Annotated in this window: 56 protein-coding genes, 5 pseudogenes, 3 riboswitches and 2 other annotated features (2 of these 66 running past the window's edge); of the genes and pseudogenes, 43 read left to right on the forward strand and 18 right to left on the reverse strand. The window is 35.5% G+C overall.

Annotated features, from left to right (window positions below; translation table 11 throughout):
* From AC3WVZ_RS05875 to AC3WVZ_RS05930, 12 genes are all read left to right on the forward strand, one after another.
* Positions 1-420: the end of an ATP phosphoribosyltransferase regulatory subunit gene (locus AC3WVZ_RS05875; protein WP_000170300.1), read on the forward strand. The gene continues 843 nt to the left of window position 1, outside the view; the window shows 420 of its 1,263 coding nt (coding positions 844-1,263); its start codon lies off the left edge, out of view; its stop codon occupies positions 418-420.
* Entirely contained in the window at positions 396-1,031 is a 636-nt protein-coding gene (gene hisG, locus AC3WVZ_RS05880) for an ATP phosphoribosyltransferase (RefSeq protein ID WP_001244493.1), read from the forward strand. Before AC3WVZ_RS05875 ends, hisG begins: the two co-directional genes overlap by 25 nt.
* An 11-nt stretch (positions 1,032-1,042) precedes the next feature.
* Positions 1,043-2,332: a histidinol dehydrogenase gene (hisD, locus tag AC3WVZ_RS05885; RefSeq protein WP_000402933.1), complete on the forward strand. Its 1,290-nt coding sequence runs from the start codon at positions 1,043-1,045 to the stop codon at positions 2,330-2,332.
* On the forward strand, positions 2,332-2,916 hold the full coding sequence (hisB, locus tag AC3WVZ_RS05890; RefSeq protein WP_001249949.1) for an imidazoleglycerol-phosphate dehydratase HisB: 585 nt from the start codon (positions 2,332-2,334) through the stop codon (positions 2,914-2,916). The genes hisD and hisB overlap by 1 nt, the downstream gene beginning before the upstream one ends.
* Positions 2,917-3,546 (forward strand): imidazole glycerol phosphate synthase subunit HisH, encoded by a 630-nt coding sequence (hisH, locus tag AC3WVZ_RS05895; protein ID WP_000560360.1) that lies wholly within the window; start codon positions 2,917-2,919, stop codon positions 3,544-3,546.
* Complete coding sequence (gene hisA / locus AC3WVZ_RS05900; protein WP_233936189.1) at positions 3,519-4,238, forward strand: 1-(5-phosphoribosyl)-5-[(5-phosphoribosylamino)methylideneamino]imidazole-4-carboxamide isomerase; 720 nt, start codon at positions 3,519-3,521, stop codon at positions 4,236-4,238. The genes hisH and hisA overlap by 28 nt, the downstream gene beginning before the upstream one ends.
* Positions 4,232-4,990: an imidazole glycerol phosphate synthase subunit HisF gene (gene hisF, locus AC3WVZ_RS05905; protein WP_000880111.1), complete on the forward strand. Its 759-nt coding sequence runs from the start codon at positions 4,232-4,234 to the stop codon at positions 4,988-4,990. Before hisA ends, hisF begins: the two co-directional genes overlap by 7 nt.
* Complete coding sequence (gene hisI / locus AC3WVZ_RS05910) at positions 4,987-5,292, forward strand: phosphoribosyl-AMP cyclohydrolase (RefSeq protein WP_000803956.1); 306 nt, start codon at positions 4,987-4,989, stop codon at positions 5,290-5,292. The genes hisF and hisI overlap by 4 nt, the downstream gene beginning before the upstream one ends.
* A gap of 10 nt (positions 5,293-5,302) precedes the next feature.
* Positions 5,303-5,626: a phosphoribosyl-ATP diphosphatase gene (gene hisE / locus AC3WVZ_RS05915; protein WP_000426358.1), complete on the forward strand. Its 324-nt coding sequence runs from the start codon at positions 5,303-5,305 to the stop codon at positions 5,624-5,626.
* Between the two features lie 12 nt (positions 5,627-5,638).
* Positions 5,639-6,655 carry a histidinol phosphate phosphatase domain-containing protein gene (locus AC3WVZ_RS05920; protein ID WP_000861838.1) on the forward strand — a complete coding sequence of 339 codons (1,017 nt, stop codon included), beginning with the start codon at positions 5,639-5,641 and terminating at the stop codon, positions 6,653-6,655.
* Positions 6,656-6,723: 68 nt separating this feature from the next.
* Positions 6,724-6,891: a YozQ family protein gene (locus tag AC3WVZ_RS05925; protein WP_001118878.1), complete on the forward strand. Its 168-nt coding sequence runs from the start codon at positions 6,724-6,726 to the stop codon at positions 6,889-6,891.
* A 144-nt stretch (positions 6,892-7,035) separates the two neighbouring features.
* On the forward strand, positions 7,036-8,007 hold the full coding sequence (locus AC3WVZ_RS05930) for an NAD(P)-dependent oxidoreductase (RefSeq protein ID WP_001062858.1): 972 nt from the start codon (positions 7,036-7,038) through the stop codon (positions 8,005-8,007).
* Positions 8,008-8,037: 30 nt separating this feature from the next.
* On the opposite strand, the gene pssA is transcribed toward AC3WVZ_RS05930, so the two are convergent.
* Positions 8,038-8,739, reverse strand: coding sequence for a CDP-diacylglycerol--serine O-phosphatidyltransferase (gene pssA / locus AC3WVZ_RS05935; RefSeq protein ID WP_000285417.1), 702 nt, complete (start codon positions 8,737-8,739; stop codon positions 8,038-8,040).
* Between the two features lie 188 nt (positions 8,740-8,927).
* On the reverse strand, positions 8,928-10,814 hold the full coding sequence (locus AC3WVZ_RS05940; RefSeq protein ID WP_000939078.1) for an LTA synthase family protein: 1,887 nt from the start codon (positions 10,812-10,814) through the stop codon (positions 8,928-8,930).
* A 254-nt stretch (positions 10,815-11,068) separates the two neighbouring features.
* On the opposite strand from AC3WVZ_RS05940, the gene AC3WVZ_RS05945 reads away from it, so the two are divergent.
* The 12 genes from AC3WVZ_RS05945 (at position 11,069) to AC3WVZ_RS06000 (ending at position 22,077) form a co-directional block, all read left to right on the forward strand.
* Positions 11,069-11,464, forward strand: coding sequence for a DUF3888 domain-containing protein (locus AC3WVZ_RS05945; RefSeq protein WP_001228823.1), 396 nt, complete (start codon positions 11,069-11,071; stop codon positions 11,462-11,464).
* 89 nt (positions 11,465-11,553) lie between these two features.
* A riboswitch (Lysine riboswitch) is annotated at positions 11,554-11,735 on the forward strand.
* A 180-nt stretch (positions 11,736-11,915) separates the two neighbouring features.
* A complete protein-coding gene (lysA, locus tag AC3WVZ_RS05950) occupies positions 11,916-13,232 on the forward strand; it encodes a diaminopimelate decarboxylase (RefSeq protein ID WP_233936190.1) in 1,317 nt (438 codons plus the stop codon).
* Between the two features lie 115 nt (positions 13,233-13,347).
* Positions 13,348-13,456: riboswitch (SAM riboswitch) on the forward strand.
* Positions 13,457-13,528: 72 nt separating this feature from the next.
* A complete protein-coding gene (locus AC3WVZ_RS05955) occupies positions 13,529-13,672 on the forward strand; it encodes a YezD family protein (protein ID WP_000116158.1) in 144 nt (47 codons plus the stop codon).
* A gap of 87 nt (positions 13,673-13,759) precedes the next feature.
* Complete coding sequence (locus tag AC3WVZ_RS05960; protein ID WP_000959021.1) at positions 13,760-14,464, forward strand: phosphoadenylyl-sulfate reductase; 705 nt, start codon at positions 13,760-13,762, stop codon at positions 14,462-14,464.
* A 38-nt stretch (positions 14,465-14,502) separates the two neighbouring features.
* Positions 14,503-15,639: a sulfate adenylyltransferase gene (sat, locus tag AC3WVZ_RS05965; protein WP_000107514.1), complete on the forward strand. Its 1,137-nt coding sequence runs from the start codon at positions 14,503-14,505 to the stop codon at positions 15,637-15,639.
* A gap of 12 nt (positions 15,640-15,651) precedes the next feature.
* Positions 15,652-16,245 carry an adenylyl-sulfate kinase gene (gene cysC, locus AC3WVZ_RS05970; protein ID WP_000380499.1) on the forward strand — a complete coding sequence of 198 codons (594 nt, stop codon included), beginning with the start codon at positions 15,652-15,654 and terminating at the stop codon, positions 16,243-16,245.
* 11 nt (positions 16,246-16,256) lie between these two features.
* Positions 16,257-17,879 (forward strand): nitrite/sulfite reductase, encoded by a 1,623-nt coding sequence (locus AC3WVZ_RS05975; protein WP_000119621.1) that lies wholly within the window; start codon positions 16,257-16,259, stop codon positions 17,877-17,879.
* Between the two features lie 10 nt (positions 17,880-17,889).
* On the forward strand, positions 17,890-18,090 hold the full coding sequence (locus AC3WVZ_RS05980) for a DUF3906 family protein (RefSeq protein ID WP_000366914.1): 201 nt from the start codon (positions 17,890-17,892) through the stop codon (positions 18,088-18,090).
* 84 nt (positions 18,091-18,174) lie between these two features.
* Positions 18,175-18,951 carry a uroporphyrinogen-III C-methyltransferase gene (cobA, locus tag AC3WVZ_RS05985; RefSeq protein WP_000521262.1) on the forward strand — a complete coding sequence of 259 codons (777 nt, stop codon included), beginning with the start codon at positions 18,175-18,177 and terminating at the stop codon, positions 18,949-18,951.
* Between the two features lies 1 nt (position 18,952).
* On the forward strand, positions 18,953-19,708 hold the full coding sequence (locus AC3WVZ_RS05990) for a sirohydrochlorin chelatase (protein ID WP_000648887.1): 756 nt from the start codon (positions 18,953-18,955) through the stop codon (positions 19,706-19,708).
* On the forward strand, positions 19,683-20,297 hold the full coding sequence (locus AC3WVZ_RS05995) for an NAD(P)-binding protein (protein WP_233936192.1): 615 nt from the start codon (positions 19,683-19,685) through the stop codon (positions 20,295-20,297). Before AC3WVZ_RS05990 ends, AC3WVZ_RS05995 begins: the two co-directional genes overlap by 26 nt.
* 64 nt (positions 20,298-20,361) lie before the next feature.
* Positions 20,362-20,610, forward strand: a binding site (T-box leader).
* 111 nt (positions 20,611-20,721) lie between these two features.
* On the forward strand, positions 20,722-22,077 hold the full coding sequence (locus AC3WVZ_RS06000) for a sodium-dependent transporter (RefSeq protein WP_000665430.1): 1,356 nt from the start codon (positions 20,722-20,724) through the stop codon (positions 22,075-22,077).
* 27 nt (positions 22,078-22,104) lie between these two features.
* Here AC3WVZ_RS06000 and AC3WVZ_RS06005 read toward each other — a convergent pair whose 3' ends face one another.
* Positions 22,105-22,263 (reverse strand): hypothetical protein, encoded by a 159-nt coding sequence (locus AC3WVZ_RS06005; protein ID WP_001096001.1) that lies wholly within the window; start codon positions 22,261-22,263, stop codon positions 22,105-22,107.
* Between the two features lie 101 nt (positions 22,264-22,364).
* Positions 22,365-23,630 (reverse strand): murein hydrolase activator EnvC family protein, encoded by a 1,266-nt coding sequence (locus tag AC3WVZ_RS06010; protein ID WP_233936193.1) that lies wholly within the window; start codon positions 23,628-23,630, stop codon positions 22,365-22,367.
* Positions 23,631-24,125: 495 nt separating this feature from the next.
* On the opposite strand from AC3WVZ_RS06010, the gene gltP reads away from it, so the two are divergent.
* From gltP to AC3WVZ_RS06055, 9 genes are all read left to right on the forward strand, one after another.
* A complete protein-coding gene (gene gltP, locus AC3WVZ_RS06015; protein ID WP_000821134.1) occupies positions 24,126-25,400 on the forward strand; it encodes a glutamate/aspartate:proton symporter GltP in 1,275 nt (424 codons plus the stop codon).
* Positions 25,401-25,468: 68 nt separating this feature from the next.
* Positions 25,469-25,987: a ribonuclease FAU-1 family protein gene (locus tag AC3WVZ_RS06020; RefSeq protein ID WP_000824664.1), complete on the forward strand. Its 519-nt coding sequence runs from the start codon at positions 25,469-25,471 to the stop codon at positions 25,985-25,987.
* Between the two features lie 120 nt (positions 25,988-26,107).
* A riboswitch (SAM riboswitch) is annotated at positions 26,108-26,213 on the forward strand.
* Between the two features lie 94 nt (positions 26,214-26,307).
* Positions 26,308-27,624 carry a Na+/H+ antiporter NhaC family protein gene (locus AC3WVZ_RS06025; protein ID WP_000665496.1) on the forward strand — a complete coding sequence of 439 codons (1,317 nt, stop codon included), beginning with the start codon at positions 26,308-26,310 and terminating at the stop codon, positions 27,622-27,624.
* Positions 27,625-27,805: 181 nt separating this feature from the next.
* Entirely contained in the window at positions 27,806-28,162 is a 357-nt protein-coding gene (locus AC3WVZ_RS06030) for a lmo0954 family membrane protein (protein ID WP_000808640.1), read from the forward strand.
* Positions 28,163-28,209: 47 nt separating this feature from the next.
* On the forward strand, positions 28,210-28,872 hold the full coding sequence (locus AC3WVZ_RS06035; RefSeq protein ID WP_000814124.1) for a PspA/IM30 family protein: 663 nt from the start codon (positions 28,210-28,212) through the stop codon (positions 28,870-28,872).
* 106 nt (positions 28,873-28,978) lie between these two features.
* Positions 28,979-29,719 carry a cell wall-active antibiotics response protein LiaF gene (liaF, locus tag AC3WVZ_RS06040; RefSeq protein ID WP_233936195.1) on the forward strand — a complete coding sequence of 247 codons (741 nt, stop codon included), beginning with the start codon at positions 28,979-28,981 and terminating at the stop codon, positions 29,717-29,719.
* Positions 29,719-30,774 (forward strand): sensor histidine kinase, encoded by a 1,056-nt coding sequence (locus AC3WVZ_RS06045; protein ID WP_000744329.1) that lies wholly within the window; start codon positions 29,719-29,721, stop codon positions 30,772-30,774. Before liaF ends, AC3WVZ_RS06045 begins: the two co-directional genes overlap by 1 nt.
* Positions 30,771-31,403: a response regulator gene (locus tag AC3WVZ_RS06050; protein ID WP_000598707.1), complete on the forward strand. Its 633-nt coding sequence runs from the start codon at positions 30,771-30,773 to the stop codon at positions 31,401-31,403. The genes AC3WVZ_RS06045 and AC3WVZ_RS06050 overlap by 4 nt, the downstream gene beginning before the upstream one ends.
* 242 nt (positions 31,404-31,645) lie before the next feature.
* Positions 31,646-31,915 carry a DUF3992 domain-containing protein gene (locus AC3WVZ_RS06055; RefSeq protein ID WP_107992272.1) on the forward strand — a complete coding sequence of 90 codons (270 nt, stop codon included), beginning with the start codon at positions 31,646-31,648 and terminating at the stop codon, positions 31,913-31,915.
* Positions 31,916-32,034: 119 nt separating this feature from the next.
* Here the strand turns inward: AC3WVZ_RS06055 and AC3WVZ_RS06060 are convergent.
* Together AC3WVZ_RS06060 and brnQ3 are read right to left on the reverse strand one after the other, a co-directional pair.
* Positions 32,035-33,404 (reverse strand): annotated as a pseudogene (locus AC3WVZ_RS06060) (IS1182-like element ISBth7 family transposase); the annotation flags it as partial.
* A 125-nt stretch (positions 33,405-33,529) separates the two neighbouring features.
* Positions 33,530-34,887 (reverse strand): annotated as a pseudogene (brnQ3, locus tag AC3WVZ_RS06065) (branched-chain amino acid transport system II carrier protein BrnQ3).
* Positions 34,888-34,941: 54 nt separating this feature from the next.
* Positions 34,942-35,200 (reverse strand) — a binding site (T-box leader).
* A gap of 272 nt (positions 35,201-35,472) precedes the next feature.
* On the opposite strand from brnQ3, the gene AC3WVZ_RS06070 reads away from it, so the two are divergent.
* Positions 35,473-35,682: a hypothetical protein gene (locus tag AC3WVZ_RS06070; protein ID WP_233936197.1), complete on the forward strand. Its 210-nt coding sequence runs from the start codon at positions 35,473-35,475 to the stop codon at positions 35,680-35,682.
* 40 nt (positions 35,683-35,722) lie between these two features.
* Here AC3WVZ_RS06070 and AC3WVZ_RS06075 read toward each other — a convergent pair whose 3' ends face one another.
* Positions 35,723-36,499, reverse strand: coding sequence for a class I SAM-dependent methyltransferase (locus AC3WVZ_RS06075; RefSeq protein WP_000026281.1), 777 nt, complete (start codon positions 36,497-36,499; stop codon positions 35,723-35,725).
* Between the two features lie 108 nt (positions 36,500-36,607).
* Here AC3WVZ_RS06075 and AC3WVZ_RS06080 point away from each other — a divergent pair, with 108 nt between their 5' ends.
* A complete protein-coding gene (locus tag AC3WVZ_RS06080) occupies positions 36,608-37,462 on the forward strand; it encodes a YhfM domain-containing protein (RefSeq protein WP_000677061.1) in 855 nt (284 codons plus the stop codon).
* 107 nt (positions 37,463-37,569) lie between these two features.
* On the opposite strand, the gene AC3WVZ_RS06085 is transcribed toward AC3WVZ_RS06080, so the two are convergent.
* A complete protein-coding gene (locus tag AC3WVZ_RS06085; protein ID WP_001053356.1) occupies positions 37,570-37,767 on the reverse strand; it encodes a hypothetical protein in 198 nt (65 codons plus the stop codon).
* A 151-nt stretch (positions 37,768-37,918) separates the two neighbouring features.
* Between AC3WVZ_RS06085 and AC3WVZ_RS06090 the strand changes: the two genes are divergently transcribed.
* From AC3WVZ_RS06090 to hmpA, 3 genes are all read left to right on the forward strand, one after another.
* Complete coding sequence (locus tag AC3WVZ_RS06090) at positions 37,919-39,016, forward strand: site-2 protease family protein (protein WP_000794503.1); 1,098 nt, start codon at positions 37,919-37,921, stop codon at positions 39,014-39,016.
* Positions 39,017-39,130: 114 nt separating this feature from the next.
* Positions 39,131-39,649 (forward strand): hypothetical protein, encoded by a 519-nt coding sequence (locus tag AC3WVZ_RS06095; RefSeq protein WP_000735227.1) that lies wholly within the window; start codon positions 39,131-39,133, stop codon positions 39,647-39,649.
* A gap of 159 nt (positions 39,650-39,808) precedes the next feature.
* Positions 39,809-41,017, forward strand: a complete 1,209-nt coding sequence (gene hmpA, locus AC3WVZ_RS06100; protein ID WP_000947336.1) for an NO-inducible flavohemoprotein — start codon at positions 39,809-39,811, stop codon at positions 41,015-41,017.
* Positions 41,018-41,034: 17 nt separating this feature from the next.
* On the opposite strand, the gene AC3WVZ_RS06105 is transcribed toward hmpA, so the two are convergent.
* On the reverse strand, positions 41,035-41,547 hold the full coding sequence (locus tag AC3WVZ_RS06105; RefSeq protein WP_000600589.1) for a Crp/Fnr family transcriptional regulator: 513 nt from the start codon (positions 41,545-41,547) through the stop codon (positions 41,035-41,037).
* 170 nt (positions 41,548-41,717) lie between these two features.
* Here AC3WVZ_RS06105 and AC3WVZ_RS06110 point away from each other — a divergent pair, with 170 nt between their 5' ends.
* Complete coding sequence (locus AC3WVZ_RS06110) at positions 41,718-41,945, forward strand: hypothetical protein (RefSeq protein ID WP_000883008.1); 228 nt, start codon at positions 41,718-41,720, stop codon at positions 41,943-41,945.
* Positions 41,946-42,238: 293 nt separating this feature from the next.
* Here AC3WVZ_RS06110 and AC3WVZ_RS06115 read toward each other — a convergent pair whose 3' ends face one another.
* The 3 genes from AC3WVZ_RS06115 to AC3WVZ_RS06125 all read right to left on the reverse strand — a co-directional run bounded on the left by AC3WVZ_RS06115 (position 42,239) and on the right by AC3WVZ_RS06125 (position 44,787).
* Positions 42,239-43,039, reverse strand: coding sequence for a sulfite exporter TauE/SafE family protein (locus AC3WVZ_RS06115; protein ID WP_000455762.1), 801 nt, complete (start codon positions 43,037-43,039; stop codon positions 42,239-42,241).
* A 117-nt stretch (positions 43,040-43,156) separates the two neighbouring features.
* The gene (locus AC3WVZ_RS06120) at positions 43,157-44,155 is read right to left on the reverse strand and encodes an inorganic phosphate transporter (RefSeq protein WP_000380272.1); all 999 of its coding nucleotides are present in this window, start codon (positions 44,153-44,155) and stop codon (positions 43,157-43,159) included.
* 11 nt (positions 44,156-44,166) lie between these two features.
* Entirely contained in the window at positions 44,167-44,787 is a 621-nt protein-coding gene (locus AC3WVZ_RS06125; protein WP_000231449.1) for a DUF47 domain-containing protein, read from the reverse strand.
* 311 nt (positions 44,788-45,098) lie between these two features.
* Between AC3WVZ_RS06125 and AC3WVZ_RS06130 the strand changes: the two genes are divergently transcribed.
* Positions 45,099-47,141: a transglycosylase domain-containing protein gene (locus AC3WVZ_RS06130; protein ID WP_000769242.1), complete on the forward strand. Its 2,043-nt coding sequence runs from the start codon at positions 45,099-45,101 to the stop codon at positions 47,139-47,141.
* Positions 47,142-47,265: 124 nt separating this feature from the next.
* Here the strand turns inward: AC3WVZ_RS06130 and AC3WVZ_RS06135 are convergent, their stop codons facing one another.
* From AC3WVZ_RS06135 to AC3WVZ_RS06145, 3 genes and pseudogenes are all read right to left on the reverse strand, one after another.
* The gene (locus AC3WVZ_RS06135) at positions 47,266-47,694 is read right to left on the reverse strand and encodes a hypothetical protein (RefSeq protein WP_001265569.1); all 429 of its coding nucleotides are present in this window, start codon (positions 47,692-47,694) and stop codon (positions 47,266-47,268) included.
* 195 nt (positions 47,695-47,889) lie between these two features.
* A pseudogene (locus tag AC3WVZ_RS06140) lies at positions 47,890-49,091 on the reverse strand (Gly-Xaa-Xaa repeat protein).
* Positions 49,092-49,296: 205 nt separating this feature from the next.
* Positions 49,297-50,568, reverse strand: coding sequence for an ATP-binding protein (locus AC3WVZ_RS06145; protein WP_000937244.1), 1,272 nt, complete (start codon positions 50,566-50,568; stop codon positions 49,297-49,299).
* Positions 50,569-50,707: 139 nt separating this feature from the next.
* Here AC3WVZ_RS06145 and AC3WVZ_RS06150 point away from each other — a divergent pair, with 139 nt between their 5' ends.
* From AC3WVZ_RS06150 to AC3WVZ_RS06160, 3 genes and pseudogenes are all read left to right on the forward strand, one after another.
* Entirely contained in the window at positions 50,708-51,553 is an 846-nt protein-coding gene (locus tag AC3WVZ_RS06150; protein WP_000897361.1) for a DUF72 domain-containing protein, read from the forward strand.
* A 329-nt stretch (positions 51,554-51,882) separates the two neighbouring features.
* A pseudogene (locus AC3WVZ_RS06155) lies at positions 51,883-53,252 on the forward strand (IS1182-like element ISBth7 family transposase); the annotation flags it as partial.
* A gap of 220 nt (positions 53,253-53,472) precedes the next feature.
* Positions 53,473-54,842, forward strand: a pseudogene (locus AC3WVZ_RS06160) (IS1182-like element ISBth7 family transposase); the annotation flags it as partial.
* A 105-nt stretch (positions 54,843-54,947) separates the two neighbouring features.
* Here the strand turns inward: AC3WVZ_RS06160 and AC3WVZ_RS06165 are convergent.
* From AC3WVZ_RS06165 to AC3WVZ_RS06175, 3 genes are all read right to left on the reverse strand, one after another.
* Complete coding sequence (locus AC3WVZ_RS06165; protein ID WP_001094860.1) at positions 54,948-55,142, reverse strand: DUF3924 domain-containing protein; 195 nt, start codon at positions 55,140-55,142, stop codon at positions 54,948-54,950.
* Positions 55,143-55,263: 121 nt separating this feature from the next.
* Positions 55,264-55,794: a tyrosine-type recombinase/integrase gene (locus AC3WVZ_RS06170; protein WP_000806236.1), complete on the reverse strand. Its 531-nt coding sequence runs from the start codon at positions 55,792-55,794 to the stop codon at positions 55,264-55,266.
* Between the two features lie 107 nt (positions 55,795-55,901).
* Positions 55,902-57,671 carry the 3' portion of a sensor histidine kinase gene (locus AC3WVZ_RS06175; RefSeq protein ID WP_000797515.1) on the reverse strand. 45 nt of this gene lie beyond the right edge of the window, so 1,770 of the gene's 1,815 nt are visible here — the last part of the coding sequence; its start codon lies off the right edge, out of view — the gene reads right to left on this strand; its stop codon occupies positions 55,902-55,904.

The following is a 57,671-nucleotide window of genomic DNA, read 5'->3' on the forward strand; positions in this document are numbered from 1 at the left end:
GGATATATATATGAAATTGGAGAAGAAATCGTTAGTGGCGGAAGATACGATGAGCTAATTGGGAATTTTGGAGAAATGCTGCCAGCTGTTGGACTCGCGGTACAAGTAAATCAAATTGTGAAGGCGCTGCAAGAGCAGCAAGAACCATATGAACGAAATCAAATTGATATTGTGATTCATTATGAGTTAAATAGATTAGCGGAAGCAGAAAGGTTACGAAATTTACTTCGAAAGGATGGGAAAAATGCTTGGTTATCTCTATTCTCTAATTTAAGCGATACCTTTCAATTTGCAAGAAAAAATAAAATAGGAACGGTCGTTGAGGCAAAGAATGAATACTTAGTGGAATATGTATGGAATGAGAAATGGGTAGTCCAGAAAGAAGGAGAGGCTTCATGCGTAACATTCAAATTGCGTTAACGAAAGGAAGATTAGAAAAACATGTCATTCCACTTTTTGAGCAGATTGGAATTGATTGTTCCGAGCTCAAAAATAAAGGTCGGAAGCTTGTATTTCAAAGTAAAAATACAAATGTTTCATTTATTTTAGTAAAAGCGGTTGATGTTGCTACTTATGTAGAACATGGGGTAGCTGATATTGGCATCGTTGGAAAAGATATTTTAATGGAAAACGAGAAAGATATTTATGAAATGCTGGATTTAGGAGTGGGGATTTGTAAGTTTTGTGTTGCTTCTATTCCTACGTATAATCCGAAGAGTTACCGGAAGAAAAGAATCGCTACGAAATACCCCCATATTACTTCTACTTATTTTCATGATAAGGGAGAGGATGTAGAAATTATTAAGATAGAAGGTTCTGTAGAAATCGCTCCTCTTCTTGGATTGGCAGATGCGATTGTAGATATTGTTGAAACAGGAAAAACATTACAAGAGAATGGACTCATTGTATTTGAGGAAATGTACTTTATATCGGCTCGGATGATTGTAAATAAGGCAGCCTTAAAAACTAAAAAAGACGAAATATTCAGCATTATAAATATGATGGAGCAAGAAATCTTATCAGGGAAATAGGAGGATTTAAAATGGAAATCATTTATGAAGAATTTAAGGAGGCATTATCTAAAATAAAAGTGCTAAGAGAAAACGCTAATATAATAGAAGAAACTGTTCAAAGAAGTGTAAGAGAAATCATTAGACATGTAAGGGAAGGGAAAGATGAGGCTTTATCTTTCTATACAAAAAAGTTTGATGGTGTAGAGATGAAAAATTTTCGTGTAAGTGAAGAAGAAATACAGCAAGCGAGTATGTTTGTAGAGAATTCATTTTTAGAAGCTTTAAAAGAGGCGAAGAAAAACGTTGTTTCGTATCACGAAAAGCAAAAGAAGCACTCAATATTCGATTGTGAAAGTAAAGGGATAATTAGAGGGCAACTCATTCGGCCGTTAGAAAATGTAGGTGTATATGTACCGGGTGGGACAGCCTCATATCCTTCTTCAGTATTAATGAATGTATTGCCGGCGAAACTCGCAGGTGTGAAAAAGATTGTAATGGTAACACCGCCGAGGAAAGGAGGAATTGATCCACATATATTAGCTGCTGCAGATCTTGCGGGAGTAGATGAAATTTATACGATAGGTGGCGCACAAGCAATTGCTGCTTTAGCATACGGGACGGAATCGATTCCGAAAGTGGATAAAATAGTTGGACCGGGAAATTTGTACGTCGCTCTAGCGAAACGAGAAGTATACGGAATAGTAAATATCGATATGATTGCTGGTCCATCAGAAATTGTAGTTGTTGCGGATGAAACAGGTAATGCAAAATATATCGCAGCGGATTTATTATCGCAAGCAGAGCATGATGAGAGAGCAACGGCGATTTGTATTACAACGAATATGGAACTAGCTAAAGAAGTAGAAAAAGAGGTAGAAAGACAGTTAGAAACGTTACCAAGAAGTGAAATTGCACGTGAATCAATAAATAGAAATGGAGCCATCTTTATCGTTCCTTCTTTAGAGGAGGCGCTAAAGTTATCAAATGAAATTGCTCCAGAACATTTAGAGTTACATATAAAAGAACCAATGAATGCTCTAGATTATGTGAAACATGCAGGCTCTATTTTCCTTGGGCCATATTCACCTGAACCGCTCGGGGATTATTTAGCGGGACCGAATCATGTATTACCAACGAGCGGAACGGCAAGATTTTTTTCTCCGTTATCAGTCGATGATTTCGTGAAAAAATCAAGTTTTATTTCTTATACGGAGGAAGCATTAAAAAATGTACAGCATCATATTGTAGAGCTTGCAAATAAAGAAGGGTTACATGCACATGCGAGAGCAATCCAAATAAGGTTTGAGGAGGAAAAATAATGCGTCAGTCCAGTCAAGCACGTGAGACGACAGAAACAAAAATTAAATTAAATTTGCAGCTTGATGAAAGTACAAATGTATCTATTCAAACAGGAGTTGGTTTTTTCGATCATATGCTTACTTTATTTGCTAGACATGGAAGATTTGGATTGCAGGTTGAAGCAGAAGGTGATGTATTTGTCGATGCACATCACACCGTTGAAGATGTTGGAATTGTACTCGGAAATTGCTTGAAAGAAGCATTGCAAAACAAAGAGGGAATTAATCGTTACGGTTCTGCGTATGTACCGATGGATGAATCTTTAGGATTTGTCGCAATTGATATAAGTGGACGCTCATATTGTGTATTTCAAGGGGAATTAACAAATCCGAAGCTCGGGGATTTTGATACAGAATTGACGGAAGAATTTTTTAGAGCAGTTGCACATGCTGCCAATATTACATTACATGCGCGCGTTCTATACGGAAGTAATACACATCACAAAATTGAAGCATTATTTAAAGCTTTTGGTAGAGCGCTTAGAGAAGCGGTCGAAAAAAATGCCAACATTACTGGTGTAAATTCAACGAAAGGAATGTTGTAATTGATTGCCATTATAGATTATGGAATGGGGAATATTCGCAGTGTAGAGCAAGCATTAAAATATATTGGCGCAGAGTACATTGTAACGAGTGATAAAAAAGAGATATTGAGAAGCGATGGCGTGATTTTACCGGGAGTAGGTGCATTTCCGAAAGCGATGGACGTATTAGAAGAAAGAGATTTAGTGTGTGTACTAAAAGAGGTTTGTGATATAGGAAAACCACTCCTCGGTATATGTTTGGGCATGCAGCTTTTATTTGAACGAAGTGAGGAACTAAAAGATTGTAGCGGGTTAGGTTTACTACCAGGGGAAATTCGTAAGTTAAAAGTTTCGTATAAAATTCCTCATATGGGATGGAATGAATTAAGGAAGGAAAGAGAATTTCCGCTTTGGAATGGATTAGTGGATGGTTCTTTCGTGTATTATGTTCACTCATATTACGCGGATTGTCCAGATGAAATTGTATGCGGAGTAAGTGATTATGGAATGCAAGTACCAGGGTTTGTCGCGAAAGGAAATGTATTTGGTGCACAGTTTCATCCAGAAAAAAGTGGCGAAATTGGCATGCAAATATTAAAAAATTTTCAAGGGGTGGTAGAAGCATGGAAATCTTCCCAGCTATCGATTTAAAAGAAGGACGATGCGTTAGACTTTATCAAGGAGAGTTTAGTAAAGAAACGGTGATGAATGAAGATCCAGTAGCGCAGGCGATCATATTTGAAAAGCTTGGAGCGGAAATACTACACATTGTTGATTTAGACGGTGCAATTGCTGGCGAGTCTTTAAATTTGCCCGTCATTGAAAAAATCTGCAAGGCGGTACGTATTCCTGTGCAAGTGGGAGGAGGAATTCGTTCACTTGTAACGGTGGAGAAGTTATTGTCAGCAGGTGTAGAAAAAGTGATTTTAGGAACAGTAGCTCTTTATGATAAGTCATTTTTAGAGGAAGCAGTTCGTCTATATAAAGAGAAAATCATTGTTGGAATTGATGCGAAAAATGGTTTCGTAGCAACGAGAGGTTGGCTTGATCTATCTGAAATTTCTTACGTTAGTTTAGCGAAACAAATGGAAAGTTTAGGTGTTCAAACGATTGTGTTTACAGACATTTCGAAAGACGGGACGCTTGCAGGTCCAAATTTTGAACAATTAGCGATACTTCAAAAAAGTGTAGGCATTCGTCTCATCGCTTCTGGAGGAGTGGCATCTATTCAAGATGTGAAAAAGTTAAATGATATGAATATATATGGTGTCATAATTGGAAAGGCGCTTTACGAGAAAACGATTGATTTAGAAGAAGTATTACAGGTAACGAAGTTATGTTAGCGAAACGAATTATTCCATGTCTAGATGTGAAAGAAGGGCGAGTCGTAAAGGGTGTAAATTTTATAGGATTACAAGATGTCGGTGATCCGGTTGAAATAGCTGAAGCATATAACGAGGCAGGGGCAGATGAAATCGTATTTTTAGATATTACGGCGACTCATGAAGGAAGAAAAACGATTATAGATGTTGTAGAAAAAACAGCAGCAAAAGTATTTATTCCTCTTACGGTTGGCGGGGGGATATCAAGTGTGAAAGATATGTACAATTTACTAAGAGCTGGGGCAGACAAAGTTTCAATAAACTCAGCGGCAGTGCGAAACTCGAAGTTAATAGAAGAAGGGGCAGAACACTTTGGGTCACAATGTATTGTCGTGGCAATTGATGCTAGAAAAGTAGCAGAAGGTAAATGGAACGTATATGTCAACGGCGGAAGAGTTGACACAGGAATGGATGCCATAGAATGGGCGAAGCGTGTTGTTAAACTTGGGGCAGGTGAAATTTTGTTAACGAGTATGGATGCAGATGGAACGAAAAGCGGATATGACCTTCGTTTAACAGAAGAAATTTCAAAAAGTGTTTCTATTCCAGTCATCGCATCAGGAGGCTGTGGTCATACGAATCATATTATAGAAGTTTTTCAAAAGACAACGGTTGATGCAGCGTTAGCGGCATCCATCTTTCATTATGGTGAGGCGACAGTGCAGAGTGTAAAGCGAAAATTAAGAGATGCAAATATTGAGGTGCGGTTATGAAACCTAATTTTTCAAAAGGATTAATACCGGCAATTGTCATCGAAGAAGGTACGAAAGACGTTTTAATGCTAGCTTATATGAATGAAGAAGCATATAAAAAAACGTTAGAGACGAAAAGAACATGGTTTTATTCTCGTTCGAGGCAGTCGTTATGGAATAAGGGGGAAACATCAGGGAATGTTCAATATGTGCAGTCTTTATATTTAGATTGTGATCAAGATTCAATTGTTGTGAATGTGAAACAAGTAGGACCTGCTTGTCATACGGGAGAGAAGACATGTTTTCACTATCAAATTATATAGGGGGATACATATGGAAAATGCCTTTAAGTTGCTGTATAAAACAATTGAAGAACGAAAGGGAAGCCCACTTCCTGAATCGTATACAAATTATTTATTTTCAAAAGGAGAAGATAAAATTTTAAAGAAGATTGGTGAAGAGTGTGCTGAAGTAATTATCGCATGTAAAAATAATGATAAAGAAGAAGTAGTGAAAGAAATGGTTGATGTATTTTATCACTGTTTCGTTTTATTAGCTGAAAAAAATATTGCATTGGAAGATGTGATGCGAGAGGTGAAAGAACGAAATGGAAAGCTTTCGAGAGTTGGGGATAGAAGGGAAATAGATACATTATAAGGGGGAATGTATATGAAAGTAGATTATCATCTTCACTTAGAAGAAGGACCGTATTCAATAGGATGGCTTGCTAAAATAAATGAAGCGTTGGAATGTTATGAACCGCTTCAAGAAAGACATTCTATTGATTGGCTTATGAAAACACAAGAGCGTTTGCAAAAGCGTGTGAAGGAAGGGCCATTTACAACAGAATGGATAGATCTATATTTAGAAGAAGCTGTGCGAAAAGGAATAAAAGAAGTGGGAATTGTTGATCATCTATATCGTTTTCATGAAGCAAAAGGATATTATGAAAAATATGTAGATATTAGTGATTCTAAGCTCGGTCGTATACAGAAAGAATGGTTAGATCAAGTAAGGGTAGTTTCACTGTATGATTTTACAAAGGCAATTGAAGAGGCGAAAGAACGATGGGGGAAAAGAGGTGTCACACTTAAACTTGGAATTGAAGCGGATTATTTTATTGGTTGTGAAGGAGAGTTAAAAGAATTATTAGCGCTAGGAGACTTTGATTATGTAATTGGTTCCGTTCATTTTCTAAATGGCTGGGGGTTTGATAATCCAGATACGAAAGAATATTTTGAGGTGCATGACCTACGCGCATTATATGATATGTTTTTTAAAACAGTCGAGAGTGCGATTCGTACCGAGTTATTTGATATTATCGCTCATCTTGATAATATAAAGGTATTTAATTATCGATTGGATGAGAATGAACAGCTTTCTTATTATGAGGAAATTGCCTGTGCATTAGTAGAAACGAATACGGCAACAGAAATAAATGCAGGATTATACTATCGTTATCCTGTTCGTGAAATGTGCCCAAGTCCACTATATTTACAAGTATTAGCTAAGTATGGTGTTCCAATTACGATTTCTTCGGATGCCCATTACCCAAATGATTTAGGGAATTATGTACAAGAAAATGTACAAACATTACGAGCTCACGGTGTTACTCAGGTTGCAACATTTACGAAGCGAGCAAGAGTAATGAGGTCGCTTGAAGAAGAAGTAACAAATTCAAAATGAAACGCAATTTTTTGATGAAAACTGTCCTTTTTGTTCAAAATAAGAAAGAATGAAAAGGAGGGTAAGAAATGGCGAAACAACAAAACAAACAAAATGTACAAGGTGCACAGCAACAAGCTTATACTTCTGAAACGAATGCTGCATCTCAATCGGTTATTGAGGAGCAAATTAGCGATACGGTTGCAGAAGGAACTATTGATGTGAAGCTTGGAAAAGAATCGCAGGAAAAAGCGTAAGAAGAGGGGAGAGTTGCATCTCCTCTTTTTTCATGGAAAAGTGTCGAATTTCAAAACTATAATCAAATTCCTTGGTTTTTATATGTGGATTTCTTACAATGAAATATAAGAGATGTCTTATTTTCTATAGAAGAGGTGTTAGTAGTGGCAAAAATATTAGTAGCGGGAAAAATTCCGGAAATTGGATTAGAACTATTAAAAGATCATAATGTAGAAATGTACAATAAAGAGGAGTTAATTTCTATAGATGAATTAACAGAGCGTGTAAAAGATAAAGATGCATTGTTAAGTTTACTTTCGACAAAGGTGCCAAAAGAAGTTATTGATGCAGCGCCTCATTTAAAGATTGTTGCAAACTATGGTGCTGGTTACGACAATATTGATTACACGTATGCGGGCGAAAAAGGAATTGCAGTTACGAATACACCGAAAGTATCAACGGAAGCGACTGCAGAATTAACATTTGCACTTCTTTTAGCAGCGGCGCGTAGAATTCCTGAAGGGGATACGTTATGTCGTACGACTGGATTTAACGGATGGGCACCGTTATTTTTCTTAGGACGAGAAGTCCATGGTAAGACAATCGGAATTATAGGTCTTGGAGAAATCGGGAAGGCTGTTGCAAAACGTGCGAAAGCATTTGGAATGGATGTTTTATATACAGGGCCAAATCGTAAGCTTGAAGCTGAAAGTGAACTGGGAGCAACGTATGTGACGTTGGAAGAATTATTACAAACAGCAGACTTTATTACAATTAACTGTGCTTATAATCCGAAATTACATCATATGATTGATGAAGAGCAGTTTAAAATGATGAAGAAAACAGCGTATATTGTAAATGCTTCACGTGGACCAATTATGAATGAAGCAGCACTTGCTCATGCATTAAAAACGAATGAAATTGAAGGAGCAGCTCTTGACGTGTTTGAATTTGAACCGAAAATTACAGAAGAGCTAAAAGAATTAAAGAATGTAGTACTTGCTCCACACGTAGGGAATGCAACATTTGAAACTCGTGATGCGATGGCTGAAATGGCTGTCAGAAATATTTTAGCTGTATTAAACGGCGAAGAGCCAGTAACACCTGTAAATCAAAAGGTATTAGTTACAAAATAAAAAGAAACCTTCCGGACTCGGAAGGTTTTCTTATTTTTCTTTATTCGCTTTTTTAGACGGTCTTTGTCTAATGAATTGAGATAACATGTACAAAATATATAGTGGAATGGCAATGAATAAGAAAACAGAAAAATTTCCAAATCCTGTTTGATACATTGTAATAATGATTCCAACTAAAAATAGTGTAATAATGATGCTATATCGTGGAATTGGTACATCTTTTAAACTTGGGATACGAATGCGGCTCACCATTAAAAATGCGAACGTTACAAATACGGTAATAAGAACGATTTTTGGAATGGTATGTGAAAATAATGTTAAGAAAGCAACAAGCCCTCCCGCTGCTGTAATCGGTACTCCAGTGAAATATTTCATTGAAGTAGAAGATGGTGTTACATTAAATCGTGCTAAACGATATGCTCCGAAAAGAGGGAATAATCCCGCTATGTATAATCCGATGATTCCGTAGTTTGAGAAAGATGTGTAATACATTAAAACAGCTGGTGCTGCACCAAATGTTACGACATCTGCAAGCGAGTCGAGCTCTTTTCCCATTTGTGAATCAACACGTAATAAACGAGCAACACGACCATCAAGACTATCTAACATCATCCCGATAAGTACTAAAATAGCAGCTGATTTATAATATCCTAAAGATGCATAGCCGATTGATAAAAATCCGCTATATAAATTTCCGAGCGTAAATAAGTTTGGAATAGCTGCTCTATACAAAATCTGATCCCTTGCTTTCTGTAATAAATTCTTAATTAGTGTATGAAAGTTTACTTATTTTATCATACCATAAATTTATTCCTCATACGAAAGAAATTACCAATTTGTGAAAGATTTCATAGAAGGATGGTTCGAAAATTAAGTGAAAATAAAAAGAGGAAGCAACTTGTATAAAGTTGCTTCCTTTACTATTCAAATTTCGTTGTCATCGTTCCGGTTTTATATCGATTATTAGGATCGAAGCGTAATAAATCTCCATAAATTAATTTATCGGAGAGTTTTAATTCTGTTTTTGCTTTTTCAATATACGGCTGACATAACGTCATGTCAGCTTCTTCACCCGTACTTCTTTTGTAGCACATATTTTTTGTATAAACATACTCTTCAGAAACAAAGCTACCATCACGCATTACCATAAGCGGGTCTTTCTCTTTAATAAATAAGTCAGTTCCAAATTCAACGGATTTATTTGTTTTAATACCAAGTAAATGAAGGAGCGTTGGCTTAATATCAATTTGACCGGATACTTTAGAAACAACTTTTCCTTCTTGGCCAGGCACATGAATAATAAGAGGGACTCGTTGTAATTGCATAGAATCGAATGGTGTAATAGTATCTTTTCCTAGGAACTGTGCCATAGCTGCGTTATGGTTTTCGGAAATACCGTAATGATCACCATAAATGACAATAACGGAATTATCATATAATCCTTCTTCTTTTAATTGTTGAATAAATAATTTAAGAGCTTCATCTGTGTAACGAACAGTTGGGAAGTAGCGGTTTACAACACCACTTTCCGAGTTGAATTCATCAACATATTGATCTTCCGGATTTAGAAGAAATGGAAAATGATTTGTTAATGTAATAAATTTTGTATAGAACGGTTGCGGTAAAGATTTTAACTTTGGAATAGATTGTTCAAAGAACTCTTTATCTTTTAATCCCCAACCGACAGACATTTGCTCCGTTCCTGCGTAATCATTTAAATTAAAATAACGATCATATCCAAGCGCAGGATACATTACATCCCGATTCCAAAACGTTTTATCGTTTGAATGGAAGACGGCAGAAGAATATCCGTATTTCTTTAATTGTTCTGGTGTCGCTGTGTATTCATTTGTTGCATGAGTAAAGAATACAGAACCACGATCTAGCGGATAAAGTGAGTTTTCAACGATAAATTCAGCATCAGAAGTTTTGCCTTGTCCAGTTTGATGATAGAAGTTATCGAAATAGAAACTATCCTTAATAAATTCATTTAAAAATGGTGTAATTTCTTTTCCATTTATTTTTTTATTAATAACAAAGTTTTGTGTAGATTCCATTGAAATTAAAATTACATTTTTACCTTTTGCAGCTCCAAATAAGTTTTTATCAACTTGTTTGTCTTTTGAGTCTGTATAGTTTTTAATTTCAGAAAACCCATCCCCACTTGCAAATACACGCTCAGCTGAAGACTTGGATTGAAGCGTAATATCAAATAGATGGTATGTGTATAAACCTAAATTCTTCACGACAGTTTGACGGTCAAATGAGCGCGAGAACATTTGTGGTTTATAAATAACTGATACAACAATTTGTAGTGCTAATAAAGCTGTTACACCGCTAAAGAAAGTTCGCTTCTCTGAGCGGGAAAGTGGTGTTTTGTCGCCAAATGATGGGAATTTACGTGAAATAAACATTAAAATAATTGCATCTGCAAATAAAAGTAATGTTTTGTACGTAAAGAGTTCTTTTATACTTGTCCCTAAATCAGCCATATTGTTTGTTTGGAATAAAACCGGGAAAGTAACGAAATCGTTATAGAACCCATAAAACATTGCGTTTCCAAATAAAATAAATGACAGTATAAAACTGATTCCAATTATAATTCGGTTTCGGTGCTTAGATGCAAGTAAAGCTAAGCCGAAAAATAAAAGTAACGCAGCTAGTGGATTGATAAAAAGCATGAATTCTTCAAAGAAATTATCAATTTTAATATCAAATGCTAGCTTGTACACAATATATGTTTTAATCCATAGTAAAACGACTGCAACGAGTGCAAATCGCAGTTTTGGAAACAGATGTTGTAGCATAATATACTCCTCTCCTAAAAAGCATGACAGTTCTTGTGAGTCAGTTTGCTTAACGACTCATTTTATATATACGAACAGTCCTTTGTTATTATGATTATTATACTATGAGTATCATTATACGAAAATAAAAGAAGGTTGTGGGCTTTTTTATAATAATCGAGTAGAAAAAGAGTGGTGGGAGACAATAAAACAGAATTTCTATGTATGATAATTATCGTACGCAGAAAGAATCGCGTGATAATACGGAGGTTATAATGCGAAAATTATTATATTTTATAGCATGCAGTAGTGTTATACTTTTTACTTCACCGAGTGTGTCGGTAGCCCAATATGATGCACCTCTTATGGAAGATGCACTTTATTCTGTTTTATTTCCAAAAATAAATAAAGCAATTGAAAAACAATATGGAAGTTTGAAACCTTATCAATGTCCTAAAATTATTAGTTTAAAAAAAGTGTATAGCGGTACATATTTATTTCAAGCAAGTATTGAAGTGACAAAGTATGAACGTGTTGCTGGGAAAATTGCTCCACCATTTGAGAAGGTAACGATTACATTTAATAACGAAGAAGGCGAATGGGAAGTGACAAAGATTTCAGTAAAGCGCTTACCAAATGATACGAAACTAAACTGTAAAAAAACAATATAAAAAATTGTTTGACAAATAAAATGGTCCTTTGGTATTGTTAATAGCAACAATTAGATGTTTGAAAATTAAATAGACTTACCTCATCTACTCTCAAAGGTAGAGGCCGCGATAGGAAAGAGTAAGCTATGGGAGATTTAATGGAATCTGTGATCATAGGTTGAAAGGGACTATTGCCGAAATATAAGAATAACCATCTTATTCATATATTGGGACTGCATTGAATAAATGTAGTACTGTCATAAGATTTATTTTATGGAGAGCTATTTGGAGATGTTGATGCGGTTTCTTATTTTGAGGAGATAACAACTCGTTTATTTTTTCAATATATATTTTTCCTAATAAGAAACGCGTGTGAACATTGTTCCGCGCGTTTTTTGTCTATCTAAAAGCGTGCTGCAATGAATAGAAGATTGGGGTTATGAGTTTTAGAGGAAATAAGGGAGGAATTTAAATGTATTTACACGGCACAAGCCGAATTAATGGGCAAGGACACTTAGAAATTGGAGGGTGCGATACGACGCAGCTAGCAAAGCAATACGGAACACCACTTTATGTATACGATGAAGAGTCTATTCGAGGAAAATGCCGAGCATTTCATCGTGCTTTTAAAGAAAGTGGTTTCTCTTATCAAGTAGCATATGCAAGCAAGGCGTTCTTGTGCATGGAGATGTGCCGAGTAGCTCGTGAAGAGAGTATGTCATTAGACGTTGTTTCTGGGGGAGAATTATATACTGCGCTCCAAGCAGGATTTCCGGCATCACGTATTCATTTTCATGGAAATAATAAAACAGAAGAAGAAATAGTGATGGCTCTTCAGGCGAATATCGGTTGTTTTGTCGTAGATAATTTCTTTGAATTAGAAGTTTTACACGATTTAGCGATGCAACATGGGAAATTTGTGAACATATTAATTCGTGTAACGCCTGGAGTAGAGGCGCACACACATGAATATATTACAACAGGTCAAGATGATTCGAAATTTGGATTTGGTGTTTCAAACGGTCAAGCGATGCAGGCAATTGGATTTGCTTTACAAAAATCAAATTATAATGTGCTAGGGATCCATTCACATATTGGGTCGCAAATATTTGAAACAGCTGGTTTTGTTCGAGCAATTGAAGTTCTTCGCCAATTTTTAGAAGAAGTGAGAGAGCAAACAAACTATGTAGTAAAAGTGTTAAATGTAGGCGGGGGATTTGGAATACGTTACACAGAGTCAGATACACCATTAACTCTTGAGACATATGTGCGAGCTGTAACAAGTGCAGTGAGAGAACAATTTACTGTATGTGAATATCCATTTCCAGAAATATGGATTGAGCCAGGCCGTAGCATTGTAGGTGATGCTGGGACAACAATTTATACAGTTGGATCTGTGAAAGATATTCCTGGTATTCGGAAATATGTATCAGTCGATGGTGGAATGACAGATAATTTAAGACCTGCTTTATATAATGCGCGTTATGAAGCGATGTTAGCGAATCGAGCGAATGATGAGAATGAGGAACTCGTTTCGATTGCCGGGAAATGCTGTGAGAGTGGAGACATGTTGATTTGGGATATTCATTTACCGAAAGTCGCTGCTTCTGATTTACTAGCAGTTTCCTGTACAGGAGCATACGGGTACTCGATGGCGAATAATTACAATCGGATTCGAAGACCAGCCGTTGTCTTTGCAAAAGGCGGAACATCGCAAGTAGTTGTGGAACGCGAAACATATGAAAATATTATTGGGAACGATCGCATACGTATTAAAGAGCTTGTCTAAATAAGAAAAGGAGTTGTTCGAATGGGCAATTCCTTTTTTATAAAATAAAATAATTAAAATATATCGGAAAACTAGGATTGAAAAAAATCAGAATTGTGATAAAATACAAATACAAAGCTTATCAAGAGAAGCGGAGGGAACTGGCCCGAAGAAGCTCGGCAACCTGCTTATAGAAAGCAAGGTGCTAAATCCAGCAAAATGGGATCCATTTTGAAAGATAAGGTAAAATATATTACCGAACAGTCTTTTCGAAATGGGAAAGATTTTTTTTATGAATAAAAAGGGGGGCTGTTCGCGTGAGTGTACGGGAACATTTTGATGAAGTATCCGAGAAGATTGAAGCGATGCTTGCTGATATGAAATATGGTTCAATTACAATTGTTGTGCAAGATGGGAAAGTAATTCAGTTAGAGAAAAGTGAAAAAGTACGTTTAAAGTGAAAAGCGCTGACTAGAAAAACTAGAGGCGGTTTTAACCTATTTTCATTAGGTTAAAACCGTCTTTTTGCTTTTACAGGGGGGAAAAACATGTTGACGTATGAAACGTGGGAAGAAAATGTTGTTTCGTTTTCGGAAGAAGATGAAACAAAAGGTGCGTTATCAGTATTAAATTGGGCTTATAAAGAATATAAAGATGAGGTTGTCTACGCATGTAGCTTTGGGGTGGAAGGTATGGTATTGCTGCACATTATAAACCAAGTAAATCCATCTGCTAAAGTTGTATTTTTGGATACAAATGTTCATTTTCAAGAAACGTATGAATTAATTCAAAAAGTGCGGGAACGATTTCCTTCATTGAATATTATAGAAAAACAGCCAGAACTTACACTTGATGAACAGGCGAAGTTGCATGGTGAAAAACTGTGGGAGAGCAATCCGAATCTTTGTTGTAAGATTAGAAAAATTTTACCTTTAGAAAAATCATTAGTCGTGGAAAAAGCATGGATATCGGGCTTAAGAAGGGAACAATCAGAAACACGTAAGCATACAAAGTTTATAAATCAAGATCATCGTTTTCAATCTATTAAAGTTTGTCCACTCATTCATTGGACGTGGAAAGAAGTTTGGCGATATGTATACAAACATAGCTTGCCGTATAACCCGTTGCATGATGTTGGCTATCCAAGTATTGGGTGTGAGAAATGTACGTTGCCTGTAGGAGAGGGTGGCGATTCGAGAGATGGTAGATGGGCTGGGAAAGTGAAAACTGAATGTGGTCTTCATTACCAATAAGATGAATTTGAAAATAAAGCTAAGAGAGGGTATAGAAAATGAGTACAAGAAACGAATTAATAAATCGAATAGACGAGACATACGACGTATCACAAATTAAAAAAGAAATTGGGCTAGATAACATTGCGTTAAGTGATTTAGAACTATTAGCGACAGGAGGATATAGCCCGCTTACTGGTTTTTTAGGAAAGAAAGATTATGATTCGGTTGTAGAAACGCTTCGTTTAGCTAATGGGAGCGTTTGGAGTATACCAATTACATTACCAGTAACAGAAGAAGTAGCAGAGACGCTAAAAGTTGGAGAGGAAGTAAAACTTGTTAACGGTGGAAATGTATATGGTGTTATTCAAATAGAAGATATTTTTGTGCCTGATAAGGAAAAAGAAGCGTTACTAGTGTATAAAACGACGGATGAGGCTCATCCTGGAGTGAAAAAATTATACGAAAGACCGAACGTTTACATCGGAGGAGCTATTGTTCTTACGAAACGTTTTGAAAATAATCTGTTTCCTTCTTATCATTTAGATCCAATTGAAACGAGAGAAGCATTTAAAAAACGTGGGTGGAAAACAGTGGTCGGATTTCAAACGAGAAACCCGGTACATCGTGCCCATGAGTATATTCAAAAATCTGCTCTTGAAATTGTAGATGGTCTCTTTTTAAATCCGCTCGTTGGAGAAACGAAATCGGATGATATTCCTGCTGATGTAAGAATGGAAAGCTATGAAGTACTTCTTCAAAACTATTATCCGAAAAATCGTGTCTTTTTAAGTGTATTTCCTGCTGCCATGCGTTACGCAGGACCAAGGGAAGCGATATTTCATGCGTTAGTAAGAAAGAATTTTGGATGTACCCACTTTATAGTAGGGCGTGATCACGCTGGAGTAGGAGATTATTACGGAACGTATGAAGCGCAAGAAATCTTCACAAATTTTACGATAGAAGAGTTAGGAATTACACCACTATTCTTTGAGCATAGTTTTTACTGCACGAAATGTGAAGCGATGGCTTCAACGAAAACATGTCCGCACGGAAAAGAAGATCATGTTATTTTATCGGGTACAAAAGTAAGAGAATTATTAAGAAACGGTGAGATTCCGCCAAGTACATTTAGTCGTAAAGAAGTAGTGGAAGTACTAATTAAAGGCTTGAAAAAAGAAGTAGTAACAGAATAGGGAGAGAACGAGATGGATACGAATATTACTTGGCATACAGCTTCGGTTTCAAAAGATGAGAGAAGAGTGAAGAATGGACATCATAGTTTTGTAATTTGGTTTACTGGTTTATCAGCTTCGGGTAAATCTACAGTAGCGAATGCGGTCGCTCGTAAACTGTTTGAAAAGAATATTGGAAATTATGTGCTGGATGGGGATAACATTCGCCACGGTTTAAATAAAGACTTAGGATTTTCTGAAAGTGATCGCATGGAAAATATAAGACGTATTGGCGAAGTGGCAAAGTTATTTGTAGACCAAGGAGCAGTTGTCCTTACAGCATTTATTTCACCATTTCGAGTAGACCGCAAACAAGTAAGAGATTTATTAGCGGCAGATGAATTTATTGAAATTTTTGTGAAGTGTCCGATTGAAGAGTGTGAGAAACGTGATCCGAAAGGACTTTATAAAAAGGCAAGAAAAGGTGATATTAAGGATTTCACAGGTATTGATTCGCCTTATGAAGAGCCAGAGCAAGCGGAATTAATTGTAGAAACGCACAAATATTCTATTGAAGAATGTGCAGAACAAATCGTGAAGTACTTACAAGAGCGTAGTTTTATATAGGGGGATAAACAATGAGTTATGAAAAAGTATGGGCTAACAATGAAAAATTAAATCAGACCGAGAAAAATAAATTAGAAAAAGATGGCTTAGAAATTTTTAATGATATTCCTTACTATGCGGAAAATGGTTTCGAATCTATTCCGAAAGAAGAGTGGGATGCCTTTAAATGGGCAGGCTTGTATTTACAAAGACCGAAAGAAGCTGGTTATTTTATGATGCGGGTAAATATTCCGTCAGGGATTATTACAAATGCACAGGCAGAAGTACTTGCTTCTATCGCTGAAGATTATGGACGTAATGTAATAGATATTACGACGAGACAGGCGATTCAGTTTCACTGGTTAGAAATTCAGCAAATTCCAGATATTTTTAAAAGATTAGCAAGAGTTGGGTTATCTTCAGCGGGGGCTTGTGGTGATATAACGCGGAATATTACAGGTAATCCGCTTGCTGGCATTGATGCAAATGAACTATTCGATACAACGCATATTGTAAAAGAAGTATATGATTACTTCCAACATAATGAAGAGTTTTCTAACTTGCCACGTAAATTTAAAATGTCTATTAGTTCCAATATTTATAATTCAGCAAACGCAGAAATTAACTGTGTTGCATTTACGCCTGCAACGAAAGAAATAGATGGTGAGAAAAAAGTTGGTTTTCATATAAAAGTAGGTGGAGGATTATCAGCTCGACCGTATTTAGCTGATGAATTAGATGTATTTGTTTTACCAGAAGAAGTGAAGGCGGTGGCGATTGCGATTGCTACTATATTCCGTGATTTTGGATATCGTGAAAAACGTCATTTAGCTCGGTTGAAATTTCTTGTTGCGGACTGGGGAGCAGAGAAATTTAAAGAGAAACTAATAGAGTATACAGGGCCTTTACAAAGTAAAGGGGAAAGTGCACTCAAAGGATGGAATGCAGGCTATTTTTATGGTGTTCAAGACCAAAAACAAAAGGGATTAAAATATGTAGGTTTTAATGTACCGGTAGGTCGTTTACATGCAGAAGAAATGTTTGAGATTGCAAGAATCGCAAAGCAATATGGAAATGGACAAATTCGTACATGTAACTCGCAAAACTTCATTATTCCGAACGTTCCTCCGGAAAATGTAAAAGGATTACTTAGTGAACCGCTGTTTGAAGCGATATCTGCTAGCCCGAAATCATTTATTGGTCATGCGGTTTCATGTACCGGTATTGAATATTGTAATCTTGCACTAGTAGAAACGAAAGAAAGATTACGAAAAATTGCAGAATACTTAGATACACAAATTGCACTCGATGTTCCAGTTCGAATTCATATGGTAGGCTGCCCGAATTCATGTGGTCAACGTCAAATTGCTGACATTGGGCTACAAGGGGTGAAAATGAAAACGAAGGAAAAAGGTATTGTTGAAGCGTTTGAAATATACGTAGGTGGAACATTGTTAGATGGCGGTGCCTACAATCAAAAGTTAAAAGGAAAAATAGATGGCGAGGATCTACCTGATGTACTCGCATCATTTATAAGTTATTTCAAAGAGAATAAATTACCAGCCGAAACATTTTATGATTTTGTAGGTCGTGTTGGTGTAGATACATTACAAATAGCGTTAAATAACGTGCTAGAAGAAGTAATAGCGTCTTAGGAGGGACGATATGGATTTATATCGATTTGAAGCTGTGTTAGTAAATAGTATTGTTCCGATTGTTGTTGTTGCTCAAAGTGAAGAACAGGCATTTAAGCTTGCGGAGATTGAGCTTGAAAAGCATTTTTTACCGTTGCCAGAGGTAAAAGAGATTTCTTTGTTTGAAAAAAAGAAGATTCGAAAAGGTGGGGCATTTGTTATCCATGAGTAGAGATCAGTAATACGAAAAAATAAAAACTTCCATTCTTATATACGAATGGAAGTTTCATTTTAATAGAAGAAATGAGGAGAGATGATGGGGAAGGTTTATATTGTTGGAGCGGGTCCTGGCGATCCAGATTTAATTACTGTTAAAGGGTTGAAATGTATTGAGAAGGCAGATGTTATTTTATACGACCGACTTGTGAATAAAGAGCTGCTTTCATACGCAAAGCCTGACGCGGATTTAATTTATTGTGGAAAACTCCCGAATTATCACACGATGAAGCAAGAGACAATTAACACGTTTCTTATTAAGTATGCGAAAAAAGGAAAAGTTGTAACGAGGCTTAAGGGTGGCGATCCATTTGTGTTTGGTAGAGGGGGAGAAGAAGCTGAAGCATTAGCAAAGCAAGGTGTACCATTTGAAATCATTCCTGGTATTTCAGCTGGAATAGCTGCTCCTGCTTATGCGGGCATTCCAGTGACGCACCGTGATGCAAGTGCAAGTTTTGCTATTGTGACTGGGCATAGGAAAGAAGGTGCTGAAGAAGAAGTGAAATGGGAAAGTTTAGCGAAAGGTGTAGAGACTTTAGCGGTATATATGGGGGTTAGTAATTTGCCCTACATATGTGAGCAACTTATGAAGCATGGAAAAGATAAAAGTACGCCAGCTGCTATTATTGAGCAGGGGACGACGTCTATGCAACGCACAGTTGTTGGAACGTTAGGGACAATTGTAGATGTTGCGAAAAAAGAGCAAATTCAAAATCCGAGTATGATTGTAATTGGAGAGGTTGTCCGTTTTAGAGAAAAAATTCATTGGTTTGAGAAGCAGACAGAAAATGCTTATCAAGTAAGTGGAGTGTTGTAAAATGAAAGCCGTCTTATATATATGTCATGGAAGTCGTTTGAAGACAGCGAAAGAAGAGGCGATTCAATTTATTACATCGTGCATGAGCCGTATAGAAGCGACTATTCAAGAAGTTTGTTTTTTAGAGTTAGCGAATCCTTCTATTGAAGATGGTTTTCGTACATGTGTGAAGCGTGGGGCCACTGAGATTATTGCTATCCCTGTTTTTTTATTAGCGGCAGGTCATGTAAAAAAAGATATCCCTTTTGAATTGGAAAAGTTAACTAATCAATTTTCGGATGTTAAAGTTACCTATGGTAATCCGTTTGGTGTATCAGAAACACTTGTTAAATCGGTGTATAGCGGAAGTGGCATCGAACAGGAAGATAAAAATGAAGTGACGTTACTTCTTGTTGCAAGAGGGAGCAGTGATCCTGAAGTATTAAGAGATATAAACTGGATTGCTTCTTTATTTCAAACAAAAGAGAAGGTTAAAAAAGTAGAAGTTTGTTATTTAGCGGCTGCAGAGCCAAAATTTGAGGAGAAGTTAAAGGAAGTTGTAGAACGAAAAGAAAAGAACATCGTTGTACTGCCTTACTTGTTATTTACAGGTTTACTTATGAAACATATTGAGAAAGAAGTGCGCCAATATGAAGTGGAAGAGATAAAAATTAGTCCATATTTAGGGAAGAATGAAGCGTTTCAAGATATGTTAATTCAGAAAACGACGGAGTTATTGAAAGGAGATCAGTATGTATCCACTTACAGTGCGAGTTAATGAGAAACGCGTTGTTGTTATTGGCGGGGGAAAAGTTGCAGGATTTAAAATTATTCCTTTACTCAAACAGGGTGCGGATATAGTTGTGATAAGTCCAGAATTAGATGCGAATTTAGTAAAACTTGTGGAAGAAAAGAAAATTCGTTGGTATCAAAGAGAATATGAAAAAAGTGATATTAAAAGTGCTTTTTTAGTTGTTGCAGCGAGTAGTGATTCAATATTAAATGAACAAGTTGCTGAAAATGCCGCTGAGAATCAATTAGTAAATGTTATTACAAATCCGGAAAGTGGTAATGTTCATTTTCCGGCAGCGATTCATCGTGGTTTACTTAATATAGCAGTTTCTACTGGGGGAGCGAGCCCGAAGCTCGCAAAAAAAATTCGAGATGATATTGCAAATAAATATGATGAGACATATGAATCGTATTTAGATTTTTTATATGAAGTAAGGTTGAAGTTAAAAGATTTACAGTTAGAAAAGAGGGAACGAAATATATTGCTCCAAGAAGTGTTGAAATCAGTATATGTGCAAAATGAGGGGAAAAGAGAAAGTTTTTTACGTGAGTTAGAGGAAAAGGTTTTAAAATAATAAAAGATAAAGTGCGCTTTACAAATATAAAAATATAATTTATAATCACAAGTAACTTCAATAGATGAAATCGATGAGCAAGAAGAGTACGTATATTTGATGCGTTCAGAGAGCTGGGGTTAGGTGGGAGCCCGGTACGATAAAATATACAGAATGGGCTTGCGAGAGGTATGTTGAACATTGTAGTAGGCAACCCGGGTTCCGCCGTTAAAAGGATAGAGTATCGGAATTATTCCTGTACTTGAACAAGTGGGATTTATCAATCCAATTGAGGTGGTACCACGGTATTTACATTACATATATCGTCCTCTACATGCATATTTGCGTGTAGGGGACTTTTTTATTTTCTAAAGGAGGTGTGCGAGTATGAAATGAAAGTGTATAATTAACAAAAGTTTAAATATTCAGAAAAGGAGAAATTATGATGAAAGAAACACAGCAATGGACGTCGAAAATAGGCTTTGTACTCGCAGCAGCCGGAGCCGCAGTAGGTCTTGGTGCGATATGGAAATTTCCATATGTTGCAGGTAATGGCGGGGGAGGCGCATTCTTCCTTGTATTTTTACTATTAACTTTATTTATAGGTATGCCTCTTCTAATAGCGGAGTTTGTTATTGGACGTAGCACGCAAAAAGAGGCGGTTACAGCTTATAAAGTACTAGTGCCAAATAGCAAATTATATCCTTGGATTGGTCGTATGGGAGTTGTTACTTGTTTTAGTGTACTATCTTTTTATAGTGTTGTAGGTGGATGGATTTTACTTTATTTATATTATAGTGTGACAGGAAGTTTCTGGAATGGTGCAGCTGATTATGGACAATTGTTCGGTGAAACGATTTCAAATCCATTAAGTGCGATTGGAGCACAATTTATCTTTATGCTTTGTACGATTTTTGTTGTAAGTAAAGGTGTAGAGAAAGGTATAGAAAAGGCAAGTAAGTACATGATGCCGCTATTATTTATTTTATTTATTGCGATTATTGTTCGTGCGTTAACACTCGATGGTGCTTTTGCTGGAGTAGAGTTCTTCTTAAAACCAGATTTTTCAAAGCTTACAGCAGATACAATTTTATATGCGATGGGACAATCTTTTTTCTCGCTAACTGTAGGTGCCTCGGTAATGGTAACGTATAGTTCGTATTTAAAGAAAGAGGAACATTTAGCGAAATCGGCAACATCTATTGTAAGTTTAACTGTTTTTGTTACAGTACTTGCAGGATTAGCAATTTTCCCAGCGATTTTCGCATTAGGAGTTAAACCGACTGAAGGACCGGGATTACTGTTTATCGTCCTTCCAGCAGTATTTGCAAAAATACCATTTGGTCAATTTTTCTTTATTATGTTTTTAATTTTATTCTTCTTTGCGACTTTAACATCAGCAATTTCAATGCTTGAAATTGTAGTAGCATCTGTTGCGAAAGGTAATGAGAAGAAGCGTCCGTCAGCATCATTATTAATTGGTATTCTTATTTTTGCAGTCGGTATTCCATCAGCGTTATCATTTGGGATTATGAGTGACGTGAAAATATTTGGGAAAACATTCTTTGATTTAGTCGACTTTTCGGTAAGTAACGTATTGCTGCCGTTAGGAGTACTAGCTATTTCATTATTTGTACCAAATAAAATGAGTAAAGAGTTGTTGATGAAAGAATTAGAAGTGACGGAAACGAAAGGGAAAACGTTATTTAACATTTGGTTCTTCTTACTTCGTTATGTTATTCCGGTAACTGTAATAATTGTATTTTTAAATGCGATAGGTGTATTTAAAATGTTTGCATAAAAAAAGGCGGGGATCTCCCGTCTTTTTTTATGTTGATGAATGTAATAGACGATTATACGCTTTATAGGCTGTGGTGACTGCGAGGAATGAACCGATTAAAAATAAAACTGAGCCGCCAAATGTAAATATCCGGCCAATATACGTTTCTCTAGCTTCTTCTATTTTTTGTTGTAATTGCGTATTCATATGGATCACCTCGTAAACTATAGGCATTTAGTTATAGTCTATGTAGAATGCCTATAGTGTGTGAAGTGTAAATGAAAAACCTCGGTAGGCACCGAGGTTTTTTATAATCCGATATAAGGAGATGGGTCAACTGCGTTTGTCTTGCCGACATTCCATTCTCCAAGATGAAGTTCGAAGTGTAAATGTTGTCCGTATGATTGGCCCGTATTCCCCATAAATCCAAGCTGATCGCCTTGTTTTACAGTTTGTCCATTCGATACAGAACGACTATTCATATGAGCATATACTGTCGTATATGTTTTTCCGTTTATACGGTGAGATAAATACACTACGTTTCCGTAACTAGATGATAATTCTGAGCGAATAACAACGCCATCTGCAGCAGCGATAATTGGAACCGTTCCCGAAGCAGCGATGTCAATTCCTTTATGGTTATCTAAAGAACGTACACCAAATCCGGAAGTTTTTGATCCAGCTGCTGGTTTGATAAAACCACCGATAGTTGTATCATGTGGTGTTGGGGCCGCTTGAGCAGATTTAGTAGCTTGTTGTTTGCGAGCCTCTTCTGCCTGGCGGGCTTCTTCCGCTTTACGAGCTTCTTCCGCCCGTTTTTCTTCTTCAATTGCTTTTTGAACAGCTTGACGTTGATTTTCTAAAATGCCCTTGGATTCTTCTAATCCTTCAATCTCTGAATCTACTTTTGCTACTTTCGTATGTAGATCGTTAATAAGAGTTTGTTGCTGCTGTTGGTTATTTTGTAATTCTTGTTGTTTTTGTTCTAGTTTTTGTTCAGAGTCTTTCAGTTGTTGTTCTTTTTTCTCAACAGCCTCTTTTTCTGTCGTTACAGCATTTTGATCAGATGTTTGTTTTTTTACAATATCTGTATCGTTGTTTAATATTAAACTTACGGAGTACATATTATCAACAAGATCAGCAATGTTTGTAGAGTTTGTTAATACTTCTGTAATGATATTTGTACGCGGTTTTTCTTGCATAGATTGTAATCGTTGTTTAATAACTTCCTGACGTGTATCTATGTTTGTTTGTAATTGTTCTATATGTTTCTTTTTGTCAGTAATTACTTGTTGTGTTTTGCTAATTTCTTTTTTTGTATCGTTTAATTCAGTCTCATTTTTATTAATGGAAGTAGTTAATTCATCGATTTTCTTCTGTAATTCTTGAATTTCTTTTTCTATTTGTTCTTTCTCGACTGATTTATTTTGTAAGTCACTTTGTTTGCCTTCTAATTCAGATTGAATGTTAGATAATTTATCTTGATTCGTTTCAGCGTATACGGGTGAAAGTAACGGGGAAGCAAAAATCGTTCCTGCTGCTAAAACACTAAACGCTGCAAATTTCTTTTTCATTGTTGTCTGACTCCTTTCCCTATGAATGTTATATATCATAAGAAGAAGGGTGTCTATCGTTGTAATCATAATGTAAAGAAAATTTTATAAAATTGCTAAGTTTTGTCGGAATTTATCATTTTTCAACTGTATTTGTCATAGTGCTTACATTTTATTCATATGTGTAACAAAGGTATATTTTGGAATTTCCCTGTAAAATGAAGGAGGAAAGTAATCGTTTTTATGAGGTGAAATATTACTTGGAAAGCTAATAAAACACTAGTGAGGAATCGTTCTCATGTGAGGTTTTCTGACATGGGTCTACTTTTTGTCAAGAAAATTATTTGCGTTCGGGCAAAGTTATTTTGTTGTCAGATTTAAATTTTTGATTTATGATTTTTAACAGGGACAAAATGTAGTGAATTGTCGAATAATATGTAATACTCTTAATTTCTTAGTTTTATAGAGATAGAATGAGAGATAGAGTGACACATCGAAGAGGGGGTTACAACAAATATGAAAAGAATAGGACTAGCATGGCAAATATTAATAGGACTTGCGCTTGGTATTGCGGTTGGGGCGATTTTCTTTGGCAATCCAGCAGTGGTGAGTTATTTACAACCAATTGGTGATATTTTCATCCGATTAATTAAAATGATCGTTGTGCCAATTGTTGTAGCAAGTATTGTTGTTGGGGTTGCTGGTGTTGGCGATGTTAAAAAATTAGGTCGACTAGGCGGAAAAACAATTATTTACTTTGAAATCATTACAACAATTGCAATTATTGTCGGCCTATTAATAGCGAATATTTTCCAACCAGGAAAAGGCGTAAATATGGAGCAGTTAACAAAGACAGATATTTCGAAATATACACATACGACAGAGCAAGTACAAAGTCATTCATTTGCAGATACATTTGTAAATATTGTTCCAACGAACATTATGAAGTCGTTAGCTGACGGAGATATGCTAGCTATTATCTTCTTCTCTGTACTATTTGGTTTAGGTGTAGCAGCAATTGGTGAAAGAGGAAGACCAGTTCTTCAATTTTTCCAAGGTGTGGCTGACGCAATGTTTTACGTAACAAACCAAGTTATGAAATTTGCACCATTTGGTGTATTTGCACTAATTGGTGTTACAGTTTCTACATTTGGTCTTGCTTCATTAATTCCATTAGGGAAATTACTAATTGTCGTATATGGAGCAATGATCTTCTTCGTCGTAGTTGTCTTAGGACTTACAGCGAAAATATTTGGAATTAACATTTTCCAATTCTTTAAGATTTTAAAAGACGAGCTGATCTTAGCGTATTCTACAGCAAGCTCAGAAACAGTTTTACCAAAAATCATGGAGAAAATGGAGAAATTCGGTTGTCCGAAAGCAATTACATCTTTCGTTATTCCGACAGGTTATTCATTTAACTTAGATGGATCAACTTTATATCAAGCAATTGCGGCTATTTTCTTAGCGCAAATGTACGGTATTGATTTATCTATTACACAACAAATTACATTGTTGCTTGTATTAATGGTTACATCAAAAGGGATCGCAGGTGTACCGGGCGTATCATTCGTTGTATTATTAGCGACACTTGGTACAGTAGGTATTCCACCTGAAGGCTTAGCGTTCATTGCTGGTATTGACCGTATTTTAGATATGGCTCGTACAGCAGTTAACGTTGTAGGAAACTCTTTAGCAGCTGTAGTTATGTCTAAGTGGGAAGGTCAATATGACGCTGAAAAAGGACAAGCTTATTTAAAAGAGATTTCTGAAAAGGGTCAAGCGGCTTAATTATAATATGAACAAGCTCTCACATAATATGTGGGAGCTTTTCTGTATATAGAAGAGGAGCAGACATAATGAAACGAAAATATGGTGACGGTTCTTCGTGGAAGAGACTAATAGAAAAGAGTTATACGGTTAAGCAAGTGGAAGAGGGAATGCTCGGAATACTGGATATAAAAAAGGTGAGAGAGCCTAGTTGTAAAGAATATGATGGTGAAGAACTTTGTATTGCAGCAGATCAGTATACGTGGATTCAATATTTCATAGACGGGAAAAACTTTGCGATTACCGCTATGTTAGATGATCAGAAAAAATTAGTGCAATATTATATCGATGTGGCGAAAGAATATAAAATAGACGATCGTGGTTTACCGTATTTTGATGATTTATATTTAGATGTAGTATTATTATCTAGCGGTAAGGTGTATGTATTAGATGAAGAGGAGCTAGAGGATGCTTATAAAAGTGGTGATGTCACGAAGGAAGAGTATGAGCTAGCTTGGCACACTACGAAATGGATATTAGCAACAATAAAAAATAGTGAATTTTATTGGATTTCAATATTGGAAGAAGAAATCGAAAAGTTAAAATGATTGTTGTATTCAAATTTTTGTATAATTACCAAAAAAATCTATACAAAAAATAATTGACTTTTGTTTTGTAAGCGAGTAAAGTTAGGGAAGAAATTATTATTAAAAAATAAATATGAAACCTTCTTATAAAGAGAGGCGGAGGGACTGGCCCTACGATGCCTCGGCAGCGGACTCGATTTCAGAGTGCTGTGCCAAATCCAGCAAGCGTGTGCTTGAAAGATGAGAAGAGTGTTTCTTATAGATGTATAAGACCTCTTCTCATCGGAAGAGGTCTTTTGTTATTCATTAGAAAAAGGTTGAAACTAGGGAGAGATGGTACTTTGAAAGAAACGCGAGGAAATGGTTTAGCTTTATTACCACTTGGAATATTTTTGGCGCTATTTATTGGTTCTGGAATTATTACAGGTGATTTCTATAAATTGCCGATACTTGTAGCGATTTCAATTGCTGTAGGAGTCGCTTTAGTGATGAATCGTAAAGAAAGTTTTAATGTGAAAGTAGAGCGGTTCGCTAAAGGTGCAGGAAATCCGGATATTATGATTATGGTATTAATTTTTGTGCTTGCAGGTGCGTTTTCTGAAACTGCTAAAGGAATGGGCGGAGTAGACTCAACTGTTAATTTAGCGTTAACTATTTTACCGCCAGGATTTATCGTAGCTGGAATCTTTGTTATTGGTGCATTTATTTCATTAGCGATGGGAACTTCAATGGGAACAATTGCAGCATTAGCGCCGATTGCTGTAGGTATTAGTGGTCAAACTGATATCTCAATTGCGCTTGCAATGGCTACTGTTGTTGGCGGAGCGATGTTTGGTGATAATTTATCATTTATTTCAGATACAACAATCGCAGCTGTTCGTTCACAAGGAACAGAAATGAAAGATAAGTTTAAAACGAACTTTTTAATTGTGTTACCAGCGGCTATTATTACAATTGTACTATTAGTAATAGTTACTTCAGGAAGTGACACGCAGATTAAAGCACATAGCTTTGATTGGATAAAGATTTTACCGTACGCAGGAGTACTTATTACAGCGCTACTTGGCTGGAATGTACTTATTGTATTAACTGGTGGAACTGTACTATCTGGTGTTATCGGCCTTATAGATGGAAGTTACACGTTAGAAAGTTTCTTTAAAAGTGTAACGACTGGAATGGGCGGTATGATGGAGTTAGTATTACTTGCTATATTAATTGGCGGTATGGTTGAATTAATCCAATATAATGGTGGTATTCAATATTTAATGAATGTATTAACACGTAATATTCGTTCGAAAAAAGGAGCGGAATTTGGTATTGCTGGTTTAGTGAGTATGACGAATATGTGTACAGCGAATAATACGATTTCAATTATCTTTACAGGCCCGCTTGCAAAAAATATTGCAGATCAATATGAAATAGATCCTCGTAAATCAGCGAGTGTATTAGATCTTTTCTCATGTTGTGTGCAAGGATTAATTCCGTACGGTGCCCAAATGTTAACGGCAGCAGGATTTGCAGCGTTATCTCCGGTTGAATTGTTGCCATATGCATTTTATCCAATCTTAGTTGGAGTATGTGGGATTGTTTCTATTTTAATTGGGTTTCCAAGGTTTTCGAAAGTAGCTGAGAAAAAAGAGTATCATAAAACAGCTTAATTTAATATGAATGTTAGTAATTAAAAAACGTGCAGAGAATAGACTCTGCACGTTTTTTTGCGTAAAGGGCTGAATATGACTCGGTCTTAAGTCTGAGTTAAAAACGGTTCTTAAGCTCGTTATGGAAAGATGAAAAAATAGTTAAGATAAGAGTATCAAATCGAAGGGAGGCAAGCACAAGATGAAACAATTTCTAGCGTTTATCGCAGCCGGTATTTTGGCTTTAATTGCTCTTGGTAGTCTTGCTGGTATTGTAGGATTCGCAATCGGAGCAGGAGTTGTATATTGGAGCTATAAATCATTTGTGCGAGCTAAATCATTTTTTGGAAAGTTAGCTTGGGGTATTGTTGGTTTAATCGGTTTATCCATTGCACTTTCTCATTCGCCAGCATTAATCGGTATCGCTGCTTTAGTGGTTTTATACTACGGATACCGTGAGTGGAAAAAAGAAAAAGATGTAGTTGTTGAATCTGCTCCAGAAAGTTCTAAACCATATAGTAACTTTGAAGATGAGTGGAACAAATTAATGAAAAACTAAAACAATAAATCAAATTATAAATAAAGTAGAAGAGAGGAAGATTTATAATGAAACAATCTTTATTCGGACGTGTACGCGATGCAATTTTAGCTGATTTTCATAACGTGTTAGATGAGAAGGAAAGAAAAAATCCAATTGCGATGTTAAACCAATATTTACGTGATAGTGAGCGTGAAATAACAAAAATTGAGAAGTTAATTGAGCGTCATAAAACATTAAAATCTAATTTTGCTCGTGAGCTTGAGCAAGCACGTTATTTCGTTAATAAAAGATCAAAGCAAGCTATCATTGCTCAAGAAGCAGACGAATTACAATTGCACGAACGTGCGTTAGAAGAGGTAGCTTATTATGAAGGGCAAGTAACTCGATTAGAAGAAATGTATGCAGGTGTTGTAGAGCAAATTGATGAGTTAGAGCGTCGTCTTTCTGAAATGAAAAATAAATTAAAAGAAATGCACGCAAAGCGCATGGAACTAATGGCACGTGAAAATATGGCACATGCAAATCGTCGTATGAATACTGCGATGCATAAAATGGATGAAAATAATCCGTTCTTACGATTTGAAGAGATTGAAGATCATATTCGTGACTTAGAAACTCGTATGAATGAAGAGCATGAGCGTGACACGTTTGATATGAAAATTGCAAAACTTGAGCGTGAAATGAAAGAAAAGAATGATGTATCGTTAACGAAAGAGTTAACAAAATAATAGTAGTATATTATAAAACAGGCTTATGATATAGTGATAGGAGAAAAGGTGTTGGAAAGCAATGCCTTTTCTTCTATGTATATGTGACAAGAAGGGGGGAGCTGAAATGAAGAAACATTTTTCAAAGACACAATTAATGGGGATGCTCCTCATCATATTTGGATTCGGTCTTTTTCTTGATATGATACTTGGACATTTTGAACCAGGTGGTCTCGTTTTTGCATTTATTATGCTTATGTTTGGAAGGCATTATCGTAAAAAGAATCGTTATGTACGGGGAAATGTATTTTTATTTGTTGGTGGTATCGTATTTTTATTTTTCTTATTTTCATCAGCAGCATTTGTTCTTGTCGTATTTGCTTGTTTAGCTTTAATTGGTTATCAATTGATTCAACAAGGACATCAGCAAAAAGCAATGAAGGTTGAAATTAAAGAAAAAGGGATTATAGACGAAGAGAAGCAAATATATCGTACAGAAACATATTTGAAAAATATGTTTGTAGGCAATGTACGAATGATGGATCATATTTATGAACTTGAGGATATTAATGTTCAATATGGTGCTTGTGATGTGGAAATAGATTTAACAACTGCTATGATTCCAGAAGGGGAAACGGTAATTGTTATTCGGGGTGTCGTTGGTAATATTCGTTTATATGTGCCATATGATATTGAACTTTCTTTAAATCATTCTGTTATTGTCGGACGTGTGCTCTTGCCAGGTCATGAAGAGACAGGGTTTAACCGCAATGTTACATTTAGAACAGAGCAGTATAAAGAGGCTCCTCGTCGTATTAAAATTATTTCTTCGCTTGTCGTAGGCGACACGGAAGTGAGGAAAGTATAATGAAGAAACAAAAAAATATTTCGTGGATGTATATTCGTTATTCTATGTTGTCCTCAGTTAGTATCGCACTCATTTGTACAATTGTATATGTATGGAAAAGCGAGCAACAAGTGTATGATTTATTATGGAAGGAATCCATCGCTTCTGTTCCAATTGGCTTGTTTATTATGACTACAAGTTTACTTATCGGGGGAATTGTAGGATATGCAATCGGTTATTATATAGAGCAGCGTATACAAGGATTAAATACGTTTCTATTTGAAGTAGAGCGAGGGAATTTTCCGAGCGATGTTTCGTTTACTGCAGATGATGAATTTCATGAAGTGGAACGAAAAGTAATCGTTCTGGCTCGTCGATTAGAGGAGCAAGCTGGACTCTTTCAAAAAGTAACGAATGAACGAGCTCATTGGAATGAAGAGATGAGACAAGAAGCGATTTCTCAAGAAAGGCATCGTTTAGCAAGGGAGTTGCATGATTCAGTAAGTCAGCAGCTTTTCGCAATGTCGATGATGATGTCAGCGATTAATGAACAAATAACTGAATTTCCAGAGGTGACAAAAAAACAATTGCAACTTGTTGAAAATATGGTTGTAAATGCTCAATCAGAAATGAGAGCATTGCTCCTTCATTTACGTCCTGTACAATTGGAAGGTAAGAAACTGACAGAAGGTATAGAGGAATTATTAACGGAATTATCGCGAAAACAACATATGAAAATTGAATGGCTTATTGAGCCAATAGAATTAAAAAAAGGTGTAGAAGATCATTTATTCCGTATTGTGCAAGAAGCGCTATCAAACACGTTGCGACACGCGAAGGCAAAGAAAACAGAAGTGCGCCTTCGAAAAATTGATCAATATGCGATTTTAAAAATCATTGATGACGGCGTTGGGTTTGAAGTAGGGGTTAATAAGGCTGGTTCATATGGCCTAAGATCGATGCAAGAGCGTGTTCATGAAATTGGTGGGACACTTAAGGTACTTAGTTTCCCGGCCAAAGGTACACAAATAGAAGTAAAAGTACCGATTATGATTGAGAGAGGGGGAGAAGTATGATAAAAGTATTGCTTGTCGATGATCATGAAATGGTTCGTATGGGTGTATCGGCATATTTATCTACACAGCCAGATATTGAAGTAGTAGGGGAAGCTGAGAATGGAAGAAAAGGATCAGAATTAGCATTGCAATTAAGGCCGGATATTATTTTAATGGACCTTGTTATGGATGAGATGGATGGTGTCGAAGCAACACGTGCTATTATTCAAGAATGGCCAGAAGCAAAAATTGTAGTTGTAACAAGCTTTTTAGATGACGAAAAATTGTATCCTGTTATTGAGGCTGGGGCGACCAGTTACTTATTAAAAACATCAAGAGCAAGTGATATTGCTGATGCTGTACGAGCTACTTATGATGGAGAAACAGTATTAGAGCCGAAAGTTACCGGGAAAATGATGTCCCGTATGCGTCAAAAGAAAGAGCAACCTTTGCATGATGATTTAACGGAAAGAGAGTTTGAGATTTTGTTATTAATTGCAGAGGGAAAAAGTAATCAAGAGATTGCGGACGAGTTATTTATTGCACTGAAAACGGTAAAGACACATGTGAGTAATATATTAAATAAATTGAATGTAAGTGACCGTACTCAGGCGGTTATTTATGCATTTAGGCATCAATTAACGAAGTGATAAAGTGAAACTTTAATCAGTCGGGAGGTTGTTCCTCTCCCACTGATTATCAGCCCTCACCAATCGGGCTTTTACGGGCAGTTAATGCGGGATAAAGTAAAACTTTAATTGGTGGGGAATTCCTCGCTGATTATTGGCTCGATACAATATAGATTTGGCATTAAAACAATTGAATGTTTTTATTGACGATAAATAATGTAAGCGTTATCATTTAGGTGTTAACAGTACATATAAAGGGGAGAATGTATATGTTAGTTCAAACTATATTCGGAATGGATAAGTCTAAAAAATTAGGGGATTATGTGAACGCATTACAAGCGCTTTGTGAACAATATAATGTTGAAACAGATAAAATTGCGATTATTGAGGCAACAGAGGAATACTATTTATTTTTAGTAAAGCAAGAAGAGCGCTATGATGTTGTCAAGGTAGAAACAGTTGATACAAATATTGAATATTATACGAAGGCTTATAAAATAAGCAGTTTTAATCATGCTGCGTATCAAATGTAAAAAAACTCCCTTTTGGGAGTTTTTTTCCAGAGTGTTGGGAAACCCTTTAGGGTTCCCAACACTCTGGAATCTTTTTTGATTTTAGCGAATAAAAACAACATAAAATAATAGAATTTTAAAAAATAGCCCTCCACCTGACCCTTTTTGGTCAGGTGGAGGGCTATTTTTTTCATGTTTTGACAAGCTGCGGTGAGATAAGCTTGCATTTGGACAGACTTCAGCCCTCGAAACCGGGCATAGCGGTAGCCATGTAGTTCTTTGGCGTCTGCAAAGCTTCGCTCTATAGTGGAACAGCGTACTTTATACAACCTTTTCCCTGTAGCTGTTAGCTTGTTTTTTCTAGCAATATCCTTATATTTCTCCCACACATGATGAGTGATAACTTTTTGTTTTTGTTTCTTTGAAAAGCACACCTCACGTAACGGACAAACAGCGCAGTCTTCTGGATTCGATTTGTATTGACGGTATCCTTCACGATCAGTTGTTACATATTCTAGAATACATCCCATCGGACAAGCGAAAACATTCATTTCTTCTACATATTTAAATTGGCTTTTCGGTACTTCTTTATTCCGTTTTCCAAATCGGCGATACCCCATCACCATAAATATATTCCGTTCTGATAGTTTCTTACAGATATATCCTGTAAAATAGCCAGCATCAAGGGCAACAGCTTCTACTTTGAAGTCGAATTTATCAATCTGAGCTTGGAGGCGTGCTAAATACGGCTCGGAATCTGCCATATTTCCAGCCGTTACATAGGTATCTGTAATAATATTGTACTTCGCATCAGTCGTACGATGATCCAAGAAATGAAAACCATTTGGTTTTCCATCTCTCATTAAAAATCCACTATCTGGATCCGTTGTACTTATACGAGTTTTTTTGGTAGGGGTATCACTTTCCTTTCTAGGTTTTAATTCTTTTTTCCATGTACCTCACGATCTTCGATTACCGCAGCTTCTAGCTCGTCTATATAAAACTTTGCTTTTTCTTTTTTATATTTATGTACAAATTTATTTTTATTGGCATTGGCCTTAATATGTGTAGAATCTGTCATCAGTGCACGTCCTCCTACCATCCGGTGCTCCGTCGCTTGTCTCACAATCTCATCAAAAATTTCTTCGAAAATATTTGTATGAATAAAACGAGTACGACGATTCCAACTGATTGTAGAGTGATCCGGAATAGTATCCGATAGAGAAAACCCTAAAAACCAACGGTAGGCAATATTCGTTTTAATTTCCTTTTCCAATTGACGCTCAGAACGAATACCGTAAAAATATCCAATAAACATCATCTTAAATAAAACAATAGGATGAATGGACGGGCGTCCATTGTTTTCACAGTAATAAGGGCGTAACTTCTCTTCAATAAAATCAAAACTAATTGTCGCTTCAATTGCACGAAGGAAATGATCTTGTGGAACCAACTCTTCTACAGAAACAGATACACGCTCATCACGATGATTTTTTAAAGCACCCATCATAAAAAATCTCTCCTTTTCCTCTTTTTTATCAGTGTTGACACATAAAAAGAGGTTCAGACACAAAAACAGGCTGTGGAGAAGACTTTCTCCACAGCCTGTAAAAAAACTCCCTTTTGGGAGTTTTTTTAGGAGGCTTTTACTTCGTGAGATTCGGTTACTAATGGAACTTTTTTCGTACCGTTTAACCTAGCCGTTGCAAGACCAATAAGACCTCCTACTAATGCTGGTATTAGCCAGCCGATTCCTTCATTATATAAAGGGATAAATTCAAAATATGGTGTGATAAATGAAACTGAAATACCACCTTGTTTTAATCCATCAAATACGCTCACTACAGCTGCTCCAATTAAAGCACCTACATAAACAGAGCGATATCCACCGAAGTATTTAGGAAGTAATGATAGTAGTACGAGTACAATCGCAATTGGATACACGACAAGTAGAATTGGAACAGAGATTGAGATAATTTTCGTTAAACCTAAGTTGGCAACTAGTAATCCTAATGCGCAAATGATACTCGCGAACGTTTTGTATGAAAGTGTAGTCAATAATGTTGAAAAATATTGGCTGCACGCAGATACGAGTCCAACGCATGTCGTTAAACAAGCGAGTGTAACGATAAGAGATAATAGGAGCAAACCGTATGGACCGAATAATTGTTGTACGATAACAGGTAAGTAGCTGTCCGCCATTTTTTGCATATCCGAGCGAGACGCTAGTTGCCCCAAGCCAGCCGAGTGCACCGTATACAAGTACGAGCCCTGTAGCGGCAATAAGCCCTTGCTTTTGCTGTGGCGATGGCAATGGACTTACGATCATTCACACCTTTAGAGCGAATTGCATTTACAACGATAATTCCGAATGCAAGTGCTGAAATAGTGTCCATTGTTAAGTAGCCTTCCATAAAGCCTTTGAAGATTGGAGAAGTTTGATACTCTTGCATCGCTGGTCCTGATTGCCCAAGTGGTGTAAATACACTTTTAACAAATAATAAGAAAATAGAGAGTAATAAAATAGGTGTTAATACATTCCCAATACGATCAACAAGTTTAGATGGATTCAAACTCAGCCAAAATACGATAGTAAAGAAGATGATTGTATATACAAATAGCACTAGGCTGCTAGAGCGGATTGTTTCTGGTAAGAAAGAACTAACCCCCATTTCATAAGCGACATTTGCAACACGTGGGATGCCCATGGATGGACCGATGGCAATGTATACAACTACTGTAAAGAAAATTCCGAATAATGGATGGGCATGACTTGCAAGTTGCTGCATTCCATTTCCTGATAGAGAAATTGCGATAACAGTAAGTAGTGGTAAGCCAACTCCTGTTAATAAAAATCCAATCATTGCTGGCCAAAAGTTTTCACCTGCGTTTTGCCCAAGCATGGGAGGGAAAATTAAATTACCTGCCCCAAAAAATAAAGAAAATAGCATAAGACCCGTGAAAAAAATATGTTTTTTTGATACAGTGTTCATTGTTTTTCCTCCTTTTTCATTCATTTGTAAGAACACAAAAAACTCGTCCCTAAAGAAAGGGACGAGTTATATTTACCCGCGATACCACCCTAATTTACACATGTAGAAATAAATCTATATGTATACGGCTTTGCAACGTACAACATGATACGTGTTCCTTGTAACGGGGGACGGCCGGTAAGAACTTACTGTAACATTCGGTTCTACTTCTCGGAGATGATTTTCGGTTACGCACTGAACGTTGGCTTTCAGCAAATCGCCAACTCTCTGGGGAACAGTTCTATAACGTACTCGTTCTCGTCAATGAATTTTTATTCAAGTATTCTGACAGTATTGTTGCATGTTTTTTTTAGAAAGTCAATATGTTTTTTGGAAGATATATTTATATATGGAAATATCGAAAGTGATATTCGTTGTTGCAAAAGGAATAATGAATTGTAAAATAGGAGTAAAAATTTGCGGAGAATTGTAAAATTTATAGAGAAAGTTGATATTTATAGGAGTAAAGAAGGGATTGTTTGAATTTACAGAGAATAATACAACAATCCACTTGCTGGAAAGAACAAACCAAAAGAGGTGACTGAAATGCTTGCGATGGGAGTATTATTTGGCATTATTGCTATAATTGGTTTTATGTGGTTATATTATTCGCGTTCGTTTAAACAAGCAGAAGTTTTACTCTTTCAAAAAGGTAGTTTATTGACAACTCAGTCTAGATATTTAGTATGTCCGAAGTGTGGAAGTGCACAGGCCAGAAGTGGAGGATATCAAGAGTGTTGCAAAATTAGATTATGAAAGAAAGGAAGCCTCACATTATTTTGTGAGGCTTCCTTCCTTACAACTTCATGGCGCTCCAAATTGTCCATCGATCTCTTTCAATAATAGGAGAGACGTTTTGTAATGCGGTCTGTATATGTTGTAGAAGTTGAGAAAGTTCATCATCTGTTAACTCATATAGAATGGATCGACCTGTTCGAGGAGATAAATCTTGCAATAATGCTTCTACAGAATCATGTATTTTTCGTATTTCCCATTGTGTTTGTGCGGGAAGTACATGAAGAGAATGTTTTTGTAATTCTGTCTGTATAGTGTTGGTTTTTGGACGTCTTTTTGACTCTATTTCAATAAGTTTTGGAAATAGAGAGAAAAAATATCCGCGAATGTGTTCGGGACTTCCTGGAATTGTACAATCTTCAATTGTTCGATCTTGTAAAATAAGTACACCGTTTTTATTTAATATACGAGAAGCTTCACGTAAAAATGTAGGAATGTCTTGTAAATGATGAATAACTGCACGCGAAATAACTATGTCGAATGTTTCATTAGGGTATGGGATATTATGTGCATCACCGTGGATGAATGAAATGTTTGAAAAGTTGTTACAATTTTCTTTTGCAGCTTGTAATATTTCTTTTGAAAAATCAAGTCCCACAACATTTTTGGCTCCCATAAGAGCGAGTTCTTTCGTATAAATCCCACCACCACAGCCGATATCAATTATTTGCTTGTTTTGTATTTCTGTAATGTTTTTTACCATTTCAGCCCAAGAAATATGAGCGTTTCTTGTTGCATATGTGTACTTATTATTTTCATCATGAAAATTAATGGACATGATAAAGACCTCCTTTCAATGATTAGTATAGCGTATTTAATAGGATGTCACGTTTTTGTTTTATGTATGAAGATTATAAGGATTTCTTATCGTAAGAGGAGGATTAATTTGAAAGGGAAATATGTATTGGTGTTGTTGTTTGTTATGTTACTAGCAGCTTGTGGTCAAGTTGAGCCGAAAAAAGAAACAAAAAAAGTAGAAGAGACGGTGAATGAAGTGAAAGAAACAATAGGGGTAACCGTTATACAAAAAAAACATAAAGAGAAAAAGTTGCAGGAATCAGAAGCGAAGTTAGTAATAGACATTTTGAATAAAGCTGAGAAACAAGAAATAACAGGAAGCTTCGGTGAACCTGAATATGAAATACAAATTAGTAGAGATGGGAAAAAAGAAACTTATTATGCATGGTTAAGAGGAGAAGATAGACGAGGATGGGTGCAATATAAGAAAGCTATGTATATGTTGAATGAAAAAGATACGGAAAAGCTTTTGGATATATTTCCAAATGTCTCAGAACAAAAAGAAGATGAGATGCAGGTAAGCCCTTTAACAGAAGTAACAAAAAAAGATTTACAGATTACCGCATTTCATATTAAAACAGGCGATCAAAACGTGAATTATACGGTACGGTATACGATTTCACAATCACTATACAATAAGTTAGTGAAGGAGCAAGAATATTATTTGCAACTCAATTTTCCAGAAAAAGTTCAAAAATTAATTGGAGCAAAAGAGAGTGAAATAATTTTAGGTGAAAAAGTAAAGGAAGGGTATAAGCAATATGAATTGCATGCTACTGTTCTGATAAAAAGCGCTTCACAATCACAATTAAAATCATTAGAAACATATTACGAAAATTATGATTTGAAAATATTAAACAGTGAAAAAGAAAAAATAGGTGTGTTTCAAAATATAATTCAGATTGTTAAAGATTATGGTGAAAAAATGAATTTTCAAAGATAAAGTGAGCCTTTAATTAGCCCTTACGGATTGGAATGAATGTAAACTTGTCAAATCTATATGGCCTTTCCTAGGAAATGATAATAGAGAGGGGAAAGCACCCCTCTCTATTACTTTGCTTTTGCAGATGGCTCATTCATTGATTTTCGTGTAATAAGAAAAGAAATCATAAGAGCGGAAAGGATGACAAGGGCAATAAATACGTGATTGGGCAACAAATCTAATAATAATACGTAACTAACGGTATAAAAAATAAGAGTTGAAGCTAAAAACGATAGAGCACCTATTATAAGAGATTGTAAATTCATTTGTGTACACCTCCTTTTATTTATATTTTTGGCTGAAAATGGATTATATAAACATTATTTCTAACAATAGAAAAAAATATGTCATAATAGAGAAAAGAACAAGCTTTGATGAATGAATATGATTCATTAATGAGAGATAAAGGAGAGGAATATGAAAAATAATAAAAAAGGATTATGGGGAATTATTGTTGCGGTAGGTCTATTTTTACTGTCTAAGTTAAAGTGGGTATTTGCAATTTTTAAATTAGCAAAGTTTTCAACGGTATTTAGTATGTTTCTATCGCTTGGCGCATACGCAGTTCTATATGGTTGGAAATTTGGAGTAGCGCTCATTTATTTGTTGTTTGTTCATGAAATGGGCCATTTATGGGCTGCGAAAAGAAAGGGGATCCCGACATCGCCAGCAATCTTTATTCCATTTATGGGGGCCCTTATTGGAATGAAAGAGATGCCGAAAAATGCGAAAGATGAAGCTTACATTGCCTATATGGGGCCGCTTTTCGGACTTCTGTCATTTTTACCGGCGATACCGCTTTATATAATGACGAAAGAGCCATTTTGGGCGCTTGTTATTTTGCTTGGAAGTATGATTAATTTCTTTAATTTAATTCCCGTTTCGCCGCTAGATGGTGGGAGAATTATTTCAGTTGTCAGTACTAAAATTTGGGGAGCAGGCCTTATTTTATTACTTGGCTATTCAATTTACTTTAAAAGTATTTTGGGAGGATTTATTGTTATTATCGGTTGTATGGAGTTATATAGAGTAATAAAGAGAGATGAGCCGATTAAGGAATTAGGGCATAAAATTGATGGGATGAAAGAATATGTTACTAGGCTTGAAGAGGAATTAAAAGAAACGGGTGCTGTACATCGGACTATATACGTGATGCATCATGAGATGAATGCATTAAGACAAAGAGAACGGGAAAAAGAGTTACAAATAGGTGAACTTCAAAAAATGGAAGTGTTAGAGTATCTTTTACCGAAGTTCGAACCGTTAGATTATGTTCCATATGAAGATGAAAAAGATGAGTATACAATTCACATAAGGGAAGCATTTGAAGCGTCAGAAAGAAAATTAAATGAATGGAAAACAGAAAAGGAACAACAAGAAAACTATTATAAAGTGGATGCGAAAACGAAATGGACAGTATTTGCTTGTTATATCGGATTAATGGTTATACTCGGTTACACAGCTTATGAAGGATATATTGTTTTACAAGAACATTTGCCAACGAGAAATGTATAGAAAAATATTGTCGAAATGATAGGAAGAATTAATACAGGAATTATATTTCTACGAGAGAATGTTACAAGTATAGTCATACGTTGCAATATTTTTAGTAGAGAAGGAGTTCTGTGTATGAAGAAATTGTTAAATGTATTAGGTATTATTATCGTGATGATCATTGCGAGTTATAGTCTTATGAAAGTGCTGTTACATTATGCGAATAAGCCTGCTGAGGTAAATACAATAGCTCAAATAGAAGATGTGCAAGAAGAGACAAAAGTGCTAGATTTTATTCGAATGACACATGAAAGCTATAATAATTTCTTAAATTATGGTAAAGCAGAGAATTATACAGACGGGGATTGGAATCAATTTAAGCAATGGTTTCAACAACAAGAACAATCTTTAAAAAATATACATACGGAAATAAAGAATGAAAAAATAAAACGCGATGTAAATAGAAGCTATGAAATTGTAAAAAAAGGTGTGGAACTTCAAAATATTGAGTATGTAGTGTATGCCCACCGTGTATATCATGACTTGGATATTATCGTAAATAAATATAGAGGTGAAACGAATATCTGGGGGTATACGGAGTTTGGCGATGGGAAAGATATAAAAGTAATCGAACAAGCTATACAAACAAAATAATAAGCTAGCTAGAATTCTAGTTAGCTTATTTTCTTTTGTAAATGCAATGTTCATATATTATTCACAAAAACACCGTGTTAATAGTGATTAAAATCACAATCTGCATTATAAGATTCAGTTAAACTAAAAACAGTTAAGGAAATAGAGGAGTGGGATACAATGTTAAGTGCAAAAACAATTGAAATCGTAAAGTCAACAGTACCATTATTACAAGAAAAAGGTGTTGAAATTACAACGAGATTCTATCAAATTTTATTTTCGGAACATCCGGAATTGTTGAATATTTTCAACCATACGAATCAGAAAAAGGGAAGACAACAACAAGCGTTAGCGAATGCTGTTTATGCAGCTGCAACGTACATTGATAATTTAGAAGCAATTATTCCAGTTGTAAAACAAATTGGTCATAAGCATAGAAGTTTAGGGATTAAAGCTGAGCATTATCCGATTGTAGGTACATGTTTACTACGTGCCATTAAAGAGGTCGCAGGTGCACCTGATGAAGTTTTAAATGCATGGGGAGAAGCATATGGTGTAATTGCTGATGCATTCATTAGCATTGAAGCAGAGATGTATGAAGAAGCTGCACATAAAGAAGGTGGATGGAAAGACTTCCGCAACTTTGTGATTGTAAAAAAAGTGAAGGAAAGCGATGTTATTACGTCATTTTATTTGAAACCTGAAGATGGAGGGAAAGTTTCTTCATTCATCCCAGGTCAATATGTAACGATTCAAATCAATATTGAAGGTGAGACATATACACATAATCGTCAATACAGTTTATCCGATGCTCCTGGGAAAGAATATTATCGTATTAGTGTAAAAAAAGAAAAAGGTGTAGATACACCAGACGGTAAAGTGTCTAATTACTTACATGGACATGTAAAAGAAGGAGATGTTTTACCAGTAAGTGCACCAGCGGGAGATTTCGTGTTAAATATGGATTCAACATTACCAGTTGTACTAATTAGTGGTGGAGTGGGGATTACACCGATGATGAGTATGTTAAATACGTTAATTGAACAAGATTCAAAACGTAATGTATATTTTGTTCATGCAGCAATAAATAGTAATACACATGCAATGAAAGAACACGTTAAGGCAGTAGAAAATGAATATGAACAAGTTAAAGCATATACTTGTTATTCTGCACCGACTGAAAAAGATTTAGAAATGAAGAACTTTGATAAAGAAGGTTTCATTGAAAGTGAATGGTTAAAAACTATTATTCCGACAACTGAAGCAGAGTTCTATTTCTGTGGTCCAGTAGCATTTATGAAGCATATAAATGCTGCACTAACTGATTTAAGTGTGAAACAAGAGCATATTCATTATGAATTTTTCGGCCCAGCAACAAGCTTACAATAAGCAAAAAAACGAGGTATTTATTTTACCTCGTTTTTTATTTGTTCTCGTAATAAACGGTTTACTGTTTCACGGCGTATACCTATCAGTTGGCCAATTTCGGTTTGTGTTAATATTTCATATATAGGAATGTCACCTAAATATAGGGTGAACCATTCTTGTAAACGATGAAGACGTTCTTTCGGGGAGACGGTTGTCAATTGATCAATTCGTTGTTGCATCATTCTTAATTTAGATTGCAATTGCATAGCAATGTTAGCATACGATTCGGGATTTGCTTGAAGTCTCTCATACCATTCACTACTAGTGATCGGTTCCACTTCTGTTTTTATTAAAGCGATAGCTGTACCGTGATATTCTTTCGGTGAAATTAAAGAATGATGAGGTATCGTTTCACCTGGAACGATAATGTTGAATAAAAATGGTGTTCCGTTTTCTTCTAGCCGAACTACTTTTAATAAGCCTGTTTTTATAAAGTATAAAGGACCGTCCTCGCCTTGACGGAATAGTACATCTCCTTTGTGTAGAATCAATGTTAGCCCCCCATTAATATGTTTCTATTTCTTCTATTTTAGCGTATATGTATATAGACAATATGCTATTTCAACAGCAATTTCATTGACGAAATGTATGCTATTACAGTAGTATACTATTTAGTGTGTAATAGTACTAGCAATGAATACGCTGTAGGGGGTTTAGTATATTGTTAGATGCGATGAGAATGACGGATATGAGAATTCCGGCGAATGCTATCATTCATGTAGAAGAGATGAAAGGTGGAGTCGTTTTATCCGTTGAAGTAGACGGCCAAATTATTTATACGATGGCTTATGATGAAGAAACAGATAGTTATGCTGAATTATATGATCGAAAGGATAAGAGGGCGTGCCAAGTACATGAAGACTTCATGGGATGGTCACTTCTTCACTAAAAAAGATGTCAATATGACATCTTTTTTTATTAAATCGATAGAATATACAAAGAAATGAAATATAAGGATAAAATTTGTAATAATTGATTTTGCATTGTTAGCACTCTGTAACTGCAAGTGAACTATTTTTTCGCTATCATAAAGATAACAGTCGCAGTTATAGGAGTGGTCAACTTGAAGAAAGTACATATTTCAAATTATATGTTATTATGTGTTTGTTTAATTTTATTTGTTCTCCTCGGAGGATTTTTATATTCATGTGTATAAGAAAAACGCATTCTAAAAAGAATACGTTATAAAAGGGAAATAATGATTAATCTAGTTCCAAGAATAATTAACGTAATACGCAATAAATTAATTACGGCGTTACCACTTAGTTTTGTATTAATGTAAGCCCCGATTTTTCCGCCAATCCATGCACCCGGAATCAGGATTAATGCATAAATCCAGCTGACATTTCCAAGTGAGATGTGAGTTGCAGAACTTACAATTGCTGATAGAAATACGATGAACATTGAAGTTGCTACTGCAATATGTGCTGGGAATGCAAAAAGAAGCATCATTGCTGGAACAAGTAAGGCACCGCCACCAATTCCAAATAATCCAGATATAAACCCAACTATAAAAGCGATAAAGATAGCAAGAAACGGTGGGAATTGGTAGTGTACAGTATTTCCATCATTATCTGTAAAAGAACGCTTAATTACAGACGTATTTGAGAGGGAAAGAGGTTTTAATTTGTCTCGAAGCATAAGTAGAATTGAGACGAATATAAGGAAAATCCCAAAGTATAAAGAAAATGTGTCTTGGTTTAAAAATTTATTTGCCCATGATCCGATAATACCACCAGGGCCGCTTCCGATAAATAAAATAAGTCCACTTTTATAATCTACTCGCTTATGCTTCATGTAAGTAAGGGTGGAAGATAGTCCTGTGAAAACGACTGTTACCATAGAAGTCCCTACTGCAAGTTGTGGTGATAAACTGTGTAATCCAATTAATAACGGAACAATAATAATTCCGCCTCCAAGCCCAACTAGGCTGCCGACTGTTCCGGCGATTAGTCCGATGAAAAGTAACATGATGTATTCCAAAATTGCCAACTCCTCTAAATAACTTATCCATCAATTATTATACACGCTTTTTAATGAGAAATAGGCTTGTTCACAAAAAAGTCGTCTTCCTAGAAAAATAAGGAAGACGACTTTTGATTAGAAAACAAAATGTAATAGGTAGTAAAACAGAGCAGCTAAAGAAGCTGAAATAGGAAGTGTAATAACCCATGTAATTAACATACGTTTTGCAGTTCCCCATTTTACCCCTTTCACACGGTGAGAAGCACCAACCCCTAAAATAGAAGAAGAGATAACGTGCGTCGTACTAACCGGTAAGTGAATGAATGTTGCACCGAAAATAACAAGTGATGATGATAAATCGGCAGCTACACCATTTACAGGACGAATTTTCATAATTTGTCCACCGACAGTTTTAATAATTTTCCATCCACCGACAGAAGTACCAAGCCCCATTGCGATAGCACAAGATAATTGTACCCAGAACGGGATATCGCTAGAAGTATGATAGTTATTAGCCATAAGAGCCATCGTAATGATTCCCATTGCTTTTTGTGCATCATTCGTACCGTGTGTGTAGGCTTGTAATGCTGCAGTGAAAATCTGGAATATACGGAAGTTCTTATTCGTTTTTGTTAAGTTAAAGTTTTTAAATACTACTTTAAAAATACTGTATACGATATAACCAATAACGAAAGCGATAATCGGTGAAATGATTAAAGCTTCAATAATTTTAATAAATCCTTTAAGATTTAGCGAGCTAATCCCAGCGGCCGCAATTGCTGCACCTGCGATTGAGCCGATAATTGCATGCGAAGAACTACTTGGAATACCGTAGTACCAAGTAATTAAGTTCCAAGCTATCGCCGCAAGCAAAGCAGCTAAAATTACAAGAGAACCATTTTGTAAGGCGAATGGATCAACGATATCTTTTGTAATCGTTTTTGCTACACCTGTAAATGTCATTGCGCCTAAAAAGTTCATAATAGCCGCCATAATAATGGCATGTCTAGGCTTTAGAGCTTTCGTTGAAACAGCCGTTGCAATAGCGTTTGCTGTATCGTGAAATCCATTGATAAAGTCAAAAGCTAAAGCGCAAATGACTACTAAAACGGTCAGTATCAAGAGTGTATCCATGATCAAACTCCTTACGCGTTCTTCATAATAATTGTTTCTAATACGTTTGCAACGCTTTGACAGCTATCAGCTACTTCTTCAAGCTCTTCGTAAATCTCTTTAAATTGAATAATCTTAATCGGATCTTTTTCACGAGAGAATAAGTTCTTAATCGCATGACGGCGAATATCATCACACTGTGATTCATAATCCTTAATTTTAATCGCATTTGTACGAATGTCGACTAATTTTTTGTTAGACATTAATTCAACAGAGTTTGCAATCTCAATCGCACATTGATTAATTGCTTCTACGAATTTAATCATGTATTCATCAGCTTCTGTAATAGAATACATTTCGAACAGACCAGCACTGTGATCTAATCCGTCTAATACATCATCCATACTCATTGCAAGTTGTAGGATGTCCTCACGCTCAATCGGAGTGATAAACGCTTTGTTTAACTCCATAATGATTTCGTGAATAAATGAGTCACCTTTTGACTCATACTCTTTCATGCGCATAGAAAACTCTTTTAAATCGCTAGCATTTTTAATTTTATACTCCACGAAAAACTGCGCGCCTTCTTTTAAATTTTCGGAAACATTCATTAACATTTCAGAAAATTTATCTTTTTTTGATTTAAAGACCATTATTGTTACCCCCACAAAAGTAATATATGTAAAATATATTGGCTAATCAATTCTAACAAAAAACTGTCGTTTTTTAAAACATTTTATCGAAAAGTTTACAAAAACTTAACATAACTCTCGTTGTTCTATTAATAATATTAATATCCAATAGTGAATATCTTACTTGTAGAATGTCCTTTTCTTGCAAAAAGTATGAATGCAAAAGAAAAGCTTTACACTATAGGAATGACTACGTTATTATAATAAATTTAAAAGGCGGTATATTCTTCCTTTTAAAAAGAAGAGTGTAAATAAATGAAGGAAGTGAACGAATGAAATTGAAGAACACTCATTTTAAAAAAATGCTTGAGTGGTTCAATAAGAGGAAGAAACTTCGTAATTCATTAATTGTATTGGGAAGTGTATTCGTTACTCTATTTATTGCTGTAAATATAATAATTTCCATTCAAGACATATCTGAATTAAAACAAGCTGTTCCACAACCGACTTTAATTTATGATGCAAATAATGAGGTCGCAACTAAATTAGCTTCTTCGAAAACAGAAGGTGTTAAAAGAAAAGATATTCCTGATATTATGGTTCAGGCAATTGTTGCAGTAGAAGATAAGGAATTTTTTAACCATCATGGTATTTATTATAGTGGAATTATAAGTGCGGTTTTTAAAAATATTACAGCAGGAGAAGTTGTAGCAGGGGGAAGTACAATAACACAACAACTTGCGAAAAATGTATTTCTGACACAAGACCGCACATACTCCCGAAAAATAAAGGAATATTTTTTAACGAAAAAAATAGAGCGCACGTATACGAAAGATGAAATCATTGAAATGTATATGAACCAAATTTATTTTGGTGAAGGTGCTTGGGGTATAAAAAGGGCAGCTAAATCTTATTTTGATAAAGATGTAAAAGATTTAACAATTTCAGAAGCTGCAACGATTGCGGGCTTGATTAAAGCACCATCTGCGTATTCACCTTATAAAAACTTTAACAAGTCAATTGAAAGACGTAATGTCGTATTAAGTTTAATGAAAGAGCAAGGGTATATTTCTGACGAACAGTATAATAAAGAAAAAGAGAGCGGACTTGTGTTAAAACGTGGCGTTGATGATAAATACAAGGGAAAATACTCTCAATATGTAGACTATATTGTTAGAGAGGCGATGGAAAAGTACGAATTAACACAAAATGAAATTTTAGCGGGTGGTTATCGTATTTATACAGAGCTTGACCCGAAAAAACAACAGGCTGTAGAAGACGTTGTGAATAATGATAGTTATTTCAAAGATAGTGGATCAGACCAACTTATGCAAACGGGTGTAGTTCTTATGAACCCCAAAACAGGTGGTGTACCAGCTCTAGTTGGAGGCAGAGGGCCGTATCAGTTTTTACAGTTTAACCATGCAACCCAATTAAAAAGACAACCTGGCTCAACGTTAAAGCCTTTGGCTGTATATGTACCAGCGTTAGAACAAGGATATGAAGTATACGATATATTAAAAGATGAACCATTTAACATTAAAGAATATAAACCACAAAATAGCGATCATACTTTTCACGGTGATGTGACAATGTATGAAGCTGTGGCAAAGTCGTACAATGTTTCAGCTGTGTGGCTATTAGAACAAATTGGATTAGATAAAGGATTGAAATCTTTAGAGCGATTTGGTATCCCATTAGTGCCAGAAGATCGTACGTATCCGATTGCTTTAGGCGGTATGCATGTGGGGACATCTCCATTTGTAATGGCTCAAGCATACAGTACATTTGCAAATGATGGAGTCCAAGTGGAAGCTCATGCAATTAGGGAGGTACAAAATGCTGAAGGTGAAACGCTTGGAAAGTGGTATAAGAAAGAGACACGAGTGACGAGCGAGAAAATTTCTCAAAAGATGACATATTTATTAAAAGGTGTTGTCGAAAAGGGAACGGGCGAAAAGGCGAAAGTTAATAATGTTGATACGGCAGGTAAGACAGGAACTACTCAAATTGTAAATGGCCCGAGCACCGGTGCAAAGGATTCATGGTTTGTTGGATACACGCCAGATTTGGTAGGTGCGATTTGGGTAGGATATGATAAAACAGATAGCGATCATTATGTTCCGGGGGGTAGTCAAATTACGACGACAATGTTCCGGGATATTATGAAAAAAGCAAACGCAAATCCAGCTCAAAAAGCATTCCAGTTATCGCTCATATCTGAGGCTGATTATAAAAAACAATTGACTACAATAGAAGAGGAAAAACGAAGAAAAGAAGAAGAGAAGAGAAGGAAAGAAGAGGAACAACAACGAAAACAAGAGCAACAAGAGTGGCTTGATAAAGTGAAAGAATGGATTCCTTCATTTTGGTAAAAGAAAGAGGCGAATAAAAAAATTCGCCTCTTTTTTTGTATGAAAACAAAATAAAATTTTAATCGGTAGAGATTTTTGTCTATCTTAATTAGCTATTAATCCATATCCGTTGAGATACATGATATTACTCATTAAGTACAATATTCGTACTGCCAAAGGATTCGGAATCGTATGTGACGATTATTTTGCCTTTACTAATAGGTTCGTAAGGCAATTCTTCTTCGTAATTACCATTATTTTCATTGTGGATAGAAAGTGTAATTTCATCGATTTTTTTATTTGTATACTGATCTTTAATCGTTTCAGCAATTTGGAGTAACGCCTCGGAACTAGAAGCTTTCGTAATAAGCATTCCTTTTATAACTTTTTTTTCATTATTTGTTGCATTGGAATAAGGGATGTTGCTTTGTTTTGTATACAAAAGTTTGTATGGAACAGTTTTTCTCTCTGCTTTTGATATAGTGGAATATTTTAGAGTTAAAAAAAATCCTACACATAAAATAATGCATACCATAAGAGCAAACCAAATGCGTATTAGTGACATAACTCTCATTTTCATCCCTCTTTCATATCTTTGACTTCATTATTTATCATACAAAAAGAGGATTAAGATAGAGTAAATTTGAGGTAAAGAAACGTAAAGAAGGAGCACTTATCCTCCCAAATAAGTGCTCCTTTCTATATAAAGAGAGATTTAATGCACGGTTAAACGATACATATTATTATAAATATATTTTTCAAGTGAAAATTAGTAAATTCGGAATACAGATAGTGTTGCAGTTGTATCGCCCGTGTTTGGAATAGAAATAGTGTTTGCTGTAGGTTGTACAGAAATTGTTGTACCAGCTTGTAAAGTAACGATTGTAGAGAACGATACAGCACTACCGATAACGTTAGTTGAGAAATTACGAGTAGGTGGTTGGCCGTTGAATGAAATACCGAATCCAAACGGTGAAGAGCCTGGGAAAGTTGTAGACGCTGAGAAACTAATATCATATACGCCTGTTTCTAAAATTGTTAAAGTATCTGCAGTGTCATTAAAATTAATGTTATTTATTTCGAAAACTTGATTAAATTGGATGTTTGTTCCAGGGGATATTGTTTGAGCATTGGAGTTTCCGATTGCCGCGATCGTTACAGGAATTGGCGTACCCGCTGGTCCAGTAGCGCCAGTAGCACCAGTAGCACCTGCTGGTCCTTGGATACCTTGAGGTCCAGTAGCGCCAGTAGCACCCGCTGGTCCTTGGATACCTTGAGGCCCAGTAGCGCCAGTAGCACCTGCTGGTCCTTGAATACCTTGAGGTCCAGTAGCGCCAGTAGCACCTGCTGGTCCTTGGATACCTTGAGGTCCAGTAGCACCAGTAGCACCCGCTGGTCCTTGAATACCTTGAGGTCCAGTAGCCCAGTAGCACCAGTAGCACCAGTAGCGCCAGTAGCGCCTGTTGCTCCTCCACCTCCAAGACAACCTGATCCGTATTGAACTAGGATAGTTTGGATCTCTGTTATGAGTCTAACTAGTTTGTCGATCGTACAACAATCTACTTTGAATAACTTAGCGATATACAATAAATAATTAAGCAAGCTTTGTAGCTCAACGTACAATGCTCCGCACGAGAAAGGTGTTGTTCTTAAAATAGTTAATAGATTAGCAATAATAGAATTTCCAATTTGTTTTTGTGCTGGAGATAAATCTAAGCAATTGAGGAATTTTTGTAAGTTATTTAGGGCAGCGATCAAGTTATTGATATTATTTTGAGAAGGGTTTTGAAAGACAGCTTGAATAGCTTGGCCAAGAGCTTGAAGAAGTCTAACGAATTCTGTAAGTTCGGACTTAGAGATGTTAATGTGACTGCAAGTTCTGACTTCACAACAATCATTACCATAAAATACTTTTCCTTTATTTTTATTGTTCATCTTTTCATTCCTTTCTTTCATAGAATCAATAGTCATTACTATATATTAAAATGAAATTTCTACTAAATCCGTGCTGGACAAACTACCATTTCTAAAAAAATAAGAAATCGGCCCAGCTAGCAAAAAATAAGTAAAATATAGAGAAGGTTTTATATAATGTAAAGAAGAAAAGTTCAACATAAAAACTGCATGTCAATTGTTGAAGGATGTAACAATTGACATGCAGTTCGTGGATTGGATTTTATTTGTATTGATTTAATCTTTCAAGGGCTGTTTTAGGTAAGATTGGAATTGAAATAGTAAAAGTAGTACCATCTTCATTACTAGTCATTTTTAATGTACCGTTATGATTTTGAATAATTTTTTTCGTTACTGACAAGCCCAAACCTGTGCCGGAATCTTTTGTTGAGAAGAATGGATCAAAGATATAGTCTTGAATCGCTGGTGGAATACCAGTCCCATTATCAGTGAAAGTAATACGAACAAAATTATCTAGGCGGTAACTAGTGATTTGGATAGAAAGTTTTTTTTCTCCTTGAGCATCGACAGCGTTCTGGAATAAGTTTAAAAAAACTTGCACAAGTTCATGACGATCAATATGAACTAATATATCATCTAATTCGGTAGAAAAATTATAATCAATTGAAATGTTATGTAAAAAGACTTCGCTAGCTAGTAACTGTTGAATATACTCACGTAAAAATGTATTAATAGGAAAGGGTTCTCTTTTAAATTCACGTGTTTTTGAAAGAGATAAAAATTTTGTAATGATACTATTTGCTCGATCTAATTCAGGAATAAGTAAATTTTTAAATAGTTCTTTATTAGATGGAGAAACACTTTCTTGTAAAAATTGTAAGTATCCTCGTACTGTTGTAAGAGGATTTCGTACTTCGTGTGCAATTCCAGCTGCGATTCGCCCTGCTAACGAAAACTTCTCTGCATCACGTTCTGTATTTAAATAATGAAAGACACTAATAACTCTAAAAATCTCCCCGTTATAATCACGAATAATTCGGTTATTTATAATGCCATAGTTTTTGTCTAAAACTTCTTCATTATATATTTCTGTTCCCGTTTTTAATGTTTCAATCGCTTTAATTTTTTCTTCCGGCAAGTTTAGTAATTGTTGAATCGGTTTTCCGATAATATCATTTCGTATTACACCGAAATCATCTGCAGCAACTTGATTACATAAAGTAATATTCCCTTTATTATCGACAAAAGTTACATGATGTGAAAAGGCATCAAAAATATGTACAAAGTGTTTTTCGAGTTGTTCAAATAAAAATAATGAATCACAAGTAAGTTGAAAATGAGCCTCTTTATTCTCTTTTGGTATTTCTTGAATGGAATGGGTTGTTCTAGTTTTCTTTATTCGTAAACCAATATGTGGATTTTTGTATGTGAAATGATGTGGTAATTGATTCACAAGTTCTTCATAAAAACGTACTTTATTTTCTAGTTCTTCAATTCGTTTTTCATGAGATACAGTAGCATCGTTTGGAAGCATAAATAAATAACCCCTCATTTTAAAAATTCTTCCATATAGTATATCATATTTTTATAAGGATACTCTTAAAGAAAAGGCTACATGATGCAAAGTGTTTGGAAAGTGAATAGAAGATGAAGTTAAAAAGGGAGGGGTATATGTGCTGTTTATTGGAGTGACAGGATGGGGAGATCATGATTCTTTATACATAAATCCCTATGAAAATAGAAATAAATTACGAACATACAGCGAGTATTTTCCTATAGTAGAAGTGGATAGCTCATTTTATGCGATGCAACCTGCACGAAACTATACAAAATGGGCAATGGAAACACCGAAAGATTTTTCTTTTATCGTAAAAGCATATCAAGGAATGACAGGACATATGAAAGGTGAAATTCCTTTTTCTACGTTCGATGAGATGTTTGATGTATATAAACAATCTATTCTTCCTTTAATTGAAGCTGGTAAATTAAAAACGATTTTATTTCAATATCCACCATGGTTTGATTGTAAAAAGAAAAATGTAGATTTTCTTCGATATACGAAAGAAAAAATGGAAGGTTTACCATGTGCAATAGAATTTCGAAATCAAACATGGTTTTATCCAGAAATGAGAGATAGGACGTTACAGTTTCTAGAACAAGAGAAATGGATTCATACAATTTGTGATGAACCACAGGCTGGGATAGGTTCTGTGCCACTCGTGTTAGAGGTTACGAATTCAGACATGGCATTAATACGTTTTCACGGTCGAAATGTTCATGGTTGGCTTGATAAAGGGGAAAACTGGAGAGCAGTTCGCTGTTTATATCGCTACAACAATAAAGAACTGGAAGAATGGGTTGAACGATTAGAGCAATTAAAAAAGAAAACAAAGGATATATACGTACTGTTTAACAACAATTCAGGTGGGGATGCAGCAGATAATGCGAAACAGCTTATGAAAATGATGAACATTACATATGGTGAGCCGAAGCCGGAGCAATTAAATTTTTTTGAATGATAATAAACAAGAAAGGCACTGTACAAACAGGGGGAATGTACAGTGCCTTTCTATATGAAAAAGAGGGGTAACAATGTTACTGAGCGTTTGGTTGATTCATCAATTGTTGGCTTCATAATAAATGATAATGGTTATCATTATCATTGTCAATGGTTTTTCTAAAAATATATATAAAACTTTGTATATTTTAAATAGAGATAAAAAAAGAACAGCATTAATGCTGTTCTTTTCCAGGCTGTGGAGAAAGTCTTCTCCACAGCCTGTTTTTGTGTCTGAACCTCTTTTTATGTGTCAACACTGATAAAAAAGAGGAAAAGGAGAGATTTTTTATGATGGGTGCTTTAAAAAATCATCGTGATGAGCGTGTATCTGTTTCTGTAGAAGAGTTGGTTCCACAAGATCATTTCCTTCGTGCAATTGAAGCGACAATTAGTTTTGATTTTATTGAAGAGAAGTTACGCCCTTATTACTGTGAAAACAATGGACGCCCGTCCATTCATCCTATTGTTTTATTTAAGATGATGTTTATTGGATATTTTTACGGTATTCGTTCTGAGCGTCAATTGGAAAAGGAAATTAAAACGAATATTGCCTACCGTTGGTTTTTAGGGTTTTCTCTATCGGATACTATTCCGGATCACTCTACAATCAGTTGGAATCGTCGTACTCGTTTTATTCATACAAATATTTTCGAAGAAATTTTTGATGAGATTGTGAGACAAGCGACGGAGCACCGGATGGTAGGAGGACGTGCACTGATGACAGATTCTACACATATTAAGGCCAATGCCAATAAAAATAAATTTGTACATAAATATAAAAAAGAAAAAGCAAAGTTTTATATAGACGAGCTAGAAGCTGCGGTAATCGAAGATCGTGAGGTACATGGAAAAAAGAATTAAAACCTAGAAAGGAAAGTGATACCCCTACCAAAAAAACTCGTATAAGTACAACGGATCCAGATAGTGGATTTTTAATGAGAGATGGAAAACCAAATGGTTTTCATTTCTTGGATCATCGTACGACTGATGCGAAGTACAATATTATTACAGATACCTATGTAACGGCTGGAAATATGGCAGATTCCGAGCCGTATTTAGCACGCCTCCAAGCTCAGATTGATAAATTCGACTTCAAAGTAGAAGCTGTTGCCCTTGATGCTGGCTATTTTACAGGATATATCTGTAAGAAACTATCAGAACGGAATATATTTATGGTGATGGGGTATCGCCGATTTGGAAAACGGAATAAAGAAGTACCGAAAAGCCAATTTAAATATGTAGAAGAAATGAATGTTTTCGCTTGTCCGATGGGATGTATTCTAGAATATGTAACAACTGATCGTGAAGGATACCGTCAATACAAATCGAATCCAGAAGACTGCGCTGTTTGTCCGTTACGTGAGGTGTGCTTTTCAAAGAAACAAAAACAAAAAGTTATCACTCATCATGTGTGGGAGAAATATAAGGATATTGCTAGAAAAAACAAGCTAACAGCTACAGGGAAAAGGTTGTATAAAGTACGCTGTTCCACTATAGAGCGAAGCTTTGCAGACGCCAAAGAACTACATGGCTACCGCTATGCCCGGTTTCGAGGGCTGAAGTCTGTCCAAATGCAAGCTTATCTCACCGCAGCTTGTCAAAACATGAAAAAAATAGCCCTCCACCTGACCAAAAAGGGTCAGGTGGAGGGCTATTTTTTAAAATTCTATTATTTTATGTTGTTTTTATTCGCTAAAATCAAAAAAGATTCCAGAGTGTTGGGAACCCTAAAGGGTTTCCCAACACTCTGAAAAAGAACAGCATTAATGCTGTTCTTTTCCAGGCTGTGGAGAAAGTCTTCTCCACAGCCTGTTTTTGTGTCTGAACCTCTTTTTATGTGTCAACACTGATAAAAAAGAGGAAAAGGAGAGATTTTTTATGATGGGTGCTTTAAAAAATCATCGTGATGAGCGTGTATCTGTTTCTGTAGAAGAGTTGGTTCCACAAGATCATTTCCTTCGTGCAATTGAAGCGACAATTAGTTTTGATTTTATTGAAGAGAAGTTACGCCCTTATTACTGTGAAAACAATGGACGCCCGTCCATTCATCCTATTGTTTTATTTAAGATGATGTTTATTGGATATTTTTACGGTATTCGTTCTGAGCGTCAATTGGAAAAGGAAATTAAAACGAATATTGCCTACCGTTGGTTTTTAGGGTTTTCTCTATCGGATACTATTCCGGATCACTCTACAATCAGTTGGAATCGTCGTACTCGTTTTATTCATACAAATATTTTCGAAGAAATTTTTGATGAGATTGTGAGACAAGCGACGGAGCACCGGATGGTAGGAGGACGTGCACTGATGACAGATTCTACACATATTAAGGCCAATGCCAATAAAAATAAATTTGTACATAAATATAAAAAAGAAAAAGCAAAGTTTTATATAGACGAGCTAGAAGCTGCGGTAATCGAAGATCGTGAGGTACATGGAAAAAAGAATTAAAACCTAGAAAGGAAAGTGATACCCCTACCAAAAAAACTCGTATAAGTACAACGGATCCAGATAGTGGATTTTTAATGAGAGATGGAAAACCAAATGGTTTTCATTTCTTGGATCATCGTACGACTGATGCGAAGTACAATATTATTACAGATACCTATGTAACGGCTGGAAATATGGCAGATTCCGAGCCGTATTTAGCACGCCTCCAAGCTCAGATTGATAAATTCGACTTCAAAGTAGAAGCTGTTGCCCTTGATGCTGGCTATTTTACAGGATATATCTGTAAGAAACTATCAGAACGGAATATATTTATGGTGATGGGGTATCGCCGATTTGGAAAACGGAATAAAGAAGTACCGAAAAGCCAATTTAAATATGTAGAAGAAATGAATGTTTTCGCTTGTCCGATGGGATGTATTCTAGAATATGTAACAACTGATCGTGAAGGATACCGTCAATACAAATCGAATCCAGAAGACTGCGCTGTTTGTCCGTTACGTGAGGTGTGCTTTTCAAAGAAACAAAAACAAAAAGTTATCACTCATCATGTGTGGGAGAAATATAAGGATATTGCTAGAAAAAACAAGCTAACAGCTACAGGGAAAAGGTTGTATAAAGTACGCTGTTCCACTATAGAGCGAAGCTTTGCAGACGCCAAAGAACTACATGGCTACCGCTATGCCCGGTTTCGAGGGCTGAAGTCTGTCCAAATGCAAGCTTATCTCACCGCAGCTTGTCAAAACATGAAAAAAATAGCCCTCCACCTGACCAAAAAGGGTCAGGTGGAGGGCTATTTTTTAAAATTCTATTATTTTATGTTGTTTTTATTCGCTAAAATCAAAAAAGATTCCAGAGTGTTGGGAACCCTAAAGGGTTTCCCAACACTCTGAAAAAGAACAGCATTAATGCTGTTCTTTTCCGTTGACGAATTGTTGCAAATCAAAAGGAGTTATCGCCTGGATAAATTCTTTTGAGATAAGTGTTTGAACGAGAGTGCTCTCAGAGATAGAAGCACCTGTTTTCTTTTCATAAGCTTGTTTTAATAAATCAAGTTTTTCAGCCGTTTCTTTTGGTAATTCAATTGTAAGTGTGTTCATAATTTCTCCCCCTTATTATTAGAGTACCACTACAGTATAGGAGAGACAAGAAAAGAGAATATGAAATATAAAAAAGGTTACCAAATTTTCAAATGGTAACCTTTTTTATGTATAAGAGTTATTAAGCAATACCGATATACTTTAAAGTTTTTGATGGAGTACTGTGATCAAAGAAGTGTTGTAAAAATGCAATATCAACACCTGATTTGTATGCACAATAACCCCAAGTTTTTCGAAGTGTATGTGAGCTAATCCCTTCTAATCCAACTTCTTTTGCAGCTTTGTTTAAAATGTACCATGCATGTTGTCTCGTAATAGATTTTGTTCCTTTTTGAGATTTTAACAATGGTTCATTACGTTTCCAAGTTTTACGTTCTTTCATGTAGTCTTCGATTGCGTGCTGTAAGTCTTCATTTACAGCAAACCATTTATGTTTCTTCACTTTTTCATTGTAAAATAAAATGGAATGGCGAACATTTTCATTTTCATCGATTACATCACTAACTTTTAATTGTAAGATTTCACTTACTTTTAAGCCAGAATTTACAGCTAATACGAATAATAAGCCATCACGTTTCGAAGATTGTAAAAGTATATTTTTGATAGTTTCTAATTGTTTTTCATTTTGAATAGGTTGTCCTGCTTGTTTCATTTCACGCACTCTCCTCTTTTATATGTGTAAAGGAAAGGATTAACTTGTTTCTTACTATAAAGGGAGAGTGTGAATTTCATGTGAACTCCTAGTGAAATTAAGACAAATTATTTGACTTCTTTTACTTTTTGTAAATTGAAATAGAATACAACACTGTTAGTCGTATTATACACACCGTATTCGGCATGATGGAGGTCTAAAATGTTTTTTACAATAGATAATCCGAGACCGGTACCTCCAGTGTGACGGCTACGTGATGCATCTAGACGATAGAAGCGATCCCAAATTTTTTCAAGACTTTCTTCAGGGATAGGGTTTCCTGTATTCTCGATTTCGACTTTTACGTTATCTTCTGCTTCTATAATGGAGACTTGTATTTTTTCTCCCTCTGGCGTATAACGGATTGCATTACTTAGTAAGTTCACAACTACTTGCTCAATGCGACTGCGATTTGCTTTAACAAGTATAGAAGGGTCTGCATCGATGTTCACTTGTAAATGTTTTTCTTCCATGCTAAATAATAATTTTGTGTAGACTTGTTGCGTTAATTCACCGATTGAGAACGTCGTCATATCTAGTTTGTAAGTACCAGATTCCAACTTTGCTAATTCTAACATTTCAACAATCAGCCTGTTCATATTTTCTGTTTCTTCTAAAATAACATCAGTATAATACGAAGTATCCTTACTAACACCATCTTTAATTCCTTCTGCAAAACTTCTAATTACACTTAGCGGTGTTTTTAATTCGTGTGATACGCCAGAAATGAATTCTTTTCTTGTTTTTTCTAATTGACGTTCACGTTCAATATCTTGTTGTAACTTTGTATTAGCAACATTTAATCGATCGATTCGATCTTTTAAATTTACAGATAATGTATTGATACTGCCAGAAAGCCCGCCAATTTCATCGTCAGCTGTAACAGGTAATTTCTCGCTGAAATCAAAATTAGCCATTTTTTTTGTAACACGATTTATTTTAATTAATGGCTTAACAATGATTTTTGAGTAGTAGAAGGATAACAAAATAATTACGAGAAACACGATGATTAAGGCATAGACATAATAATCTTTTAAAACGAGCATCGCTTCATTAACAGGCTGCAAAGATGCTATCGCAAAAGCGTATTCTGTAATCCTTCCATTTTCTATAATCGGTTTTACAAAGATACTATTTTTTATATTTTCTCCGCCATCTAATATGAAAGTACTTAATTGGTTCGAGTTAGAAGTTCCCTCTCTAATCATATCTGCAAAATATTGAACGGCTTGTAATGTTTCAATATCATTTGCAAGACGAACCTCCGCTTTGGATGGGAGCTGTAACTTAGTTATAACACCTGTAAAGACGATTCGAGTTGTAGATTTGTATCGGCTTGCAAGTCTGTTCTTAGAAGGGTTACCATTAATTGACTGAAAATCCGAATAGAAATGTTCGTTCTGCCATTGATTATAATTCGTTCCTAATTTTTGTGGTGTGATTATATTATTCTCTTGTACGACTCCATCAACATTGATTATTACATCTTTTTTTAAACCTAAATTTTCGAATTTATTATATTCTTCTGGTGTTAAAAGATTGTTGAGTGGAATGGAATACTGTTTATTATTATTGGGATTAAATACATCGATATAGTAATTGTTATCACTTTTAATAATACCGTTAGAATCCAAAAACTGCATATCGGCATTTGTTTTATCATGAAATTCTTGTTTTAGTTTTCTAACCTGCTCATAACTTTTATCACTTTTATCATAATTATCTACGAATTTTTCAAAAGCAGTTTGGACTGTTTTTACTTTCTTATTAATATAAAATTTCTCTAAAAATAGAGATTGTCCTAGAAAAAAAAGTAGGAATATGATTGTAAATAAAGT

This window comes from Bacillus sp. CPT56D-587-MTF, assembly GCF_058792335.1.

Coding starts and splice junctions, on each gene's coding strand:
- hisG (WP_001244493.1), top strand. CDS start 396: ATGCGTAACATTCAAATTGCGTTAACGAAAGGAAGATTAGAAAAACAT.
- hisD (WP_000402933.1), top strand. CDS start 1,043: ATGGAAATCATTTATGAAGAATTTAAGGAGGCATTATCTAAAATAAAA.
- hisB (WP_001249949.1), top strand. CDS start 2,332: ATGCGTCAGTCCAGTCAAGCACGTGAGACGACAGAAACAAAAATTAAA.
- hisA (WP_233936189.1), top strand. CDS start 3,519: ATGGAAATCTTCCCAGCTATCGATTTAAAAGAAGGACGATGCGTTAGA.
- hisF (WP_000880111.1), top strand. CDS start 4,232: ATGTTAGCGAAACGAATTATTCCATGTCTAGATGTGAAAGAAGGGCGA.
- hisI (WP_000803956.1), top strand. CDS start 4,987: ATGAAACCTAATTTTTCAAAAGGATTAATACCGGCAATTGTCATCGAA.
- hisE (WP_000426358.1), top strand. CDS start 5,303: ATGGAAAATGCCTTTAAGTTGCTGTATAAAACAATTGAAGAACGAAAG.
- AC3WVZ_RS05920 (WP_000861838.1), top strand. CDS start 5,639: ATGAAAGTAGATTATCATCTTCACTTAGAAGAAGGACCGTATTCAATA.
- AC3WVZ_RS05925 (WP_001118878.1), top strand. CDS start 6,724: ATGGCGAAACAACAAAACAAACAAAATGTACAAGGTGCACAGCAACAA.
- AC3WVZ_RS05940 (WP_000939078.1), bottom strand. CDS start 10,814: ATGCTACAACATCTGTTTCCAAAACTGCGATTTGCACTCGTTGCAGTC.
- AC3WVZ_RS05945 (WP_001228823.1), top strand. CDS start 11,069: ATGCGAAAATTATTATATTTTATAGCATGCAGTAGTGTTATACTTTTT.
- lysA (WP_233936190.1), top strand. CDS start 11,916: ATGTATTTACACGGCACAAGCCGAATTAATGGGCAAGGACACTTAGAA.
- AC3WVZ_RS05960 (WP_000959021.1), top strand. CDS start 13,760: ATGTTGACGTATGAAACGTGGGAAGAAAATGTTGTTTCGTTTTCGGAA.
- sat (WP_000107514.1), top strand. CDS start 14,503: ATGAGTACAAGAAACGAATTAATAAATCGAATAGACGAGACATACGAC.
- cysC (WP_000380499.1), top strand. CDS start 15,652: ATGGATACGAATATTACTTGGCATACAGCTTCGGTTTCAAAAGATGAG.
- AC3WVZ_RS05975 (WP_000119621.1), top strand. CDS start 16,257: ATGAGTTATGAAAAAGTATGGGCTAACAATGAAAAATTAAATCAGACC.
- AC3WVZ_RS05980 (WP_000366914.1), top strand. CDS start 17,890: ATGGATTTATATCGATTTGAAGCTGTGTTAGTAAATAGTATTGTTCCG.
- cobA (WP_000521262.1), top strand. CDS start 18,175: ATGGGGAAGGTTTATATTGTTGGAGCGGGTCCTGGCGATCCAGATTTA.
- AC3WVZ_RS05990 (WP_000648887.1), top strand. CDS start 18,953: ATGAAAGCCGTCTTATATATATGTCATGGAAGTCGTTTGAAGACAGCG.
- AC3WVZ_RS05995 (WP_233936192.1), top strand. CDS start 19,683: ATGTATCCACTTACAGTGCGAGTTAATGAGAAACGCGTTGTTGTTATT.
- AC3WVZ_RS06000 (WP_000665430.1), top strand. CDS start 20,722: ATGAAAGAAACACAGCAATGGACGTCGAAAATAGGCTTTGTACTCGCA.
- AC3WVZ_RS06005 (WP_001096001.1), bottom strand. CDS start 22,263: ATGAATACGCAATTACAACAAAAAATAGAAGAAGCTAGAGAAACGTAT.
- AC3WVZ_RS06010 (WP_233936193.1), bottom strand. CDS start 23,630: ATGAAAAAGAAATTTGCAGCGTTTAGTGTTTTAGCAGCAGGAACGATT.
- gltP (WP_000821134.1), top strand. CDS start 24,126: ATGAAAAGAATAGGACTAGCATGGCAAATATTAATAGGACTTGCGCTT.
- AC3WVZ_RS06020 (WP_000824664.1), top strand. CDS start 25,469: ATGAAACGAAAATATGGTGACGGTTCTTCGTGGAAGAGACTAATAGAA.
- AC3WVZ_RS06030 (WP_000808640.1), top strand. CDS start 27,806: ATGAAACAATTTCTAGCGTTTATCGCAGCCGGTATTTTGGCTTTAATT.
- AC3WVZ_RS06035 (WP_000814124.1), top strand. CDS start 28,210: ATGAAACAATCTTTATTCGGACGTGTACGCGATGCAATTTTAGCTGAT.
- liaF (WP_233936195.1), top strand. CDS start 28,979: ATGAAGAAACATTTTTCAAAGACACAATTAATGGGGATGCTCCTCATC.
- AC3WVZ_RS06045 (WP_000744329.1), top strand. CDS start 29,719: ATGAAGAAACAAAAAAATATTTCGTGGATGTATATTCGTTATTCTATG.
- AC3WVZ_RS06050 (WP_000598707.1), top strand. CDS start 30,771: ATGATAAAAGTATTGCTTGTCGATGATCATGAAATGGTTCGTATGGGT.
- AC3WVZ_RS06055 (WP_107992272.1), top strand. CDS start 31,646: ATGTATATGTTAGTTCAAACTATATTCGGAATGGATAAGTCTAAAAAA.
- AC3WVZ_RS06070 (WP_233936197.1), top strand. CDS start 35,473: ATGCTTGCGATGGGAGTATTATTTGGCATTATTGCTATAATTGGTTTT.
- AC3WVZ_RS06075 (WP_000026281.1), bottom strand. CDS start 36,499: ATGTCCATTAATTTTCATGATGAAAATAATAAGTACACATATGCAACA.
- AC3WVZ_RS06085 (WP_001053356.1), bottom strand. CDS start 37,767: ATGAATTTACAATCTCTTATAATAGGTGCTCTATCGTTTTTAGCTTCA.
- AC3WVZ_RS06090 (WP_000794503.1), top strand. CDS start 37,919: ATGAAAAATAATAAAAAAGGATTATGGGGAATTATTGTTGCGGTAGGT.
- AC3WVZ_RS06095 (WP_000735227.1), top strand. CDS start 39,131: ATGAAGAAATTGTTAAATGTATTAGGTATTATTATCGTGATGATCATT.
- hmpA (WP_000947336.1), top strand. CDS start 39,809: ATGTTAAGTGCAAAAACAATTGAAATCGTAAAGTCAACAGTACCATTA.
- AC3WVZ_RS06120 (WP_000380272.1), bottom strand. CDS start 44,155: ATGGATACACTCTTGATACTGACCGTTTTAGTAGTCATTTGCGCTTTA.
- AC3WVZ_RS06125 (WP_000231449.1), bottom strand. CDS start 44,787: ATGGTCTTTAAATCAAAAAAAGATAAATTTTCTGAAATGTTAATGAAT.
- AC3WVZ_RS06130 (WP_000769242.1), top strand. CDS start 45,099: ATGAAATTGAAGAACACTCATTTTAAAAAAATGCTTGAGTGGTTCAAT.
- AC3WVZ_RS06135 (WP_001265569.1), bottom strand. CDS start 47,694: ATGAGAGTTATGTCACTAATACGCATTTGGTTTGCTCTTATGGTATGC.
- AC3WVZ_RS06145 (WP_000937244.1), bottom strand. CDS start 50,568: ATGCTTCCAAACGATGCTACTGTATCTCATGAAAAACGAATTGAAGAA.
- AC3WVZ_RS06165 (WP_001094860.1), bottom strand. CDS start 55,142: ATGAACACACTTACAATTGAATTACCAAAAGAAACGGCTGAAAAACTT.
- AC3WVZ_RS06170 (WP_000806236.1), bottom strand. CDS start 55,794: ATGAAACAAGCAGGACAACCTATTCAAAATGAAAAACAATTAGAAACT.